Genomic DNA, 56948 nt, shown 5'->3' on the forward strand with positions numbered 1-56948 from the left:
GCGTCGTCTCGAGGCGCGCGGCATCGTGAAGGGGTATCGCCCCATCCTCGACGCCGAGGCGCTCGGGCGGCCGCTCGCCGCCTTCGTCGAGATCACCCCCCTCGATCCCGCGCAGCCCGACAACGCCCCCGAGCTCATCGCGCACCTGAGCGCCATCGAGGCCTGCCATTCCATCGCCGGCCAGGCGGCCTACATGCTCTTCGTCCGCGTGCCCACCCCGCGCGACCTCGAGGCTCTCATCCGCGACATCCGCTCCGCCGCCCAGGTGAACACGCGCACCACCGTCGTGCTGCAGACCTTCTTCGAAGCGCGTCCGATCGAGCCGGCCGACTTTCCCGCCTGACGGCGCAGAGTCCGGAGCGGGATACATCTCGAGACGGATGCCGGGAGTCGGCGGCCCCGCGTAGCGTGGGCGCGATGCTCTCCTTCCGGCCCCTGCAGCGCTACCAGAAGATCACCGACCTCGTCGTGGCCGGGGTCTTCGGTCTGCTCGCGGTCGCCGCGGAACAGGTGGGTACCGTCGAGGCCCCGCAGATCGTCGGCGGCGCGCTCATGGTCGCCGCGTTCGCGGCGGCCCTCGCCCTGCGTCGCCTGCATCCCGGGCTCGCCCTGATCCTGGCCTGGGTGGGAGCGTCGGTGCAGATGGGCTTCGGCATGGCACCCTCGCCGACCAACCTGGCGATCTTCGCCGTTCTCTACACGGCGGGCGCCTACGGCGGGACGCGCGTGTTCTGGAGCGGATTCGGCTCCGCCATCGCGGGGGCCGTCGTCGTGCCGGTGTACCTGGTGGGCCGCGGCATGACGGGGCCCCCGACCGCCGACGTGTGGTTCATCGGCGCGGCGCTGCTGCTGGCCGCCGGTTTCGCCCTCATGCTGGCGTGGGTGTCCGGGGCGCTCGTGCGCACAGCGATGCGTGCCTCGGCGAACAGCCGGGCTCAGCAGGCCGCCGAGGCCGAGATGATCGCCGAGCAGCAGCGGGTGCGTATCGCGCGCGACATGCACGACGTGGTCGCCCATTCGCTCGCCGTTGTCATCGCACAGGCCGACGGCGCGAGGTATGCCGCGGCCGCCGACCCGGGCGCGACGTCCGCGGCGCTCGCGACGATCTCCTCGACGGCGCGCTCGGCGTTGACCGATGTGCGTCTGCTCCTCACGCAGCTCCGTCACAGCCAGGGCGAGGGGCCGCAGCCGACCCTTGCCGATCTCGACGAGCTCTACGACCGGATGCGCGCGGCGGGCGTCGTGCTCGACGTCGTCGTAGCCCCCCTGCCGCCCGGCGAGCCACCCGGCGCGGTCCAGCTCGCGGTGTACCGCATCATGCAGGAGGCGCTGACCAACGCCCTCCGTCACGGCGTCGACCCCCGCGTGCGCGTGCACCTGGGATGGTTCGATGACCGAGTCGACCTCTCGGTGCGCAACGCCCGGTCGACCACCTCACCGCTCCCCACGCCGCCGCCCGGCGGCCACGGCGTGATCGGAATGCGCGAGCGCGCGCAGCTGGTCGGCGGAAGCCTCACGGCCGGGCCCGAGTACGGCGAGTTCGTCGTCCGCGCGACACTGCCCATCGGTGCGAACGGGTGAATCCCCGGTGTGGAGGGCGGCGACGGGGAGGGGCCGCATGCCCGCCTCCGGCAGAGTGGATGCCGAGACACCCCCGCCCCAGAAAGGTCGCGACGCTATGAGCTCCGCCGTCCGCATCGTCCTCGTCGACGATCAAGCGCTGTTCCGTGCCGGCATCCGGATGGTGCTGGACTCCCAGCCCGACCTCGAGGTGGTGGGGGAGGCATCCGATGGCCGCGAGGGCATCGAGGTCGTGCGCGCGACGCGTCCCGATCTCGTCCTCATGGACGTCCGGATGCCCGTGATGGACGGTCTCGCCGCGACCGCGGAGATCCTGCGCGACCCCGACGCGCCGCGCGTGGTCGTGCTGACCACCTTCGACCTCGACGAGGCCGCGGCTCGGGCGATCCAGGGCGGGGCGAGCGGATTCCTGCTGAAAGATGCCGAGCCGGAATTCCTCCTGTCAGCGGTGCGCACGGTGCACGCAGGCTCCTCGGTGATCGCCGCCTCCGCCACCCGGGAACTGTTCGCACACATCGCCGAGGGTGGCTCGACGGAGCCCGTACCCCCCTCCTTCGCCGGGCTCACCGAACGCGAACGCGAGATCTTCGCGCTCGCGGCGGCGGGGTTGAGCAATGCCGAGATCGCGGAACGCGAGTTCTTGTCGGAGGCCACGGTGAAGACGCACATCAGCCGCATCCTCACCAAGCTCGCCCTGCGCGACCGCGTGCAGCTGGTGGTGTTCGCGTACCGGCACGGGCTCGCCTGACGGCCGTCACGTCTCGACGTCGCCGCGTCCCGCCCCCGACATACGCTGTCGTCACCCCCACAGCCCGAGGCCTGAGCCCTCACCGAGTCAGGACACACCCGCCCTCACCTCGTGAGCCGCACCTCTCGCAACGGGCCGCCCCACCGGTCGTCGACGCGGGCCGCGCCGTCGGGTGCGAAGCCGTGCTTGGCGTAGAAGGCCCGGGCGCGCGGGTTGTCGGCCAGCACCCACAGGCTCGCCGACCCCGGGCCGAGCGCCGCCTGCAGGAGCGCCGCCCCGACGCCGGTGCCATGGTGCGCCGCCAAGACGTAGAGGGCGTACAGCTCGACGACGGACTCCGTCAGATCGGCGTCGCGTGCCGGCCCCGCCGAGGAGAAACCCACGACACGGTCGTTACGCAGCGCGACCCAGGCGTCCCCGAGACGCTCGGCGTCGGGCGGCTTCTCGCCGCGCAACCGCGTCGCCCACCGCCAGGCCGACAGCTCCACGTCGAGCAGGTCCGACAGGCCCTCGGGCACACGACCGATGTACGACTCGTTCCAACTGCGCACGTGCACGCTGGCGATGCAGCGACTGTCGTCGGGCGTCGCCGGGCGCACGAGCACGGGACTCATGGCGCGTCGTCGGTGTCCGCTTCGCGGTCGCGCTCGGGGTCGTGCGCCCACGTCGGCGCGAGCGCGCGGATGCGGGTGGCGCGCCACTGCCAGGTGGCCCACAGTGCCGGCCAGAGAGCCGGGGCCGCGGCACCGCCGATCGTGAGACGTTCGCGCCACAGCGTCCGCGCGTCATCTCCCGGAGCGGCCGAAACGGCCATCTGGTGGTCCCACACGTCGAGCACCGAGAGCGGCCCCGTGAGAGGCACACCCCAGTCTCGGAAGACGCGGACGTCCCCGTTCGTGTCGGTCGTCTCGCGGTCGGCGACCGAGATCAGTTGACGACCCACGGGGATGATGCCCGCGACGCTCATCTGCACCGGGACGTCATCTCCCGAGGTGAACGAGGTCGGCATCGTGCCGAGCGCGTCGACGGAGAGGAGGGGGCCGTACAGTTCGGCGACGGCGCGGGGCGAATGCAGCGCGCGCCAGGCGGCACCCGGGTCGCAGTCGATGACGAACTTCAGCAGGATGCGCATGACTTCGATCGTGCCCGATCGGAGGGCGTGGTGCGCACGCCTTGACGAGACCCTCGAGGGGGTTCGACCGGTCCTAGGCTCGAGGGATGCCGAACACCTCCGCCCACGCGCAGTCCGATTACCAGGTGCGTCTGGAGTGGGGCGAGGTGGGCCTGGCACGCCTCGCCCCCGCGCACGTCGTGGTGATCGTGCAGACGCTCGGGCTGACCGCGCGCGCCCTGGGCGCGTGCGAGGACGGCGGCTCCCTCGACCTCGCGGCCGACGACCCCGCCGCATCCCTCGTGCTCGCAGCGGAAGGGACCGGTGCCCACGTCGTCGTCGGGGGCCTTCGAAACGCCGCGGCGGTGGCCGCGCACGCGCTGCAGGTGCAGCGGGACCGGGGCGAGCGCACGAGTATCTCGGTGATCGCGGCGGGCTACCCCGACGACGCGGGTGCCGCCGTCCTCCGGTTCGCCGTCGACGATCTGCTGGGAGCGGGAGCCGTCGTCGCCGCCCTTGGCGACCTCGGCATCGACCATGCTTCCCCCGACGCCGCCGTCGCGGGCGAGGGCTTCCGCGCCCTGGGCGGCGCTGTCCGCCACCTGCTGACGGCCAGTGGCACCGGTCGTGCGCTCGCCGCCGAGGGTGCGCGCGATGCTGTGCTCGCCGCGGCCGCGCGCGATGCGGCATCCGTGGTCCCGACCCTGCGGGCCGGCGTCCTCACGCCCGCCTGAGCCTCGCCGCGTCTCGCACTCCGGCGCGTCAGCGGGTGCGTCAGCGCGGCGTCGCCGCGGCCAGCCTGACGGCCGGGCTGATGTCGCGGCGCACCCACGACAGCGCGAACCGCGGGTCGAAGACCGGTGCGCACTTCGCGCACGACGTCGGACGCGTGGCCCGACGATGGCGGTAGGCCACGTGACCCGCGGGGCAGGTGCCCACCCAGGGGGCGAGCTCGTTCGCCGTCTCACCCGCGTGGGTCGTGCCGCCGACGTAGCCGAGTTCGCGTGCCGTGCGCTTCCACAGCGGCCCGTGTCCGGCCGCGGCGCCCGAGACGGCGTGGGCGACCTCGTGCAGCAGCGTCTGATGGTTGGTGTCGTCGTCGTAGCGTGCGGCGAGGTATCGCGAGACGCTGATGCGCTTGCGGCCGTAGTCGCACAGGCCGGCACGCCGCTTGGCGTTGTCGAACGCGAAGGTCCACGAGGCGTCGAGGTGCAGGGCGATCAACGCCTCGGCCCAGGTGCGCACGCGCTGCAGATCCGACATGACCAGGAGACTAGGCGGGGGCTACGACATTCAGCTCGCGACGACCTCGCGCGTGCGTCGCCGGTCGGCGGCGTCGATCGCGAGCAGCGTCGATTCAAGCTGAGCGTCGGTGGCGCCGGTGTTCTGGCGCAGGAAAAGCGCCTGTTTGAAGTCTCGGCGGGCCGCGTCGTACTCGCCCTCGTCGTAGTACACCTTGCCGCGGTGCTGGAGCGCGAAGGCGGCGATGCTCGCCCATCCCTGGCCGTCGGCCTCTTCGGCGCACATCGTCAGTTCCTGCTCGGCGGCGGCGTACGCGCCTCGGCACTGCATGATCGTGGCGTGCAGGATGCGGGCGCGAAGCAGATCGCGGCGGGTTCCGGCCATGCGGGCGACGCGCACCGACTGCTCCGAGATGTCCAACGCCTCGTCGAAACGGTCGAGCACCTTCAGCAGCCACACCCGCTCGAGCAGGGCGTGCAGACTCCGCTGCGCACCGATCTCCTCGAGACGCTCCGCGCATTCGCGAGAGTCGGTGATCTCGCGCAACGTGTCGGGGTCGTACCCGTGGATGTAGCTCACCGTCGCTCCTCTCGGTCGGGCAGGACTCTCAGTCTGCGTCGTGTGCGCGTCCAGGGCGAGACCGCCACGCGGTCGGGCGGCGAAGACGCGGGCGTCATCGCTCGAAGATGGATGCCGAGGGCTTCGGCGACGGCGTCGCATCGGCATCCGTCGCCACGCGCGCACCGCGCAGGAACTCGTCGATCTCCAGACCCTGCGCGACTTTCGCCGGGTGGGGCCCGGCTGCCATCAGACGGGGAAGCCACTCGACGGGCAGGGGGGCTGCGGAGGCGGCGACGACGAGGTTGCCGAAGCGGCGGCCCTTGAGCACCTGCACTTCGGCGAGCACGATGACTTCGGGCAGCACCTCGCGGATGGTCGCGACCTGACGACGGGCGAAGGCGAGGCCCGGGCCGTCGGAGACGTTCACCAGCAGCACTCCGTCGGGGGCGAGTAGCCGCGCCGCCTCGCGGTAGAACTCCACGGTCGTCAGGTGAGCGGGCGTCTGCGCTCCCGAGTAGACGTCGCTGACGAGCAGGTCGACCGCTGCGGTGAGCCCGGCGGGCAGGCGCGAGAGACCCGCGCGCGCGTCGCCGATCCGCACGCGGACCGCGACGCCGCGGGACAGGGGCAGGTTGTCGCGCACGAGGTCCCAGAGTGCGGGCTCCAGCTCGATCACCTGTTGGCGGGAGCCCGGCCGGGTCGCCTCGACGTAGCGGGGGAGCGTCAGCGCTCCCGCTCCGAGGTGCACCGCGGTGAGGGGTTGTCCCGGCATTCGCAGGCGGTCGATCACCGCGCCCATGCGAGCGATGTACTCGAAATGCAGATGGGTCGGATCGTCGAGGTCGACGTGCGACTGCGGGGTGCCGTCGACGACGAGCTCGAAGCCCGAGACGAAACCCGAGGGAGTCACCCGCGCGGTCGTGCCGTCCGAAAGGCGCGCCGTGGGGGCGTCGTCGGGTTCGATGCGCATTCGGGCCATGGGATCCACGCTAGCCGCGACCAGCCTCGGGACCCGCCTGCGGCGTCCCCGCCGTTGCTCGACGCACGCGCGGACGGGGAGAGCAGGGTGTGCGGTGGTGGAGCGATCCGTTGCGCGGAGTGCGCGCGCGGACGCCGTCGAAAGCATCAGGATGCGCGAGGTCTGAAACACGATCGATACAAAGGTGCAATGGGCACCGTGCCACCCGCCCTGTACGGTCGTCAGAACACAGCAAAGTGGAGCGCGGCACGATGACGTGACAGCGCCGTCGTCCTCCTCCTTTCCCCCCGGAAGGTGCAACGAAAATGCTCAGTACCCTACGACGCCGTCTGCTGGTCGGCGGGACCGCCGTCGCGATCGGCGCTCTCGTCCTGTCGGGCTGCACGAGTCAGCGCGACGACTCCGGCGGGGGCGACACCGGCGCAGACGTCGACTCGACCTTCGTCTTCGGCGCCTCGGGCGATCCGTCCAGCCTCGACCCCGCGTTCGCCAGCGACGGCGAGTCGTTCCGCATCTCGCGGCAGATCTTCGAGGGACTCATCGGCGTCGAGTCCGGCACCGCCGACCCCGCCCCCATGCTCGCCGAGAGCTGGGAGCAGTCCGAAGACGGTCTGTCCTACACCTTCCAGCTCAAGGAGGGCGTGACCTTCCACGACGGCACCGAGTTCAACGCCGAGGCGGTCTGCTTCAACTTCGACCGGCAGAACAACTTCACCGGTATCGCCCAGTCCGAGAGCCTGTCGTACTACTGGGGCAAGATCATGCGCGGCTACGCCGACACCGGCACGTCCATCTACGGCGGATGCGAGGCGGCCAGCCCCACCGAGGCGACGATCACCCTGACGGAGCCGTTCGCCGGCTTCATCCCCGCGCTCTCGCTACCGGCCTTCGCGATCCAGAGTCCCGCCGCGTTGCAGCAGTACACCGCCGACGAGGTCGGCGGGACGTCGGAGGCGCCCACCCTCAGCGAGTACGCGCAGGGGCACCCGACGGGCACCGGTCCGTTCCAGTTCGAGTCGTGGGAGCCCGGCGCCGAGGCGACCGTCACCGCCTACGACGGCTACTGGGGCGAGCAGGGCCAGGTGCAGGAGGTCATCTTCCGCGTGATCGGCGACACCACCGCCCGCCGCCAGGCTCTCGAGTCGGGGTCGATCGACGGCTACGACCTGGTGGCACCGGCCGACCTCGGTGCCCTCGAGGGCGCCGGGTACATGCTGACCAACCGCGATCCGTTCAACATCCTCTACCTCGGTATGAACCAGGCCGACCCGGCTCTCGCCGACATCCGTGTCCGTGAGGCCATCGCCCACGCCATCGACAAGGAGCAGCTGGTCACCCAGGTGCTGCCCGAGGGCACGACCGTGGCATCCCAGTTCATGCCCGACAGCGTGATCGGCTTCAACTCCGGCGTGACGACGTACGACTTCGATCAGGATGCCGCCAAGGCGCTGCTCGCCGAGGCCGGTTTCACCGACGCCAGCCCGCTGACGCTGACGTTCAACTACCCGGTCAACATCTCGCGCCCCTACATGCCGAACCCCGAGCAGATCTTCACCAACCTGCAGTCGCAGCTGCAGGCCGTGGGTATCGTGCTCAACCCGGTGTCGAACGAGTGGGGCGAGTACCTCGACCTCATCCAGGGCGGCAGTGAGCACGGCATCCACCTCCTCGGCTGGACCGGCGACTACAACGACCCCGACAACTTCGTGGGGACCTTCTTCGGGGGACAGTCCAACGAGTGGGGCTTCGACAATGCCGAGCTGTTCTCGGCACTCACCTCGGCCCGAGGCCTTGCGACCGAGGCGGAGCAGGACCCGGCGTACCAGGCCGTCAACGAGCAGATCGCGACGTTCCTCCCCGGCATTCCGCTCGCCAACCCCGTGCCGACGCTCGCCTTCGCGCCCCGCGTGAAGTCGTACCCGGCCAGCCCCGTGCAGGACGAGGTCTACAACGAGATCGAACTGACCGAGTGACCCGGATGCCGCGGGCCCCACGTCGTCATGACGTCGAGGCCCGTGGCATCCGGATGCCGGGGGTTCCGACGCCAGCGCGGCCCAGGAATCCCCGGCATCCCGTGTTCCCCCGCTCCCGACTCCCTGTGAGAACCCGTGCTCCGCACCATCGGCAGGCGCCTGCTCCTGCTCATCCCGACCCTGTTCGGCCTCTCGATCCTCCTGTTCGCGTGGGTTCGCGCCCTCCCGGGCGGCCCCGCCGTCGCTCTGCTGGGGGAGCGGGCGACCCCCGAGGCCGTCGCCCGCATCAATGAGCTCTACGGCTTCAATGAGCCCCTGTACGTGCAGTACTTCACGTGGCTCGGACGCCTGGCCACGGGCGACTTCGGCTCTTCCATCCAGACCGGCCGCCCGGTGCTGGAGGAATTCGTGCGCCGCTTCCCCGCCACCCTCGAGCTGTCCATCGGCGCCCTCATCGTGGCGGTGGGCATCGGCATCCCCCTCGGATACTGGGCCGCCCGGCGCCACGGCAAGATCTGGGATCACACCGCCGTCGTCCTGAGTCTCATCGGCATCACGATCCCGGTGTTCTTCCTGGCGTTCATCCTGAAGTACGTGTTCGCGGTGCAGTTGGGGTGGCTGCCCTCGGACGGCCGGCAGAACCCGCGCATCGACGCGACGCACTACACGAACTTGTACGTGTTCGACGGTCTGATCACGGGCGAGTTCGACGCGTCGTGGGATGCCATCCTGCACCTGATCCTGCCGGCCATCGCCCTGGGCACCATCCCGCTCGCGATCATCGTGCGCATCACGCGCGCCTCGGTGCTCGAGGTGCAGAACGCCGACTATGTGCGCACGGGCCGGGCGAAGGGCATCGGGACGGGGACCCTCCGCAACCGCTTCATCCTGCGCAACGCGATGCTGCCCGTCATCACCACGGTGGGCCTGCAGGCGGGACTACTGATTTCCGGGGCGGTGCTCACCGAGACGGTGTTCGCGTTCCCCGGCATCGGGCAGTTCCTCGCGCGGGCGATCTTCACGCGCGACTTCCCCGTGCTGCAGGGCTTCATCATCTTCATCGCGATCGCGTATGCGCTCATCAACCTGCTGGTCGACCTGTCGTACAGCGTCATCGACCCGAGAGTGAGAGTCCAGTGAGCTCCGGCATCCTCCCTCCCGCCCCCAGTGGCGGTCCCGTCGACGACAACGCGATCGTCGACGGGCAGCTCCTGGCCGCGCAAGCCCGCGGCGGCGGCTTCTGGCACGACGTCTTCCAGCGTCTGCGCCGCAGCCCCGTGGCCTGGATCGGCGCGATCATCGTGCTGGCGTTCCTGCTCGTCGCCGCCCTCGCACCGCTTCTCGCGCCATACCCCGCCGAGTCGCTCCCCGGTCAGGGCTTCATCACGCCCACCGATATCCCCGGACCGGGCGAGATGGCGGAGTTCCCGCTCGGTCTCGACCGCTTCGGCGGCGACGTCCTGTCGAAACTCATCTGGGGCGCGCAGGCGTCGCTGCAGATCGGCGTGATCTCCACGGCTCTGGGCCTGCTCGGGGGCATGAGTCTCGGACTGCTCGCCGGCATGTTCGGCGGATGGGTCGACGCGCTCGTCATGCGCTTCGTCGACATCCTGCTCTCGGTGCCCAACCTGCTGCTCGCCGTGTCGATCGCCGCGATCCTCGGACAGAGCCAACTCGCGATCATGATCGCCATCGGCGCCTCCCAGGTGCCGGTGTTCGCGCGCTTGCTGCGCGCGTCGATGCTGCAGCAACGCGGTGCGGACTACGTGTTGTCGGCGCAGACCCTCGGCCTCAGTCGCCGGACGATCACGATGACTCACGTGCTGCCCAACAGCGTGGGGCCGGTGATCGTGCAGGGCACCCTGACGCTCGCGACCGCCGTGATCGACGCCGCCGCGCTGTCGTTCCTGGGCCTCGGCGGCGGGTTGCCGCAGACCGCCGAGTGGGGCCGGATGCTGACGTACGCGCAGGCGGAGCTCGCGATCGCGCCGTGGTTGGCGTTCCTGCCGGGCATCTGCATCGCGGTGACCGCGCTGGGCTTCACCCTGCTGGGAGAGTCTCTGCGCGAGGCGATGGACCCGCGCACGCGGGCACGCTAGCCCTGGGCGGTCGTCGAGAACAGGGGATTGTTCGAGAACAGGACGTGCCGAGTCTGATCCGGCCTGTCTGGGAACGATCCCCTGTCCCGCCGGGCCGGGGCGACAACCCTGCACACCCGCGGCGGCCCGGTAACCCCGTCGGGTCATGGCGCGGCCGCGCGGAGATCAGCCGGCCAGCCCCAGCTCGTTCCCCGGGATCGATGCCAGCAGGCGCCGCGTGTACGGGTCGCGCGGGTTGGTGAAGACCTCTTCGCTGGATGCCGCCTCGACCAGGCGCCCGTCCTTCATGACGCACACGTAGTCGCTGATCAGGCGCACCACCGCGAGGTCGTGCGAGATGAAGAGGTAGCTCAGGCCGTACTCGCGCTGCAGGTCGCCCAGCAGATCGAGGATCTGCGCCTGCACGAGCACGTCGAGCGCTGACACGGGCTCGTCGCACACGATCAGCTCGGGCGACAGGGCGAGAGCGCGCGCGATCGCGACGCGCTGCCGTTGCCCGCCCGACAGCTCCGACGGATAGCGACGGAGCATGGATGCCGGCAGAGCCACGTCATCCATCAGTCGACGCACGCGCTTCGAGCGCTCGGCCTTGGACCCGCGCTTGTAGAACGCCAGCGGCTCCTCGACGATCCGCTCCACCGTGAACATGGGGTTGAGGCTGGAGTACGGGTCCTGGAAGATCGGCTGGACCTTCTGCCGGAACTGCCGGAGTGCTTCTCCCTTCAGCGCGGCGACGTCCTGGCCGTCGAAGGTGATCGAGCCGCTGGTGGGCTCGACGATGTTCAGGAGCATGCGGGCCGTGGTGGTCTTGCCCGAGCCGGATTCGCCGACGATCGCCACGGTCTGGCCGCGGGGGATCGACAGCGACACGTCATCGACGGCGCGGAAGTCGTCGCCGCGGCCGCGGACGGGGTACACCTTCGTCAGGTTCGTGATCTCGACGATGTTGTCGCGCGCGGTCGCGACCGGCCGATCGCTGCGGAAGTCCTCGGGCCGAAGGCGCACCGCTGCCACCGAGGGCGCCGCTGCCACCAGCGACTTCGTGTAGGCGTGCTGCGGGTTCTCGAGGATCTGCCTCGCCGGTCCCTGTTCCACCACCCGCCCGCGGTGCATCACGACGACCCTCGAAGCGCGTTCGGCGGCGAGGCCCAGGTCGTGGGTGATGAGGAGGACGGCAGCGCCCAACTCGTCCGTCTGCTTGGCGATCTGGTCGAGGATCGTCTGCTGAACGGTCACATCGAGCGCGCTCGTCGGCTCGTCGGCGATCAGCAGACGAGGTCGGCACGCGAGGCCGATCGCGATGAGCGCGCGCTGACGCATCCCGCCCGAGAATTCGTGCGGGTACTGCCTCGCGCGCTTCTCGGCATCCGGGAGCCCCGCCGCCTCCAGCGCCTCGACGACTTTCCCCGTGAGATTCGAGCGGTCGGCGAGGCCGTGCGCGAGCAACGTCTCGGCGACCTGCGTGCCGATCTTGGCGACCGGGTTCAGGTTGGACATCGGGTCCTGCGGCACCAGACCGATCTGTCGGCCGCGTACCTGACGCATGCGTGCCTCGCCGAACGTGGTGAGGTCGTCGCCGTCGAGCAGGATCTGCCCGCGGGTGACGTGGCCGCCCGATGCCAGCAGGCCGATGATCGCCATCGCCGTCGTCGACTTGCCGGAACCGGACTCGCCGACGATCGCGATGGTCTCGCCGGCGTGGATGTCGAGGTTCACGCCGTCGACGGCCCGCACGGGGCCGTCCATGGTGCGGAAGTCGACGGCCAGGTCGCGGACCGACAGGAGGGGAGGGGGGGATGCCGGAGCGGGGGGACCGGCGACATCGGAGGTCATCCCCCTATCCTCACCCGCGGCGGCCGTTCTGCCCAGCCTTCCCCGCCGATCGTCACACCCCCGTAACGCCATTCCCCGCCGCACCGGTGCGCGGGATGGACGGCGAGCGAGGGCCGGTTCGGGGCGCTATCGGCGGGTCGGGGCGCGCCGATCCCGCCCCCGGTCGCCGAATCCGCCCCGAGCCGCACCCACCTGCGCTGGCCGGCCCCGGGAGAGGAAGCGATCCACCCCGCCAGCGAGCCGCTCGGGCGGCATTACGGTGTCAGCATGCGCGTGGACCTCAACGCCGACCTCGGCGAGACCGTCGACGGGATGCCGACGGCCGACGACGAGGCGATGTTCGCCGTGATCTCGAGTGCCAACATCGCGTGCGGCGGGCACGCGGGCGATTCGACGTCGATGACGGATGCCGTGGAGCGGGCCGCCCGCTTCGGCGTCGCCGTCGGCGCTCACCCGTCGTACGACGACCGCGCGAACTTCGGTCGGCTGCGGCGCGACCCCGCGCCCGTCGATCTGCGAGACAGCATCGCCGCGCAGCTGGCCGCGCTCGCCGCGGCCGGGGCGGACGTCCTCTACGTCAAACCGCACGGTGCGCTCTACCACGCCGTGATCGACGACGTCGGGCAGGCTCGCGCCGTGATCGCCGCGGTGGCCGACTTCTCGGCGCGCCTCGGGCGAGCACTCCCCGTGCTGGGACTTCACGGCGCGGTCGCGACGGCGGCGAAATCCGCCGGGCTCCCCTTCGTGCAGGAGGCGTTCCTCGACCGCGGTTACACGGCGCTCGGGACCCTCGTTCCTCGCGGCGAACCCGGTGCCCTCGTCGACGACCCCGCCCTCGTCGCCGAGCGGGCGCTGCGCTTCACGCGGGACCGCGAGGTGGAGGCGGTCGACGGCGCCCGGATCGCGGTGGACGCGGCATCCCTCTGTCTGCACGGGGACACCCCGTCGGCGGTGGCGATGGCGCGCGCCGTCCGCGCGGCGCTCGACACCGCCGGCGTCGACGTGCGTGCCCCATGGTGACGCCACCGCTCGACGGAACGGACCCCCGCGTGAGGCTGCTCCCGATGGGGGAGCGCGCCTTGCTCGCCGAGGTCGCTGATCTCGGGCGGGTCGTCGCGCTGCACGCGGCGCTCGCCGCCGATCCGCCGGCGGGGATCGACGATCTGGTCCCGGCCGCGCGCACGGTGCTCGTCGTCTTCGATCCCGTCCGCATCCCCGCCTCCGCGGTCGCCGCGTGGATCCGCGGTGCCGCCTCCGCGCGCGCGGAGGTCGAACGCCCGGGGACCGTCGTCTCGATCCCGCTGCGCTACGACGGCCCCGACCTCGACGACACGGCCCGGCTGCTCGGCATCCCGGTCGCCGATCTCGTCACCCGCCACGCCGCCGCCGAGTGGACCGTCGCGTTCACCGGGTTCGCCCCGGGCTTCGCCTATCTGGTCAGCCGCGACTGGCCGTGGGACGTGCCCAGGCTGGCCCGTCCGCGTACGCGGGTGCCGGCGGGCTCGGTGGGGGTCGCGGGGGAGTTCAGCGGCGCCTACCCGCGTGACACCCCCGGCGGCTGGCGGTTGCTCGCGACCACCGGCGCTCGGCTCTTCGATCCCGACGCCGCGGATCCGGTGCTCCTGCCGCCGCGCTCGCGCGTGCGCTTCGTCGCGGAGCGCGCCCGCGCGGTCGCGTCGGCTGCCGCCGGCGCGACGGGAGGAGACACAGCCCCTCTCGCGGCCGCCGGCCCGCGCGCGGCTGGAGGAGGCTCGGCGCCGGTAGCCGCCGCGAGCCCGGCCGCGCAGGAAGCAGACGCGGCGCCCACTGCGGACGCCGGCGCGCGCGCGGCCGGCGGAGGCTCGGCACCGGGGGCGACCGCCATCGCGGCCGCGAGCGGAGGAGGTTCGGCGAGCGGAGGAACGGATGCCGCGGACGAGCCATCCCGCGGCCGTTTCTCCTCCGTTCCGCTCGCCACCGATTCCCCGACCCTGACCGTCACGGCACCGGGCGCGGCGGCGACGATCCAAGACCTCGGGCGGCCCGGCAGGGCAGCGCTGGGTGTGGCGCGGTCGGGGGCGCTGGATCGCGCGGCCCTGCGCATCGCCAACCGCCTCGTGGGCAACGTCGAGGACGCCGCCGGCGTCGAGATCCTGCTCGGCGGCTTCACCGCCCGCGCCGAACGCGACACCTGGATCGCTGTCACGGGTGCCCTCTCCGACGTGCGCATCGACGGACGGGCAGTGGATGCCTACGCGCCGCTGCCCCTGCCGGCCGGGTCGGAGGTGTCGATCGGCGTCGCGCGGGCGGGCCTGCGCTGCTACCTCGCGGTGCGGGGCGGCCTCGCCGTCCCCGTGACCCTGGGCTCACGATCCTCGGACGTCCTCGCCGGTCTGGGGCAGGCGCCTGTCGTCATCGGCGATGTCCTCGCCACCGGCTCGGCACTGTTCCCGGGGCCCTCCGTCGACCATTTCCCGTGGTCGGTCCCGCCGGGTCTCGTCGAGGTCACGGTGGCACGCGGGCCGCGCACCGACTGGTTCTCGCGGGCAGCACTCGAAACGCTGTTCGAGGCGCCCTGGACGGTGTCGTCCGACGCCGACCGGATCGGCATCCGTCTCGACGGCCCGATGCTCACACGCGTGCGGCGCGACGAGCTCCCGAGCGAGGGGATGCGTCCCGGCGCGATCCAGGTGCCGCCGCACGGACGGCCCGTCGTGCTGCTGGCCGACGGCCCCGTGACCGGGGGCTACCCCGTGATCGCGGTGGTGACGGATGCGGGTCTCGATGCACTGGCCCAGGCGCGGCCGGGAGATCGCGTGCGCATTCGGCGGGGATGACGCGCGGAGCCGGACGGAAGGAATGACGGGCGCCCGCGGTTATACCGCAGGTCCGCAGACGCGTCAAGAATCGGACTGGACACGGCGAGTCCTCCCGCGTATGCTTGGACTTTGCGCTCCTCGATTCCCCCTGCCCTCATATGGTGGTCGGCTGAGCCTGCCCGTCCCCGCTTCACTGCGGCGTGCGACGTGCCGGTTTTCGGGGCAGGAACGCACTCCACCTGACGACAAGGAATCACGAGCCCCTCGCCCGGGCTTCTGGAGGTTATTCCCTTGGCTGCTGCGAGCAACGCATCCACCACCACCACCCCGAAGAGCGGACGCGGCGCATCTCGCCTCTCGTTCGCGAAGATCTCCGACAAGCTGACCGTTCCCGATCTGCTCGCGCTGCAGACCGAGTCGTTCGACTGGCTCGTCGGTAACGAAGCATGGAAGGCACGCGTCGCCGAGGCTCAGGCCGTCGGTCGTACCGACGTCCCCGAGATCAGCGGTCTCGAGGAGATCTTCGAGGAGATCTCGCCGATCGAAGACCTGAGCGAGACCATGCAGCTCTCGTTCACGAACCCCTACCTCGAGCCCGAGAAGTACTCGATCGAAGAGTGCAAGGAGCGCGGCAAGACCTACGCCGCCCCGCTCTACGTCGAGGCCGAGTTCATGAACCACCAGACCGGTGAGATCAAGACGCAGACGGTCTTCATGGGCGACTTCCCGCTCCAGACCGACAAAGGCACGTTCATCATCAACGGCACCGAGCGTGTCGTGGTGTCGCAGCTCGTCCGCTCGCCCGGTGTCTACTTCGACAAGACGCCCGACAAGACCTCCGACAAGGACATCGTGTCGGCGCGCGTCATCCCCTCGCGCGGTGCCTGGCTCGAGTTCGAGATCGACAAGCGCGATCAGGTCGGCGTGCGCATCGACCGCAAGCGCAAGCAGTCGGTCACCGTCTTCCTGAAGGCCCTCGGCCTCACCAGTGAGGACATCCTCGCCGAGTTCGCCGGCTTCGACTCCATCGAGGAGACGCTGTCCAAGGACACGATCCTCACGAAGGAAGACGCCCTTCGCGACATCTACCGCAAGCTCCGTCCGGGCGAGCAGGTCGCCGCCGAGGCCGCCCGCGCGCTGCTGGACAACTTCTACTTCAACTCCAAGCGCTACGACCTCGCCAAGGTCGGCCGCTACAAGATCAACCAGAAGCTCGGTCTCGACAAGCCGCTGAGCGACTCGGTGCTGACCGTCGACGACATCGTCGCGACGATCAAGTACCTCGTGCGTCTGCACCGCGGCGACTCGTCGTTCGACGGCATGCGCGGCGGTCAGTCGGCTGACATCCGCCTCGACACCGACGACATCGACAACTTCGGCAACCGCCGCATCCGCGCCGTCGGCGAGCTCATCCAGAACCAGGTCCGTACCGGTCTGTCGCGCATGGAGCGCGTCGTGCGCGAGCGCATGACCACGCAGGACATCGAGGCCATCACGCCCCAGACCCTGATCAACGTGCGCCCCGTCGTCGCCGCGATCAAGGAGTTCTTCGGAACGAGCCAGCTGTCGCAGTTCATGGACCAGAACAACCCGCTCGCGGGTCTGACGCACAAGCGTCGTCTGTCGGCGCTGGGCCCCGGTGGTCTGTCGCGTGAGCGCGCCGGCGTCGAGGTCCGTGACGTCCACCCGTCGCACTACGGCCGCATGTGCCCCATCGAGACGCCCGAAGGCCCGAACATCGGTCTGATCGGCTCGCTCGCCTCGTTCGCGCGCATCAACGCCTTCGGTTTCATCGAGACGCCCTACCGTCGCGTCGTCGACGGCCGGGTGACCGACCAGATCGACTACCTCACGGCCAGCGAAGAGAGCGACCACATCGTCGCCCAGGCCGGTGTCGCCCTGCAGGCCGACGGCCACTTCGTCGAGGACCGCATCCTGGCCCGCCGCGGCCAGGGTGGCGAGGTCGACCTGTTCCCGAACGACGAGATCGGCTACATGGACGTCTCGCCGCGCCAGATGGTGTCGGTGGCGACCTCGCTCATCCCGTTCCTCGAGCACGATGACGCGAACCGCGCCCTCATGGGTGCGAACATGCAGCGCCAGGCCGTGCCGCTCGTGCGCAGCGAGTCGCCCGTCGTCGGCACCGGTATGGAGGGCTTCGCCGCCATCGACGCCGGTGACGTCGTCACCGCCGACAAGGCCGGTGTGGTCCTCGAGGTCTCGGCCGACGTCGTGACCGTGCAGCTCGACGAGGGCGGCACGCAGGACTACTTCCTGCGCAAGTTCGACCGCTCCAACCAGGGCACTTCCTACAACCAGCGCGTCGTGGTCTCGGCCGGTGAGCGCGTCGAGGCCGGCGAGGTCATCGCCGACGGTCCCGCGACCGAGAACGGCGAGCTCGCCCTCGGCAAGAACCTCCTCGTGGCGTTCATGACGTGGGAGGGTCACAACTTCGAGGACGCGATCATCCTCAGCCAGGACCTCGTGAAAGACGACACGCTGTCGTCGATCCACATCGAGGAGTACGAGGTCGACGCGCGCGACACCAAGCTCGGCAAGGAGGAGATCACCCGTGACCTCCCCAACGTCAGCCCCGACCTGCTGAAGGACCTCGACGACCGCGGCATCATCCGCATCGGTGCCGAGGTGCGTCCCGGCGACATCCTCGTCGGCAAGGTCACGCCCAAGGGTGAGACCGAGCTGAGCGCCGAGGAGCGCCTGCTCCGCGCGATCTTCAACGAGAAGAGCCGCGAAGTCCGTGACACCTCGCTGAAGGTGCCCCACGGCGAGCAGGGCACGATCATCGCCGTCAAGGAGTTCAACGCCGAAGACGGTGACGACGAGCTCGGCTCGGGCGTCAACCGCCGCGTCGTGGTCTACATCGCCCAGAAGCGCAAGATCACCGAGGGTGACAAGCTCGCCGGTCGCCACGGCAACAAGGGTGTCATCGCCAAGATCCTCCCGATCGAGGACATGCCCTTCCTCTCCGACGGCACGCCGGTCGACATCATCCTGAACCCGCTCGGCATCCCCGGTCGAATGAACTTCGGCCAGGTGCTCGAGCTCCACCTCGGATGGATCGCCCAGCAGGGCTGGAAGGTCGAGGGCACCCCGGAGTGGGCGGCTCAGCTGCCCGAGCTGGCTCGCGAGGCCGCCCCCGGCACCAAGGTCGCCACCCCGGTGTTCGACGGCGCGTTCGAGGCCGAGATCGCGGGTCTTCTCGACTCGACGATCCCGAACCGCGACGGCGACCGTCTGGTCGACTCGACGGGCAAGACGCTCCTGTTCGACGGCCGCTCCGGCGAGCCGTTCCCGGCGCCCATCTCGGTCGGCTACATGTACATCCTGAAGCTGCACCACCTCGTCGACGACAAGATCCACGCGCGCTCGACGGGCCCGTACTCGATGATCACCCAGCAGCCGCTCGGTGGTAAGGCGCAGTTCGGTGGTCAGCGCTTCGGTGAGATGGAGGTGTGGGCCCTCGAGGCCTACGGCGCCGCGTACGCGCTGCAGGAACTCCTCACGATCAAGTCCGACGACATCCTCGGCCGCGTCAAGGTGTACGAGGCCATCGTCAAGGGCGAGAACATCCAGGAGCCCGGCATCCCCGAGTCGTTCAAGGTGCTCATGAAAGAGATGCAGTCGCTCTGCCTGAACGTCGAGGTCCTCTCGGCCGACGGCACCGCGGTGAACCTCCGCGACACGGATGACGACGCCTTCCGCGCGGCGGAAGAGCTCGGCATCAACATCTCCAGCCGCTTCGAGTCCTCGTCGATCGACGAGATCTGAGCTTCCAGCTCAGCGACCCGCTCAGATTTCAGAGAATTCCGACACAGGAGAACCAGTGCTCGAATCAACCACTTTCGATCAGATCCGTATCGGTCTGGCCACCGCCGACGACATCCGTCGTTGGTCCTTCGGTGAGGTCAAGAAGCCCGAGACGATCAACTACCGCACGCTGAAGCCCGAGAAGGACGGCCTCTTCGGCGAGCAGATCTTCGGACCGTCCCGCGACTGGGAGTGCGCCTGCGGCAAGTACAAGCGCGTGCGCTTCAAGGGCATCGTCTGCGAGCGCTGCGGCGTCGAGGTCACCAAGAGCTCGGTCCGTCGCGAGCGCATGGGCCACATCGAGCTCGCCGCGCCCGTCACGCACATCTGGTACTTCAAGGGCGTGCCCTCGCGCCTGGGCTACCTGCTCGACATGGCGCCGAAGGACCTGGAGAAGGTCATCTACTTCGCCGCCTACATGGTGATCTCGGTCGACGAGGATGCCCGTCACCGCGACCTGGCCACGCAGGAGAACAACATCCGTCTGGAGCTGAAGACGCTCGGCGACCGCCGCGATGCCCGCATCGCCGCCCGCCTGGCGAAGCTCGAGGAGGAGCTCGCCGCCCTCGAGGCGGAGGGCGCCAAGGCCGACCAGAAGAAGAAGGTCAAGGACGCCGCCGAGAAGGACATGACGTCGGCTCGCAAGAACGCCGACGAGCAGATCGCCAAGCTCGAGCGCGTGTGGGAGGACTTCCGCACGCTCGAGGTGGGCGCCCTGAAGCCCGAGGACGACGTCTTCCACGAGCTGCAGGACCGCTTCGGTCAGTACTTCGAGGCGCACATGGGCGCCGAGTCGATCAAGCGTCGCCTCGAGGCGTTCGACCTGGCCGCCGAGAGCGAGAACCTGCACCTGCAGATCTCCGAGGGCAAGGGTCAGCGCAAGATCCGCGCGATCAAGCGACTGAAGGTCGTCAACTCGTTCCTGCAGACTGGTATGTCGCCGGCCTCCATGGTGCTCGACGTCGTCCCGGTCATTCCGCCGGAGCTTCGTCCGATGGTCCAGCTCGACGGTGGCCGTTTCGCCACCAGCGACCTGAACGACCTCTACCGTCGCGTGATCAACCGCAACAACCGCCTCCGTCGCCTGATCGACCTCGGTGCCCCCGAGATCATCGTCAACAACGAGAAGCGCATGCTGCAGGAGGCCGTCGACGCGCTATTCGACAACGGTCGCCGTGGTCGCCCCGTCACCGGTACCGGCAACCGCGCCCTGAAGTCCCTGAGCGACATGCTCAAGGGAAAGCAGGGTCGCTTCCGCCAGAACCTGCTCGGAAAGCGCGTGGACTACTCGGGCCGTTCCGTCATCATCGTCGGACCCCAGCTCAAGCTCCACCAGTGCGGTCTGCCCAAGCAGATGGCCCTCGAGCTGTTCAAGCCGTTCGTGATCAAGCGCCTGATCGATCTCGGTCACTCGCAGAACATCAAGGCCGCCAAGCGCGCCGTCGAGCGCTACCGTCCCGAGGTCTGGGACGTGCTGGAAGAGATCATCCGCGAGCGCCCCGTGCTGCTGAACCGTGCACCCACCCTGCACCGTCTCGGCATCCAGGCGTTCGAGCCCCAGCTCGTCGAGGGCAAGGCGATCCAGCTGCACCCGCTCGTGTGCGCGGCGTTCAACGCCGACTTCGACGGTGACCAGATGGCCGTGCACCTTCCGCTGTCGGTCGAGGCTCAGGCCGAGGCCCGCGTGCTGATGCTCGCCTCGAACAACATCCTGAAGCCGTCGGACGGCCGTCCGGTGACCCTGCCCTCGCAGGACATGATCATCGGTCTGCACCACCTGACCACCCTCAAGGAGGGGGCTGCGGGCGAAGGCCGTGCGTTCGGTTCGGTGGGTGAGGCGATCCTGGCCAAGGACGAGGGCACCCTCGACCTGCAGGCCAAGGCGCGCATCCGCATCCCCGGCCTCACTTTCCTCGAGGGCCAGGCGCCCGAGGGCTACGAGAAGCACGGTCTGGTCGACGCGTCGCTCGGTCAGGCGATCTTCAACGACACGCTGCCCAAGGGCTACCCGTTCGTTCGCGAGCAGGCCGACAAGGGCAAGCTGTCGCAGATCGTCAACAAGCTGGCCGAGGAGTACCCGAAGGTGGAGGTCGCGGCCTCCCTCGACCGCATCAAGGACGCCGGTTTCTACTGGGCCACCCGTTCGGGTGTCACGGTGGCGCTGAGCGACATCCTCACGCCGCCGAACAAGGCCGAGATCGTCGCGGGCTACGAGAAGCAGGCCGCGAAGGTCCAGGGACAGTACGAGAAGGGTCTCACCACCGACGCCGAGCGTCGTCAGGAGCTCATCAAGATCTGGACCGAGGCCACCGACGAGGTCCAGAAGGCGATGCGGGACAACTTCCCCGCCGACAACACCATCAACCGCATGGTCTCGTCGGGCGCCCGTGGTAACTGGCTGCAGATCCGCAACATCGCGGGTATGCGAGGCCTGGTGAACAACCCGAAGGGTGAGATCATCCCTCGCCCGATCATCTCGTCGTACCGTGAGGGTCTGTCGGTCGCCGAGTACTTCATCGCGACGCACGGTGCCCGTAAGGGTCTGGCCGACACGGCCCTCCGTACGGCCGACTCGGGGTACCTCACCCGTCGTCTCGTCGACGTCTCGCAGGATGTCATCATCCGCGAGGAGGACTGCGGCACGTCGAAGGGCCTCGAGCTCCCGATCGCCGCGGCCGACTCGACCGGTGCGCTGGTCAAGGACGCCAACGTCGAGAACTCGGTGTTCGCTCGCACGCTCGCCACGGCGGTCGTCGACGCGCAGGGCACCGTGCTGGCCGAGGCCGGCGACGACGTGGGCGACGTGCTCATCAACAAGCTGGTCGAGGGCGGCGTGGAGTCGATCAAGGTCCGCTCCGTGCTGACCTGCGACTCGGCCGTCGGTGTCTGCGCGAAGTGCTACGGCCGTTCGCTGGCCACCGGCAAGATCGTCGACATCGGCGAGGCCGTCGGCATCATCGCGGCCCAGTCGATCGGTGAGCCCGGTACTCAGCTGACGATGCGTACCTTCCACACCGGTGGTTCCGCCTCGGCAGACGACATCACGCAGGGTCTTCCCCGCGTGCAGGAGCTGTTCGAAGCGCGTACCCCCAAGGGCGCGTCGCCGATCGCCGAGGCCGATGGCCGCATCACGATCGACGAGACCGACAAGGCCAAGAAGGTCATCCTCACGCCCGACAACGGCGACGAGCCGGTGGTCTACCCTGTCCTGAAGCGTGCGACGCTCCTGGTCGAGGACGGTCAGCACGTCGTGGTCGGTCAGCCGATCCTGGTCGGAACGCTCGACCCCAAGGAGGTCATGCGCGTGCAGGGTGCCCGCGAGGTGCAGAAGTACCTCGTCAACGGCGTCCAGGGCGTGTACCGCTCGCAGGGTGTGCCGATCCACGACAAGCACATCGAGGTCATCGTCCGACAGATGCTCCGCAAGGTCACCGTCGTCGACCACGCCGACACCGACCTGCTGCCCGGCGAGCTGGTGGACTTCAAGCGCTACCAGGCCATCAACCGCGAGGCCGTCGGCGAGGGCAAGCGCCCCGCGTCGGGTCGTCCGGAACTGATGGGTATCACGAAGGCGTCGCTCGCGACGGAGTCGTGGCTGTCGGCCGCGTCGTTCCAGGAGACCACCCGCGTTCTCACGCAGGCGGCCATGGAGGGCAAGAGCGACCCGCTCGTCGGCCTCAAGGAGAACGTCATCATCGGAAAGCTCATCCCCGCCGGAACCGGTCTTGCGAAGTACCGCAACGTCACGGTCGAGGCGACGGAAGAGGCCAAGAGCGAGCGGTACCCCAACCGCATCTTCGCCTCGGACGGCGCGTACAGCGACGCCGACCTGAGCTACGTCGATTTCGACAGCTTCTCGACGGACGACTTCACGCCCGGCACGTACAACTGATCACGGTTCGGGAGAGTGAGCTCGCTCGCTCTCCCGGCCTGATCGAAGGTGCCGAGCGACGCCGTCACGAAGACGACCGATCGATCCTCGAAGGCCCCCGGTTCCGCCGGGGGCCTTCGTCGTGCCGTCCGCCTTGTTCACGTCACGCGCTCGCGGCGTGTCGAGGGCAGGGTGCGACGGGGGCATGCGCCTACCGTTGACGAGGAGGAATGCATGGCTCGAATCGGTGGACGCAGCCTGTGGTTGGCCTGGCCCGCAGGGCTGTTCTGCCTGGCCGCGGTCGCGGGGCTGAGCTATCTCGCCGCCCCCGGCGTGCCGGTCGCCGTCGCCTTCGTGGGCGACACTCTGCGCGCCGCCACAGGAACTCCCGTGACCGCCGAGACGGAGCCGGCGACACCCGCGACGGACTGCCGGCACCTGTATTCGCAGCCGCTGTGGTCCTCGCTCGTGTGGTCGCCGGACGCCCTGCTCTCCCAGCGACGCACGGCCCCGCTGTCCACGCCGGAGGCGGTCGCCGCGTCGACCCCCGCGACGGTCGTCACATGCCATTGGCGCGGTGTCGACGGCCGTTTCGTCGAGACCACGGTGTCGACCGTGTCGCCGGAGGGGGCTGCGGCCGCGGCCACCACGCTCGCCGCGCAGGGATTCGCATGCGCCACAGCGGCGGATGCCACGCAGACCGACGTCACGCACTGCTCCCGCACGACCGGCGATGTCGACGAGGTGCACGACCTGCGCGGCGATCGATGGGTGTCGTCGACCCTCAGCGGCTGGAGCCCCGTCGACTACACCGCGGTCGTGGCATCCCACGCGTTCTTCGGCGGATGACGCCGGCCCGCGTCATCCGAAGATCGACGAGATGATACTCGCGGTGTATCCCGTGGGCGCGAGGTTCGAGTACTGCGTGTCGATCAGGACGTCGTCGCGCCAGTAGAGCGTCCGCCCATCGTTGACGGGATACGTCTCGTTGATCCACGTCTTCTCGCAGCGGGTGCCGGAGTCGGGTGTGTAGCAGCTGAAGCCCTGCGTCGCCACGAGGTCGTTGAGCATGTCGAGAGCGGGCCCGCGATTCATCCGCGAGATGGTGGTCGTGAGTCCCGTCGTGTCTGCGGCCGGGTCGCGCCAGATGCAGATGAGGGACCCGTCGGGCTGCACGCCCGAGGGAGCCAGGGCCGGATCGTTCAGGGGAACGGTGCCCAGCTGCGCGAGGACGTCTGCCGAGAGCATGGCCTTGCAGTCCGCGGGAAGACGCACCTCGGTGGGCGCCCGTGAAAAGGTCGGGATGTTCGACGGGGTGGGCGACGTCGAGATCGGGGCCGAGGTGGCAGGAGCCGCCTCTTCAGCGGCGGGGGCGCACGCGGTCAGCACGAGCACGGCAGCACCGATGAGCGCCGCGGGAACGGCGGGGCGGAGCGGGCGACGGGGCATGGGATTACCCTAAGCCGACGTTCCGACACGGTCGAGACGCACTTCCGTCGGCACGCCTACGCGATGGGTCGCCCCCGGCGGGATAGCCTGGCGCCGCAATCACCGCGTGAGGAGAACCCATGAGCGACAACACGTCGGGCCGCGACCCCGTCGCTGCGCCGAAGGATCAGTACGGTGACCCCGTCACCGCCTCGACGGATTCGTACGGCGACCCCGTCGTCGAACCGACGGAGAACGAGCACGACGTCGTCGGTCGAGCCCACGAGGGTCTCGCCGATGCCGAAGCCGCCCGTCGCGACGCCGTCGACCCGCAGGTGGCCGAGGCCGCGTGGGGTGAGCGGGAGCAGCGCGAGCGCGAAGATTCCGCCGCGCTCGCCGATCGCCGCGACCACACGGCGCCCGTCGTGCACGACGCCTCGCCGGTCGAGCCGCAGACCGCGCCGGCGGCTGCGCCTGCGTCGTCGGTCGATCTCGACGACGAGGACGCCCGCTGGGCCGCCTACGCCGCCTCCGCCGAGCCCGCGCAGCAGGGCACGTCGACCGCGCGACACGACGACGACGCCCGCACCACGGTGTCGCCGGTCGCCGAGACGGCCGTGGTGGCCGGAACGGGAGCCGCGGTCGCCGGCGCCGGTGCCGCGACGACGTCCGCTTCCGACGAGCCGACCCGGGCTTACGGCGGCCCGCAGCCCATCTTCGTGCAGGCGCCGGAGGCCCCGCGCCCGCGCGGCAACCGCGGGGCCGCCGGCGCGATCGGCCTGCTCGCGGCGCTGGCCTTCGCCGTGCTCTACCTCGCCGCGATCCTCGGCCTGCGCCTGCTCACCGACGGACTGCAGGTCGCCGACCTCGGCACCGCGGCCCTCTCGGCTCTCGGCACCTGGGGCTTGTGGGTTCCCACGGTCGCGTTCTACCTGGGCTTCTGGTTCCTCGGTGCGCTGATCAACCGCGGCCGCTGGGGTCACTGGGTGGTGTGGGGCTTGATCGTCGGCGTCGTCGCGTGGGCGGGGCACCTCCTCGGAGTCCTCCTGGCCGCACCGTTCTGGATGATCGACGCGCGCGAATCCGTCGATCTTCTGCTGGCGAACGTGCTCGCTCCGCTCGCGATCGTCGCCTTCGTCCTCGGCCGGGAGCTCACGATCTGGTTCGGCGCGTGGGTGTCGGCTCGCGGTCGCCGCATGACGGAGCTCAACGCCGAAGCGCAGCGCGAGTACGAGCGCACCCTCGAGGCCGGCCCGCAGCTGTCGCAGCGCTGAGCCGGATGCCATGACGAATGAGCCGCGACCGGCGGGGGTGACCCCGCCGGTCGCGGCCGTTTTCGCCTCCGTCGTCTTCATCGCGCTGTCGATCGCCGCGCTGGGGGTGGCCAGCCTCGTTCTGGATGCCGACGTCATCCCCGTGCGGGGCCTCGGCGCCGTGCCCGGTGTGATCGGACAACTGGCGGCCCTCGGCTGCTTCGCCGGTGTTCTCCTGTGGGGGCTGCGCGCGCGTCCGCCGTCCTACCTCACTGCCGTCCCCTGCGCCGTCGGCGCGTACGTGGGCGAGGTGGTCGGTGTCGTGGTCGGCGCGCTGATCAGCGGCGCCGACCCGGCCCGTGGTGTCGCCGCCGCGGGCAGCGTCGCCCTGGGATTCGCCGGTCCCGTGGTGGCGGCGGCGGGCCTGGTGGCCGCGCTGTTCGGGGTGCTGCTCCTTCGCGCGCGGACGAACGGACCGCGGTGGGGCTGGGAAGACGACGACGACGCTCCGTGATGCCGTGCACCTCCTCGGCGCCTCGCTGCCTCGGCATCCCGGCCCGCGAGTACGTGTGACGCGCGGGCACCCGTGGCATCCGCGTCCTTCCGGGCGTGTCGGGCTAGCGTAGGGAGGGTGGAGCGGTCGCTCGAAAGCCAGGTCGGTCAGGCAGTGGATGCCTGGCTGCGTTGGCTGCCCCGCTGGGAGCCGGCAAACCACCGGGGGCGCGTCGCGCCGTGCCGCCGGTGCTTCGGATCGCCGGTGCTTTCTGCCGCGGGGCTGGGCTCGGATGTGCCGCACGGCGTCCAGCATGGCCTCTCCACGCGCGTGAAGGGGATCGTCGATCACGCGGTCGCCGACTACACCGCCCGCAACCTCCCGATGCTGCAGACCGAGCTCGACCAGCAGTCGGAGCGCAACCGACGCCGTTCGTACCGTCCCGCCGAGGGACTCGAGCCCGAGTTCGAGGGGATGCCGCTCGACCCCGACCCCGAGCCCGGTTCGCCGTTCCTGTTCACCCTGTCGGGCCTCGCCGCCGAAGAGGATGCCGCGATCCCCGCCCTTCCGGCGCTGTCGGACGCCGCCAAGGCGGCGCTGCGTCAGGAAGTCGGCCTCGCCGACGACTACGCGAACATGGTCGGTCGCGAGGTGTGTTCGATTCTGCTGCACCACCGCCTGCGTATCCAAGCCGCCGTGGCGGAGTACGTCGAGCCGCAGATCGCGGCCCTGCTCGACGACCTCACGCGCTCGCTGGACGCGCCGTTCGATTCGCGGGAGTCCGAGCCCCCCGCATCCTGACCACCTGTGCACAAGCGGACGGCGCGATCATGCTGTTTTGTTAGCATCGACGGGTCGTTCGCCGGTGGTGTCGCGGACGCAGCGTCCGGAGGGAGCTCGATGCCGCAGCGACTCCCTTCGTCGCCGCCCATCCTGCCCGGGCTCGCGTACATCCGTCCCCTCGGTTCGGGTGGCTTCGCCGACGTCTTCCTCTACGGCCAGGACATGCCGCGCCGCGATGTCGCCGTCAAGGTGCTGCCCAGCGACGTGCGCGACGCCGACTTGCTGCGCATGTTCAACGCCGAGGCCGACGTCCTCGCCCACCTGTCGGCACATCCCTCGATCGTCACCGTCTATCAGGCGGGGATCTCCGCCGACGGCAGGCCGTACATCGTCATGGAGTACTGCCCGGGATCGCTCGCGCAGCGCTTCCGGGTGGAGCGGATGCCGCTGGCTGAGGTGCTGTCGATCGGCGTGCGCATGTCGGGGGCTCTCGAGTCCGCGCATCACGCGGGCCTCATCCACCGCGACGTGAAACCCAGCAACATCCTCGTCACCACCTTCGGCGCGCCGGTCCTCGCCGACTTCGGCATCTCGTCGTCGCTGGTGCGGCAGGGGGCCGACGAGATGATGGCGATGTCGGTGCCGTGGAGCGCGCCCGAGGTCGTCGCCGAGCAGACCGCGGGTACCGTCGCGAGCGAGGTGTGGAGCCTCGGCGCGACCGTCTACTCCTTGCTGGCGGGGCACAGCCCCTTCGAACGTCGGGAGAAGGGCCAGAACTCCCGCGAACAGTTGCGGCGGCGGATCGCCCGCGCCTCGTACACCGACGTCGCCCGCGCCGATGTCCCGGCGGCGCTCCAGCAGGTGCTCGCGCAATCGATGTCGCGCAATCCCTCGGCTCGCCACGCCAGTGCCCTCGCATTCGGCGAAGCCCTGCAGACGGTGCAGGTCGACATGGGCCTTCCCGCGACGCCCCTCGAAGTGCCGGCCGCCGAGTGGGCTCCGGCGGCGCGCACGGTCGACTTCGCCGACCCGACGCTGCGCGGACCGGCTCGCTCGCACATCGAACGCGAGGGCTCGCGGAAGCACCGCGCGTCGTCGGGGGTCGCCGGCTACGCCCGTGACGAAGACACCGACATCTCCGCGCCCGCCCCGCGGACGTTCCACCCGCTGCCCTGGGTGCTCGCCACGGCGACTGCAGTCACGACGGCGGCCGTGGTGGTGGCGGCCCTGTACGCCACGGGCGTGCTCCGGTGAAGCGCGGTACGCTCGCGGGCCTCACGGCCGCCGCGGTGTCGGCGGCTCTGGTGGTGACGGCGAGTATCGTCTGGCCGGGACTGGACGCGCAGCAGACGCCCGAGGTCGACACCTCCGTCTGGGCGCTGCAGACTGGCGACGGCCAGCGCTACGCGCGGGTGAACACCGCCGTCGGAGAACTCGACACCGTCCGCACCGCGGGCAACCCCACCCAGGTCGCGCAGTCGGGCGACGGTGCCTATCTGTTCACCGACAGCTTCAGCAAGCTCACGCGCATCGACGAGGCTCTGCCTGTCGATCTGCAAGAGGAACAGCTGCAGGCCGCTCCCGATACCCCGCCGGGAACCACCTCCGTGGTCACGGCGGGGGACTACGTCGTCTACCGCACAGATGTCGGGACGCTCTTCGCCGGACGGTTGAGTCGCGCCGGTCAGGCGGCCGTCGAGCTCGACCCCTTCGAGGTCGCCGATGACGACGACGCGGCCGCGTACACGGCGGACGCCCTGGCGTTGGACGACCGGGGGATGCTCTTCGCCTATTCGTCGGCAGACGGATCGGTCCTCCGTTACGACATCGAGTCCGACGAGCTCCGAGGTCGGGACGCCCTCGACGTCGACGCCGCGTCGCCGGTGCTGTCGGCCGCCGGCGACACGTGGGTGCTCGTCGACGCCGAGGCCGGTCGTGTGTGGGTCCGCGGCGAGGACGCCGTCGACATCGAGACCGGCGACCAGGTGGTGATCGGCGACGCCGACGCCGACGCCCGCGCCGTCTACATCGCCGACGATCAATCCCTGTGGACCGTCCCCGCGGACGGCTCCGAGCCCCGGCGCGAGGTGGGTGGCGGCGGAAACGTCTTGGGTCAGCCCGCTCGACCCGTGTGGCACCAAGGGGTCGCCTATGCGGCGTGGCTGCTCCCGGGCGACGCCCGGGGCACTCTGTGGCGTTCCGACCAGGGCGAGACGGGTCTCGACTACGGCGGGGCGACCATGCCCGATCAGCGGCGCCCGACCTTCGTCGCGACCGACCATGCCGTCATCCTGAACGAGACGCGCACGGGGTGGGTGTGGACCGTTCCCGACGGCGCGTTGGTCGCGTCCAGTCAGAATTGGTCGCTGGATGACCGAACAGAGCAGACGGCCGTGCAGAGCGACGAGCAACTCAGCGTCGTGCTCGACCCGAAGCCGCCCATCGCTGAGCCGGACTCCTTCGGCGTGCGCCCCGGGCGGCTCGTGACGCTCCCCGTCCTGCTGAACGACCACGACCCCAACGAAGACGTGTTGAGCATCGTGAGTGAGAGCGTGACGGGCCTCGACCCCGGCTTCGGGACCCTCGCGCTCACCGATTCCGGCCAGCGGCTCGCGGTGCGCGTTTCGCCGACCGCCACGGGCAGCGCGACGTTCTCCTACGCGGTGACGGACGGCACCACCGCCGACGGTCTCACCTCCGCTCCCACCACGGTCACGGTGGCGGTGTCGCCCGCCGACAGCAACGCGGCGCCGGTGTGGTGCGGGGTCGCCGCCTGCCTGCAGCCGTGGCCCACCCCCGAGGTCGCCCGCGGCGGCACCATCACCGTTCCCGTCCTGGCCGGCTGGATCGACCCCGACGGCGATCCGCTCCTCCTCCTCTCCGTCGACAATCCGGGGGGTGTGGGCACGGTCGCCGCGACGCCGGGCGGCGACGTCGTGTACCAGCACGCCGACGACGGATCCGGCGGTGAGCAGAACATCGAGCTCGAGGTCGTCGTCGCCGACACCCGCGGCGCGACCACCACCAAGCCCCTCCTCGTCCGCGTCGCGCCCGACCCGGGCCTCTCGGTGCAGTCGTTCGCCGTCATCGACACCGTGGGCTCCTCCGTCTCGGTCGACGTCGGCCCGCGCGTGACCGGAACCGCCGGGGACGTGACATTGACCTCCGTCCGCGTCCTCGACGGCGCCGACGCGACCGCCACCGTCCTCGGCGGCAGCACCGCTTTCGAGGTGACCGCGGCGCAACCGGGCGTCTACCGTGTTGATTTCACCGTCAACGGCGGAGGTCGTGACGCGAACGGGACCGCCCGCGTCACGATGCTGCCGGCGGACGCTCCGGCGCAGCTGTCGACCTCGCCGGTGGTGGCCTTCGTCCGCCCCCAAGAAGACGCGACCCTCGACGTCTTCCGCGCCGTGTCGAACCCGACCGGGCGGGTCCTGCTGTTGAGCGAGGTGGAGGCCAGCGCCGAGGAAGGTGCGTCCCTCACCGTCGACACGGTGGGGCAGAACGACCTCCGCGTCTCGGGCAGCACGGCCGACGGCGCCGCCGGACTCCTCGGGACGGTGGGCTACACGGTGAGCGACGGTACCGACGACGAGGGCTCGCGTGTGGCGGGGGAGGCCACGGTCTACCTGCTGCCCCCGGCGCCGGAGATCGCTCCGATCGCCGTCGACGACACGGTGACCGTGCGCGCCGGAGCGCAGATCGACATTCCCGTTCTCGACAATGACATCTCCCCCGCGGGCGGACGTCCCACGCTCGATCCGTCGAGCGTCCAGGCCACCCCCGCGGCGGACGCTCTCGCCTTCGCCTCCGGCGGTGTGCTCCGCTACTTGGCTCCGACGACCCCGGGGGCCTACGAGGTGACCTACCGGGTGACGACGGCCGGGACGCCGTCGCTGTGGGACCAGGCGACGGTGCGCGTCACCGTGCTCGGCGAGGACGCCAATCGGGCGCCTCTTCCCGACACCCTGGAGGGGCGCGTTCTCAGCGGGGGCACGACCTCGATCGACTTCGCGGCCTTCGGGATCGACCCGGATGGCGACGCCGTGACACTCGACCGCGTCGTGGCGCAGCCGGACCGCGGGACGGCATCGGTGTCGCCCGACGGGACGTCGATCCTGTACTCCTCGATCCCCGGCGATCGCGGCCAGGTGTCGTTCCGCTACCGGGTGTCCGACTCGGCGAACGCCACGGGCGAGGGGTCGGTCCGCATCGGCGTGCTGGATGCCGAGGCCAACCCCAGCCCCATCACCTTCACCGAATACGTGCAGGTGCAGGCGGATGCGGATCGCACCGTCCGGGTCAGCCCTCTGGCCAACGACATCGATCCCACGCAGGGTCGGCTCACGCTGACCGGCGTACGGCCGGATCTGCCCGAGACCCTCATCGACGGCAGTGACAATCCAGAGTACGAGCGCCTCGAAGGGTTCGTCGTCGCGGTCTCCGACACCGCCGTGGTCCTTCGCGCGGGGGCGCAACCGGGCACCCTGTCGTTCCTTTACGACGTCGCATCCGAGTCCGGTAACACCGGCCGCGGTCTGATCGTGGTGAAGGTCGTGCGCGAGAACGTGCCCGATTACCCCATCGTCACCGACACCGTGCTGACGGTCGAGAACCGCGACGACTTCGCCTCCGGTGTCGACGTCATCGCCGGACGAGCCACGTGGTCGGGCGGCGAGCTGGGCGATCTCGATGTGGAGCTCTGGGGCGAGCCGGCCGACGTCCGGATCGACGGGCGGCGGATCTCGGGCGCCCTGCCCGCCACGCGCCGCGTGATCCCCTTCGCCGTGACCGGGCGTGCGGGCGACACAGACGTCACGACCTATGCCTTCCTCCGGGTTCCCGGCGACGACGACCTCAGCCTGTCCCTGCGCCCGAACGCGGCCCAGCGCGTCGACGAGCTCGCGTCCGTCTCGTTCGACATGGCATCCCTCGTCGCCCTTCCCCGCCGCGCGACGCTCGAGGTCGGCGCCGAGGTCACCCCGACGGGCGTCCGCCCCGAAGCCCGATGCTCCCTCGCCGGCTCGGTCGTCACCTACGACGCGGGCAACGGGTCGCCGTGGACCGATGCGTGCCGTGTTCCCGTGCGGGTGGCCGGCAGCGAGGAGTGGACGGTGCTGTCGGTGCCCATCGGCGTCGTCGCCCGCGATCCTCAGCCCGAATTGCGTCCGGGCGCGCTCACCGTGGGGCCGGGGGAGACGGCCACCTTCGACCTGCGCAACATGACGTCGTGGCAGCTCGGTCGCGAAGACGCGGGGGGCGTGCGCTACGCGCTGGAGTCCTCCGGCTCGGCCTTCGCGATATCGCTCGACGGGTCCACCGTGAGCGTGACGGGCGACGATCGAGCCCTGCCCGGGACCGAGAACGCCGCCATCGTCTCGATCACGAGCCACCGTGCGGTGGCACCGGCTCGTCTCGTGCTGCGCGTCGGGTCAGCGCCCTCCACCCTCCCGCAGGGGGGCACCACGTCGTCGCAGTGTTCGCAGGCGTCGGGGACGAGCTGCACCATCGATGTGATCGGCATCCCGGGCGAGGTCAATCCGCTTCCGGGCACGCCGCTGGAGGTCGTCGCCGTGAGCTCCGCGACCACGTGCACGGGCGTGAGCTTCGCGGTCGCCTCGCCGACGAGCATTGCGGCATCGTGGAACGGCGACACCCCCGGAGCGACCTGCACCGCGGCAGTGACTCTCCGTGATGCGCAGGGCAGGACGACCGCGTCCGTCCGTGACGCCCGCGTCACCCTCGACCTGCTCGGCTTCCCCCGTCCGCCCGCGAGCGTGCGGCAGACGGCGTTCGCCGACGGCTCCCTCACGTTGCGCGTCGACCCGGGTGAGGCCGGGCGCGCCTACCCGGGTCTGTCCGGCTTCACCGTGCGCACGGGAGGAGCGACCGTCGGACGGTGCGCCGCCGACGGATCGTGCCCGCCCATCGCCGCGCCCAACGGAGAACAGCGCGAGTACGTGGTGACCGCCGTCAATGCCGTGGGGGAGTCCCGGGGCGCGGTGCGCACGACCGGGTGGGCGTATCGGCCGCCGGCGCAGCCGCGCGAGCTGGCGTTCACTCCGACGCAGACCAGTGGCGAGGGGAAAGTCGCCGATCTGGTCGTCAGCGGCGTGGACGGGTCCGAGACGGGGTCGCTCGAGATCTCCAGCCCCGTCGGCGAGACCGTTCGCGTCGACGTCGGGCGCAACCAGGATGTGGTGCAAGTGCGCCGGTTCGTGGTCGGCTCCAATGACGCCACTTCCGTCACCGTCCGACCGATCTCGCGGTTCACGCTTCCCCCGGGCCTCGGTGGAGCCGCGAACGGCAGCGAGCTCGTCGGGACCGCGCACGGAGTCGGTGCCCCGACCAATCCGATGCTGATCTTCACCTCGACGCCGGCGAGCGACGGCACCACCACCATCGTCGCCCGCGCGACCGCCGCGCAGAACGGCACCGACAGCGTGGTCGGCTTCGGCATCGTGCCCGAGGGGAGACGTTGCGTGCCGCGCGAAGACGGTGACACCGCCCAGTTCACCGAACGCTCGGGAGAGACATACCGTTACACGATGTGCGCCGAGTCGTTCTTCGGCGACCGCTCCTACGGCGTCACGAGTCGCACGGAGCAGGTGGGCGCGGTCCAGAGCACGAAAGCGCCGAAGGGCTACACGTTCACTGTCGGGTCCCGTCCCGGCGTCGATCCCGAGAACCGTGTGGCGCGCTGGCGGATCGAGAGGATCAACGAGGGCGAAGCCCCGCCCCGCCGCAACGACACGCTGTACCAGGGATTCGACGACGAGCGAAGCTCGGTGTTCGACCGGGACCCCGAGATCAAGGTCCACTTCAGACACCAGGTCTGGGGCACCGAGTCGGAGCGCGGCGACGTGATGCCGGCCAGTGGCAGCGCCCCCTACCAGGTGCAGGCGACGTGGAGCCTCACGAGCTGCGAGGCCGGTGGGGTGCTCCTCGCCGAAGGTTCTTCGGTGGGCGACAGGGCGAACGTCGTCTTCACGTACGGTGATGTCGTCTACCGGGACGCGGCCGGCGCGGAGATTGCGAAGTCTCCGGACAACCCCCAGCTCGTACCCGCCGGCGCCGTCACCGTGGAGGGGATCAACGTCAGCGTGGATTGGTCGAAACAGGGGTGGAACCTCGATCCCGCCGCTGCGAAACTTTCGGGCTCCTGCCGACCAGCCCCCTGATCCCGGGCCGGCCCGGCATCCGTCCCCCCACTTCTCGAAGGAACCCGACATGACGATCACCCAGGAGCAGGCCACCTGGTTCTCCCAGACCTTCTCGCAGATCGCCGACAACGTCGAGCGCGCCGTCCTCGGCAAGCGCCACGTCGTCGAACTCGTCCTGACCGCGATGCTGAGCGACGGTCACGTGCTGCTCGAAGACGTGCCCGGTACGGGCAAGACCTCCCTCGCGCGCGCCGTGGCGCAGTCGGTGCAGGGCACGAACACGCGTATCCAATTCACGCCGGATCTGCTGCCGGGCGACATCACCGGCATCACCGTTTACGACCAGAAGACGGGCTCGTTCGAGTTCCACACCGGTCCGATCTTCGCCAACATCGTGCTCGCCGATGAGATCAACCGCGCCAGCCCCAAGACCCAGTCGGCCTTGCTCGAGGTCATGGAGGAGGGCAGGGTCACCATCGACGGCGTCTCTCGTCAGGTGGGCGTGCCTTTCCTCGTACTGGCCACGCAGAACCCCGTCGAGCAGGCAGGAACGTACCGTCTCCCCGAGGCGCAGCTCGACCGCTTCCTCCTGCGTACGTCGCTCGGATACCCCGACCACGCCGCGACCGTCCGCATCCTCGACGGGGCGGCGGTCGCCACGGCGGAGCTCCGCGCCATCATCACCCCGCAGGCGCTCGTCGGCATGGCCGACCTCGCAGCATCCGTGTACGTCGACGCGCTCGTCCTCGACTACATCGCCCGACTCGTGGATGCCACGCGTACGGCCGACGAGGTGCGCTTGGGCGTCAGCATCCGCGGCGCTCTGGCGCTGACCCGGGCGACCCGCTCCCGCGCGGCATCGCAGGGTCGCACCTACGCCACTCCCGACGACGTGAAGGCCCTCGCCGTGGCGGTGCTCTCCCACCGCCTGATCCTCCACCCCGAGGCCGAGTTCGACGGTGTCACCCAGGAGGCCGTGATCGGCCAGGTCCTTCTCGACACGCTTCCTCCCACGCAACGCGAGAGTGCGTGACGATGCCCCGCGCCCATCGGTTCCACCCGGCGGCGGGAGGTGACGTATGCCCGACGCCGATCTCACCGAATCGCGGCTGACGCGGACTTCCGCGGGCACCCTGAGGACCGGTTCGCGCACGTCGGTCACCTCGACGTCGGTCCGGCGTCAGCGGCGCATCGTGCGCGTCGTCGTGCGGACGACGGAGGTCTGGCGTGCCCTCGCCGAGGCGGCCCGCGCCGCCGCGCGCTGGGCCGGCCGTACGGTGCGTCCGGCCGGAGCCGTCGTGGTCGTCGCCGCCACGGTGGGATCGGTCTTCGGCATCCGCTTCGGCTGGGTCGAGTGGATGGTCGCAGGTTTCGCCGCCGCCCTGCTCCTGGCGATGAGCGTGCCGTTCCTGTTCGGCGCCCGCGCCTACGACGTGGACCTGACCCTTCAGCACGAGCGCGTCGTCGCCGGCCACGGCGTGAGCGGCGAGATCGTGGTGCGCAACGACAGCGCGCGCCCCTCGTTGCCAGGACGACTCGACATCCCCGTGGGTCGTGGACTGGTCGAGTTCGGGGTGCCGTTCCTCCGCGCCGGACAGGCGAAGACCGAGCCTCTGGAGATCCCTCCGCTGCCCCGCGGCGTCGTCCGGATCGGTCCGGTGACGACCGTGCGAAGCGACCCCGTGGGGTTGCTCCGCCGCGAACACTCCTTCGACGACGTGCACGATCTCTTCGTGCACCCCCGCACCGTCGGCCTCCCCTCGACCAGCGCGGGCCTCATCCGCGACCTCGAGGGCAGCGCCACACGGCGATTGGTCGACGCCGATATGTCGTTCCACGCCATCCGCGAGTACGTCCCCGGCGACGCACGTCGTCAGGTGCACTGGAAGTCGACCGCGAAGACCGGGCGGCTGATGGTCCGTCAGTACGAGGAATCTCGACGCTCCCGCATGGCCGTGGTGCTCGCCGCGGCGACGCCGGAGTACGCGGATGCCGACGAGTACGAGCTGGGGGTCTCCGCCGCCGCGTCTCTCGGGTTGCGCGCCGTCCGGGACGCCCGCGACATCGACGTCGTCACCGGTTCCGAGATCCCCCGGGTGGTGAAGGGGCGCCTGCGCGCGATCCGCCACCTTCCGGTGGTGTCTCCGCGGGCCATGCTCGACGGGTTCAGCGGCCTCGGCCGACACGACAACACCATGCCGGTGGAAGACGTCTGTCGCCTGGCATCCGAGTCGAACGAGCGCGTGTCGATCGCGTTCGTCGTCGTCGGCTCGACGGTTCCCCTGGCGCGTCTGCGGCAGGCGGCTCTCGCGTTCTCGGCCGACACGGCGGTTGCGGCGGTCATCTGCGACGAGCGCGCGCACCCGCGGATGCGAAGTGTGGGAGGTCTCACTGTCCTGACCATCGGCACGCTCGACGACCTGTCGGGACTCCTCGTGCGCGGGGCAGCCTCGTGAGTGCACGGCGCGACGCGGCTCGCCACCGCGAACCGTCGGTGCTGCCCCGTTGGGCCGCCGGGGGGACGTACGCGGCGGTGTGCGTGGTCTCGGCCGCCGTCGCCGCCTGGCCGGTGTACGCCACGGGGTCGTTCCTCGTGCTGGTCGTGGTCTCGGCGCTCGTCGCCGCCGGGGTCGTCGCCCTCGTCGCGTGGCGCCGGTGGGGTGGGTGGGCGCTCACGGCGGGACTCACGATCGCCTTCGCCGCGCTCGCCGTCCCCGTGGCCGTGCCGTCTCGGGCGACCTCGTTCCTCGACGTGCTCAGGGGCCTCGGGGAGGCGTTCGCGGGTGTCGTCGTGGCCTGGAAGGATCTCGTCACGGTCGACCTCCCCGTGGGGACCTACCGCAATCTCCTGGTTCCGGCGCTGGTGGTCTTCCTCGTCGGGACGGCACTCACGCTCGCCTTCTCGGTTCGCCCCGACGGCAGGGCGCCTGCCGCCGTCGTCTTCGGGATGGCGATGACAGGGTTCGGGCTCTTCTTCGGGCGCGGCGCCACCAGCGGGACGCTGTCGGTCGGCCCCGTCCAGGTGCCGGCGCCGGTGGAGACGGCGGTCGGCCTCGGAGCCCTCCTGGCCGCGGTGTTCTGGCTGGCCTGGCGTGCTCGCGACGAACGAGGGCGTGCCCTCTCGAGAGCCGGCGACCGCACGGCCGCGCAGGTTGGACGGGGCTCCTCGGTCGCGGGCCGTCGCCGCGCAGCCTCGGGCGTTGCGATGCTGGTCGTCGCCGTGGTGGCGACCGTGGCCGTCGTCCCGTGGGCGGCCCGGGATGCCGACCGTCGAGTGCTGCGTTCGGCTGCCGGGCCCGAGCGTCAGATCGCCGAAGCGGTGAGCCCGCTGGCCGAATACCGGTCGCTGTTCTCCGACGCCCGCTCCGATGATGTGCTCTTCCGTGTCGGGGGCTCCGGCGAGCTTCCCGAGCGCATCCGGATCGCCACGCTCGACACCTACGACGGTGAGGTCTTCCGCGCTTCCGGCGGCGAGGGTGCGGGGTTCGTCCGTCTGCCGTCATCCCGCGACGCCGGTGACGGCCGATCCATCGTCGCCGACGTCGAGATCGCGGACCTCGGAGGACTGTGGATGCCGACGGCCGGACAGCTGTCGGGGGCGACCTTCGACGGAGACCGGCGCACGCTGCTCGCCGATCGCTTCTACTACAGCGCGGACGCGCAGGCGGGCGTGCAGATCGCCGACGGGGGACTGCGTCCGGGGGACCGGTACCGGCTCTCCGCCGTCGAATCGACGGATGCCGACCTCGCCTCGCTGTCGGCGCCCGGCGACGCCGCGGGCACGTCCGGTGGCGGCAACCTGCGCCGGTGGGTCCAGGAGCACGCGACGGGGTCGGACGGGGCGGCGTTGCAGGCGTTGGTGCAGCTGCTGCGCGACCGCGGCTACCTCAGTCACAGTCTCGCCTCCGAGGGGTCGTCGCTCCCCGAATGGACCGCGGACCTGCCGGGGTATCAACTTCAGCCGAGCGCGTCGGGACATTCGATCGCCCGCATCGACCGCATGTTCGAGCGGCTGCTGGAGCGCGAGGACGACCCGCGCGCCGCCGCCTCCGACAACTTCGTCGCCGCGGTCGGCGATGACGAGCAGTTCTCCGTGGCGACGGCTCTGATCGCCCACGAGCTGGGGTTCCCCGCCCGCGTCGTGGTGGGGACACGCCTGAGCTCGGGCGACGCCACGCTCTCGACCTGCGACGCGGGGGAGTGCCGTGCACGCGACGTGACCGCGTGGACGGAGGTGGAGGGCGTCGACGGACGCTGGACGCCGCTCGACGTCACACCGCAATGGGAGAAATCCCCGAGCCTGGAGGTCACCCAGCAACAGGACCCGGAGAACGTCACGGAGGTGCGCCCCGACACCGTCGAGGAGGTCGTGCCGCCGGAGCCGGTGCAGGAAGACGACTCGCTCGACGACGACGAGCGCGTGGATGACGGGATCGACCTCGTCTGGCTGTGGGCTCTCCTGCGAACCGGCGGCGTCGTCCTGCTCTCCCTCCTCGTCGTCCTCGGGCCGTTCCTCACGGTCATCGTCGCCAAAGCGATGCGCCGGCGCGGCCGTCGGCTCGCTCCCGATCCCCGCTCGGCCATCGCGGGTGGGTGGGACGAGTACGTCGACACCGGGGTCGATTCCCGACGGACGGTGCCGCGCGCACCGACCCGGCGCGAGGTCGCCGCCGCGTTCGCGACACCTGCGGGGCTGCGTCTGGCCGATGAAGCCGACCGGGCGGTGTTCTCCGCCGCGACGGTGACCGCAGACGACGCCTCCGAGTTCTGGCGGGTCGTCGAACAGGAGCGACGAGCATTGCACAGTCGGCAGAGCCGGTGGCAGCGCGTGCGCGCCGCCGTATCGTTGAGATCGTTCCTGGGGTTCCTCGCCCCGGGTCGTTCGCGGCGGAGGCCGCCGCACCGCGACGAGAGGGGGATGCGTTCCGCCGCCCAGGCAGGACGCGACACGACATGACCGATTCGACGATGGTGGTTCTCGGGATGACGTCGCTCGCGCTCGTCATCGTGCTCTACGTCTGGTTCGCTCTGGCGCTGGCGGCGATGTTCCGGAAGATGGGCGAGCCCGCGTGGAAGGCCTGGGTGCCGGTGCTGAACGTCGCCACCGTGCTCCAGCGTGGGGATTTCTCGCCCTGGCTCGTCCTGCTCAATGTCATCCCGCTGTTCGGGGCGATCGCCTTCCTCATCGTCTTCATCGTCGCCGTACACCGCATCACCTCAGCCTTCGGCGGCGGCGCCGGGCTCACCGTGCTGGGTGCACTGGTCCCCATCGTCTGGGCCAGCGTCCTCGGGTGGGGGTCCGCGCGGTGGTCGGGCGAACACGTCGACGAGCGATCGGCGCCGGCCCGTCGCGGTCGTGACCACGCAGCGTACGTTCCGCTCATCGGCGGGTGGACGCCGGAGTCGGCGACCGCGACCGAGCCGGCCCGGTCGGAGCACGACCACGTCGATGCTCTGCCCCTGTCCGGGCCGGTGATCGTGCCGTTCGCGGCGCCGACGACGTCGCTGGCGGATGCCGTTCCCTCACCGATCGACTGGGCGCCGCGCGCCGATCCGGATCCCGTGTCCTTCGAGGAGCGTCGCCGCAGCGACGACGTCTCCGTCCCCTCACCGGATGCGATTCCCGCCAGAGCGGTCAGCGAGGTGCTGGACGCGCTCCGCGACGATCCTGCTCACGCGGCCGTCACCACGCGTCGCGCACGAGCGGTCGACGTCCTGCAGGGTTCGACGGCGGAGGGGAAGCCCGTCGCCTCCGCTTCGACGGTCTCCTCCGAATCGCGGGCGCAGGAAGCACCGCGTGACGGCGACGCCGCCGATGCTCAGGCGATCGGCGACGGAGAGCCGCGCGATCGCGACGTGCCCGATGGTGTCGAGTCACCGGTGACCCCCTGGATCACCCCGGGTCGACGGGCCCAGCGGGCGGCCGTGGGAGACGAGGCGCCCATCGCCGACGTCCCTCTCGTGCGGCCGTCACCCGAGCCGGCGGCACTCTCGCGTCCGTCGCCGGTCGTGGCCGGGGAAGAGTTCCCCGAGCTGTCCGAGGCGGTGTCGGCTGTCGCCGAGGCGCCGGAGGCGGGATCGCCGCGATCCGCCCGAACGTCGGTCTCGACTCTGTACACGCAGCCGGAGATGTTCGCGCCGTCGGCCGCCGCGGAGGACGACGTCGACGCCCTGGACCGCACCGTGGTGACACGCCGCAAACGCATTCCCTGGATGCTGGTCCCCCCCAGCGGCCCGGCGGTCGCGCTGACCTCCGACGTCGTCGTTCTCGGACGCCGCCCCGCGCCGGATGCCGAGCATCCCGACGCTCAGCTCGTCGCGATCTCGGATGAGACGCGCACGGTGTCCAAGACGCACGCACGCCTGCAGCTTCGCGGCGACACCTGGTTCGTGACCGACCTCGACTCCACCAACGGCGTCCTGTTCGCCACGCTCATGGGCACGGAGGTGGAGGCCCCGCCCGGTGAGGAGATCGAGGCCGGGGAGCGCTTCTTCCTCGGTGACGCGGAGGTGCGGCTGGCGCGGAGCGACGCGTGAGCGGCCCGCACGGCGGTGCCGACGATCCCGACGACGTGACGCTCTGGGCGGGTCGCCTCCGCCCCTGGCCGGTATCGCCCGTCGTCGACGGGGTCGACGATGAGACAGTGCGCTCGCGACGGGCGACGCCCGGTGACCACGGCACCGTCTCACCGCGGACCGTCGAGCCGGAGGGCGACGCGCGCTGCGAACGATCCGCCGGCGAAGCCGGTCGCGACGTCGATTCGCCGGGTACGGTCGACACGGATGGACGGACGTTCTCACCTGTGCGCCCAGCGCACCCGGCCGCTGGTGACGTCGCCTCGCCGGGCGCGGTCGAGCCGGACGAACGGACGTTCCCGCGTGCGCGCACCGCGAACCCCTCCGGTCGCGATCTCCATCCGTCGGTGGCGGTCGAGTCGGACGACGACACGCTCCGCTCACGGCCGGGCGGAGCAGCGGTTGGCGACATCGGTTCGTCGGGCGTCGTCGACCCGGACGAACAGACGTCCCCCCGTTCGCGTCCCGCTGACCCGACCGCTTCCGACGTGCGGGCGCCGGGCCTCGTCGAGTCCGGCGAGGAGACGCTCCGCTCCGTCTCCGGTGACGCCGAGACGGGAGCCCGCCCCCGCTCCGGCGGGGCACCGAGACCGCTCATCGCCGGCGATCCGCCGCCAGGTCGCGACGCGCACGCCCCGGTCGCCTTGCACCGGGAGTCGTACTCCCCGCGTCTCGATGCGTCCGTGAGGGTTCCGAGGACCGCGGCAGGTCGGATGGTGCCGACGGGGGATTCCGCGAGTCGGCGACCGCGACGCCCTCCCCACTGGAGACGCCTCATCCTGCTGGCGACAGCCATGGTCGCGATCGTGACCCTTGCTGCGGTCGGCGTCATCCTGCTGCTCGGCTGAGACCGCCCTGTCTCCGTCCCGGGCCGGCCCCGCTCGCGGACGTTTGCCGCACCCCGGGAGAACGCGTATCATCGAGCGGGTGTGCGTTCACGCGCGCCGTGCGTCATGCCCTCGGGCGTGTCACACGGATCAACGCTCGCACCATCTCAGGGATCGGCCTGCGAACAGGTCGCCCCCACGGCATATCCACCACGAAACGCGTCAGATCATTCTGTCGCGGGGTGGATCACACGTGAGCCCGACACGTCACGAATCGCAAGATGCGCGGCCTGTCGGGGGAGACACGACGCTGTCACCGTGCAGCACCTGGTCGGAACCGAGAGGAACCGCCCAGCCAATCAAGGAGAGAACGTGCCAACCATTCAGCAGTTGGTTCGCAAGGGCCGCTCGCCGAAGGTCTCGAAGACCAAGGCTCCCGCGCTGAAGTCGAACCCCCAGCAGGCCGGGGTGTGCACCCGCGTGTACACCACGACCCCCAAGAAGCCGAACTCGGCCATGCGCAAGGTCGCCCGCGTGAAGCTGCGCAACGGCACCGAGGTCACCGCCTACATCCCCGGCGAGGGCCACAACCTGCAGGAGCACTCGCTCGTGCTGGTCCGCGGCGGTCGCGTCAAGGACCTCCCCGGTGTCCGTTACAAGATCGTCCGCGGTGCACTCGACACCCAGGCTGTCAAGAACCGTAAGCAGGCTCGCAGCCGCTACGGCGCGAAGAAGGGCTGAGCCAGATGCCTCGTAAAGGTCCCGTCACCAAGCGTCCGGTCGTCAACGACCCGGTCTACGGCGCTCCGATCGTCAGCCAGCTGGTCAACAAGATTCTTGTCGACGGCAAGAAGTCGATCGCGGAATCCATCGTCTACACCGCCCTCAAGGGCGTCGAGGCGAAGAACAGCCAGGACGCCGTCGCCACGCTGAAGAAGGCGCTCGACAACGTCCGTCCCACCCTCGAGGTCAAGAGCCGCCGCGTCGGTGGCTCGACCTACCAGGTTCCCGTCGAGGTCAAGCCGCACCGCGCGAACACGCTCGCGCTGCGCTGGCTCGTGAGCTACGCCAAGGGTCGTCGTGAGAAGACGATGACCGAGCGCCTGCAGAACGAGATCCTCGACGCCTCGAACGGCCTCGGTGCCGCGGTCAAGCGCCGCGAAGACACCCACAAGATGGCCGAGTCGAACCGCGCCTTCGCGCACTACCGCTGGTAAAACCCGCGGAGGGTCCGTGACCGCACCCCGGTCGCGGACCCCCCGATGGGCCCGGCATCAACCTCCCAACAGGTAAGGAAGACACCCGTGGCACAAGACGTGCTCACCGACCTGACCAAGGTCCGCAACATCGGCATCATGGCGCACATCGATGCCGGCAAGACGACCACCACCGAGCGCATCCTGTACTACACGGGAACCAACCACAAGATCGGCGAGACGCACGACGGCGCCTCCACGACCGACTGGATGGAGCAGGAGCAGGAGCGTGGCATCACGATCACCTCCGCTGCTGTCACGTGCTTCTGGGACAAGAACCAGATCAACATCATCGACACCCCCGGTCACGTCGACTTCACCGTCGAGGTCGAGCGCTCGCTGCGTGTGCTCGATGGCGCCGTCGCCGTCTTCGACGGCAAGGAGGGCGTCGAGCCCCAGTCCGAGACCGTGTGGCGTCAGGCTGACAAGTACGACGTCCCCCGCATCTGCTTCGTCAACAAGATGGACAAGCTGGGTGCGGACTTCTACTTCACGGTCGACACGATCGTGAACAAGCTCAAGGCCAAGCCGCTGGTCATCCAGCTGCCCATCGGCGTCGAGAACGACTTCATCGGTGTCGTCGACCTCGTCGAGATGCGCGCGCTGGTGTGGGCGGGCGACGCCAAGGGCGACGTCACGATGGGCGCCAAGTACGACATCCAAGAGATCCCGGCCGACATGGCCGACCTCGTGGCCAAGTACCGCGAGGAGCTGCTCGAGACGGTTGCCGAGACCGACGAGGAGCTTCTTGAGAAGCACTTCGGTGGCGAAGAGCTCACCGTCGCCGAGATCAAGGCCGCCATCCGCAAGCTGACGGTCAACTCCGACATCTACCCCGTGCTCTGCGGCTCGGCGTTCAAGAACCGCGGTGTGCAGCCCATGCTGGACGCCGTCATCGACTACCTGCCGTCGCCCCTCGACGTGCCGGCCATCGAAGCGCACGATCCGAAGAACGAAGAGACGATCATCGAGCGTCACGCCGACCGCGACGAGCCGTTCACGGCTCTCGCGTTCAAGATCGTGACGCACCCGTTCTTCGGTCGCCTGACCTACATCCGCGTGTACTCGGGTCACCTCGACTCCGGCGCGCAGATCGTCAACTCGACGAAGTCCAAGAAGGAGCGCATCGGGAAGATCTTCCAGATGTACGCCAACAAGGAGAACCCGGTGCCCTCGGTCACCGCGGGTCACATCTACGCGGTCATCGGCCTCAAGGACACGACCACGGGCGACACCCTGTGCGACTCCGCCAACCAGGTCGTCCTCGAGTCGATGACCTTCCCCGAGCCGGTCATCGAGGTCGCCATCGAGCCCAAGACCAAGGCCGACCAGGAGAAGCTGGGTCTCGCGATCCAGAAGCTCGCCGAAGAAGACCCGACGTTCCGTGTCGAGCAGAACAACGACACCGGCCAGACGGTCATCAAGGGCATGGGCGAGCTCCACCTCGATATCCTCGTCGACCGCATGAAGCGGGAGTTCAAGGTCGAGGCGAACGTCGGAAAGCCGCAGGTGGCGTACCGCGAGACGATCAAGAAGGCCGTCGAGCGTCACGATTACACCCACAAGAAGCAGACCGGTGGTTCGGGTCAGTTCGCCAAGATCCAGTTCGCCCTCGAGCCCCTCGAGGTCACGGCCGACAAGACCTACGAGTTCGAGAACAAGGTCAGCGGTGGTCGTATCCCGCGCGAGTACATCTCGCCGACCGACCAGGGCTTCCAGGACGCCATGAACGTCGGCGTGCTCGCCGGCTACCCGATGGTCGGCGTCAAGGCGATCCTGCTCGACGGTGCCTCGCACGATGTCGACTCGTCGGAAATGGCGTTCAAGATCGCCGGCTCGATGGGCTTCAAAGAGGCGGTCCGTAAGGCAAACCCCATCATCCTCGAGCCGCTCATGTCGGTCGAGGTGCGTACCCCCGAGGAGTACATGGGCGACGTCATCGGCGACCTGAACTCGCGTCGCGGGCAGATCCAGTCGATGGAAGACGCTCAGGGTGTCAAGGTCGTGCGGGCGCTCGTGCCGCTGTCCGAGATGTTCGGCTACATCGGCGACCTGCGCTCGAAGACCTCGGGACGCGCCGTGTACTCGATGGAGTTCGACAGCTACGCCGAGGTTCCTCGCGCGGTCGCTGACGAGATCGTCCAGAAGAACAAGGGCGAGTAAAACCGCTCTCATGGATGCCGGGAACCCGAGGTTCCCCCGGGTTCCCGGCATCCACTCAAACTGAATACCGACTCTCTAGTAATCTGAGAACCATCCCCGCGAAGAACCGGTCGCAATCCAGTGCCCGAGACCTCGCAACCAACGTCCTGAGGAGGACCCAGTGGCTAAGGCCAAGTTCGAGCGGACCAAGCCGCACGTGAACATCGGAACGATCGGTCACGTCGACCACGGCAAGACCACGCTCACCGCTGCCATCTCGAAGGTGCTCGCCGACAAGTTCCCGTCGGCCACCAACGTCCAGCGTGACTTCGCGTCGATCGACTCGGCGCCGGAAGAGCGTCAGCGTGGTATCACGATCAACATCTCGCACGTCGAGTACGAGACCCCCAAGCGTCACTACGCTCACGTCGACGCGCCCGGCCACGCCGACTACATCAAGAACATGATCACCGGTGCCGCGCAGATGGACGGCGCGATCCTCGTGGTCGCCGCCACCGACGGCCCGATGGCGCAGACGCGTGAGCACGTGCTGCTCGCCAAGCAGGTCGGCGTGCCCTACCTGCTCGTCGCGCTCAACAAGAGCGACATGGTCGACGACGAGGAGATCCTGGAGCTCGTCGAGCTCGAGGTGCGCGAGCTTCTCTCGTCGCAGGACTTCGACGGCGATAACGCTCCCGTCGTCCGCGTCTCGGGCCTCAAGGCTCTCGAGGGTGACGAGCAGTGGGTCAACGCCATCGTCGAGCTCATGGAAGCCGTCGACGAGTCGATCCCCGACCCGGTGCGCGACAAGGACAAGCCGTTCCTCATGCCCATCGAGGACGTCTTCACCATCACCGGCCGTGGCACGGTCGTCACGGGCCGCGCAGAGCGCGGAACCCTCGGCATCAACTCCGAGGTCGAGATCGTCGGCATCCGCCCGACGCAGAAGACCACGGTCACCGGTATCGAGATGTTCCACAAGCAGCTCGACGAGGCCTGGGCCGGCGAGAACTGTGGTCTGCTCCTCCGCGGCACCAAGCGTGACGACGTCGAGCGCGGCCAGGTCGTCGTGAAGCCCGGTTCGGTCACCCCGCACACCAACTTCGAGGGCACGGCGTACATCCTGTCCAAGGAAGAGGGCGGCCGCCACAACCCGTTCTTCACGAACTACCGCCCGCAGTTCTACTTCCGCACCACCGACGTCACCGGCGTCATCACGCTGCCCGAGGGCACCGAGATGGTCATGCCCGGCGACACCACGGAGATGTCGGTCGAGCTCATTCAGCCGATCGCCATGGAAGAGGGCCTCGGCTACGCGATCCGTGAGGGTGGCCGCACCGTCGGCGCCGGCACGGTGACCAAGATCGTCAAGTAAGTCTCTTCGACTTCACTCGGCAAGGCCGGACCTTCGGGTCCGGCCTTTGTCGTTCCCGGTCGCGGCGACATGCGGAGACTTCCGTTCACGGTCCTGGGCACTCCACAATGAACGGGAGGTCGGCACGGTGGTCGGCACGGATCATGAAGGAGACGTCATGAGCGGCGTGGATGACATCATCGCCAAGGGCAAGAAGCTCCTCGACGACAATCGCGACAAGATCGAAGAAGCGCTGAAGAGCGAGAAGGCCGAAGAGGTCAGCGACAAGGTGCTCGACGGCGCCGCGGACGCGATCAAGAAGGTGGTGCCGGCGGAGCACCATGCCAAGGTCGACGAGGTGCGCGCGAACGTCGACAAGAACATCGGCAACGCCTGAAGCGAACGCACGGCGGCTCCGCTCCCGGTCACGGGGGTGGCGCCGCCGTCTTTCGCGTCGGGGATGCTGAGCAAACACCCCACGCGACACGCCCGGGTTTGCGACACGCCCGAGCGGTACGTAGACTAGACCAGTTCCACATTCCGGCGTGCGCTCGGCGCGCGCCAGGATCACTGTCTCGGCAGTGCACAGGCGGCGCATAAGCGCAGGGTCCTGGGCCGCGGGCAGCAGAACAGACACCGAACCCCTTCATCCTTCACGGGATTCGCGCGCGTGCGTGCGAGGGGCGGGCCGGCCGCCGAGGCGTCCGGTTTGACAGCTGAACAGCGGTGCAGCATCTCTCGCGCGAGCGAGGGGAAGTGCCAGGGTGCGTCAGCACCACCGTGCGTCCAATGCCCCAGGTCGGGTAAGACGCGAGAAAGAGAGAGAGCAGACAATGGCGGGACAGAAGATCCGCATTCGCCTGAAGTCGTACGACCACGCCGGACTCGATTCGTCGGCGCGCAAGATCGTCGACACCGTGACCCGTGCCGGCGCCACCGTGGTGGGCCCGGTTCCCCTTCCGACCGAGAAGAACGTCGTGTGCGTCATCCGGTCGCCCCACAAGTACAAGGACAGCCGCGAGCACTTCGAGATGCGCACCCACAAGCGCCTCATCGACATCATCGACCCGACGCCCAAGGCCGTCGACTCGCTGATGCGCCTCGACCTCCCGGCCGATGTCAACATCGAGATCAAGCTCTGAGGTTCGACATGGCTGACATCAACTCCAAGATCACCAAGGGCCTCCTCGGCACCAAGCTCGGCATGACCCAGGTGTGGGACGAGAACGGCAAGCTCGTTCCCGTCACCGTCATCGAGGTCGCGCCGAACGTCGTGACCCAGCTGCGCTCGCTCGAGAAAGACGGCTACAACGCCGTCCAGATCGGCTACGGCCAGATCGACCCCCGCAAGGTGAACAAGCCCCTCACGGCGCACTTCGACGCCGCCGGTGTCACCCCGCGCCGTCACCTCGCCGAGGTTCGCACCGCGGATGCCGCCGACTACGCGCTGGGCCAGGAGCTCACCGTCGACGGTCTCTTCGAGGCCGGTCAGCTGGTCGACGTGGTCGGCACCAGCAAGGGCAAGGGCACCGCGGGTGTCATGAAGCGTCACAACTTCAAGGGTGTCTCCGCTTCGCACGGTGCGCACCGCAACCACCGTAAGCCCGGTTCGATCGGCGCCTCGTCGACCCCGAGCCGTGTCTTCAAGGGCATGCGCATGGCCGGCCGTATGGGTGGCGAGCGCGTGACCGTCCTCAACCTCACGGTGCACGCCGTCGACGCCGAGAAGGGACTGATGCTCGTCAAGGGCGCCGTCCCCGGTGCTCGTGGCCGCATCGTCTACGTCCGCAACGCAGTGAAGGGTGCCTGAACATGGCTGACTCGACTCTCGCGCTCGACGTCGTGAAGGCCGACGGCAACAAAGCAGGCTCGGTCGAGCTGCCCGCCGCGCTCTTCGACGTCAAGACGAACATCCCCCTCATCCACCAGGTCGTCGTGGCGCAGCGCGCTGCGGCTCGCCAGGGCACGCACTCGACCAAGCGTCGTGGCGAGGTCTCGGGTGCCGGACGCAAGCCCTTCAAGCAGAAGGGCACCGGTAACGCCCGTCAGGGCTCGATCCGCGCGCCGCACATGACCGGTGGTGGCATCGTCCACGGGCCCAAGCCCCGCGACTACAGCCAGCGCACCCCCAAGAAGATGATCGCCGCCGCGCTCCTGGGCGCGCTGAGCGACCGTGCTCGTGGGCAGCGTCTGCACATCGTCGACAGCTTCGCCATCGAGGGTGCGCCTTCGACCAAGGCCGCTGCCGCCGCGCTCAAGGCTCTCGGTGCCGTCAAGAACGTCCTCGTGGTCATCGATCGCGACGACGAGCTGACGATCAAGAGCGTACGCAACCTCGCGTACGTCCACGTGCTGACCGTCGGCCAGCTGAACACCTACGACGTGATCGTCTCCGACGACATCGTCTTCACCAAGGCCGCCTACGACACGTTCGTCGCGTCGAAGGCTGCGGCCACCGAGGAGGTCTCGGCATGACCACCGTCAACAAGGACCCGCGCGACATCATCCTGAAGCCGGTCGTCTCCGAGAAGAGCTACTCGCTCATCGACGAGGGCAAGTACACCTTCCTGGTGGACCCCCGTGCCTCGAAGACCGAGATCAAGCTCGCGATCGAGAAGATCTTCAGCGTCAAGGTGGCCTCGGTCAACACGATCAACCGCGTGGGCAAGGCCCGTCGCACCCGCTTCGGCATCGGCAAGCGCAAGGACACCAAGCGCGCCATCGTCTCGCTGAAGTCGGGCACCATCGACATCTTCACGTCTGTCGGCTGACGGTCGGGATAGAGGACAAGAACAATGGCTATTCGCAAGTACAAGCCCACGACCCCCGGTCGCCGCGGCTCGTCGGTGGCCGACTTCGCCGAGATCACCCGATCGACGCCCGAGAAGTCGCTGCTGCGCCCGCTGTCGAAGACCGGTGGCCGCAACAACCAGGGCCGCATCACCACGCGTCACATCGGTGGCGGACACAAGCGTCAGTACCGTCTGATCGACTTCCGTCGTAACGACAAGGACGGCATCGACGCCAAGGTCGCGCACATCGAGTACGACCCCAACCGCACCGCGCGCATCGCGCTGCTGCACTACGCGGACGGCGAGAAGCGCTACATCATCGCCCCCAACAAGCTGTCGCAGGGCGACGTCGTTGAGTCGGGTGCCGGCGCTGACATCAAGCCCGGCAACAACCTGCCGCTGCGCAACATCCCCACCGGTACCGTGATCCACGCGATCGAGCTGCGTCCCGGCGGCGGCGCGAAGATGGCCCGTTCGGCCGGCGTCTCCGTGCGTCTGGTCGCCAAGGACGGCCCGTACGCGCAGCTGCGTCTGCCCTCGGGCGAGATCCGCAACGTCGACGTGCGCTGCCGCGCGACGATCGGCGAGGTCGGAAACGCCGAGCAGTCCAACATCAACTGGGGTAAGGCCGGCCGCAAGCGCTGGTTGGGCGTCCGCCCGACCGTGCGTGGTGTCGCCATGAACCCGGTCGACCACCCGCACGGTGGTGGTGAGGGTAAGACCTCCGGTGGTCGTCACCCTGTTTCGCCGTGGGGTAAGGCCGAAGGCCGCACCCGTCACGCGAACAAGGAAAGCGACAAGCTGATCGTCCGCCGTCGCACCGCCGGCAAGAAGCGCAAGTAGGAGTAGAGGAAGATGCCTCGCAGCCTTAAGAAGGGCCCCTTCGTCGACGAGCACCTGCTTCGCAAGGTCGTCTCGCAGAACGAAGCCGGTTCGAAGAACGTCATCAAGACCTGGTCGCGCCGTTCGATGATCATCCCCGCCATGCTGGGACACACCATCGCCGTGCACGACGGTCGCAAGCACATCCCCGTGTTCGTGACCGAGACCATGGTCGGCCACAAGCTGGGCGAGTTCTCGCCCACCCGCACCTTCCGCGGCCACGTGAAGGACGACAAGAAGGGCCGTCGCCGCTAAGGCGACCGAGGAGGAGAGAGAAATGGTGGAGTCCATCGCACGTGTGCGACACATCCGCGTGACCCCTCAGAAGGCTCGTCGCGTCGTCGCGCTCATCAAGGGCAAGCAGGCCGAAGAGGCCCTGGCCATCCTGAAGTTCGCGCCGCAGGGCGCGAGCGAGCCGATCTACAAGCTCGTCGCCTCGGCGATCGCGAACGCTCGCGTCACCGCTGACAAGACGAACGACTACCTGGACGATGCAGACCTGTACGTGAAGAACGCGTACGTCGACGAGGGAACGACGCTGAAGCGTTTCCGTCCCCGCGCACAGGGTCGCGCCTTCCAGATCAAGAAGCGCACGAGCCACATCACGGTCGTGCTCGCGACGCCGGAAAACGCTGTTGCGGCTCCGGCGCGCGCCAACAAGAAGGCGAGCAAGTAATGGGACAGAAGGTCAACCCGTACGGCTTCCGCCTCGGCATCACCACCGACCATGTGTCGCGGTGGTTCTCGGACTCGACGAAGGCCGGTCAGCGTTACGCCGACTACCTCGCCGAGGACATCAAGATCCGTCGCCTGCTGACCACGTCGCTCGACCGCGCCGGCGTCAGCAACATCGAGATCGAGCGCACGCGTGACCGCGTCCGCGTCGACATCCACACCGCCCGTCCGGGCATCGTGATCGGTCGCCGCGGCGCCGAGGCCGAGCGCATCCGCGCCGACCTCGAGAAGCTCACCAGCAAGCAGATCCAGCTGAACATCCTCGAGGTGAAGAACCCCGAGGCTGACGCTCAGCTGGTCGCGCAGGGTGTCGCCGAGCAGCTCACCGGTCGCGTGGCGTTCCGTCGCGCGATGCGCAAGGGTCTGCAGGGGGCTCAGCGCGCCGGCGCCAAGGGTGTCCGCATCCAGGTGTCGGGTCGTCTCGGCGGCGCCGAGATGAGCCGCTCGGAGTTCTACCGCGAAGGCCGTGTGCCCCTGCACACCCTGCGTGCGAACATCGACTACGGCTTCTACGAGGCCAAGACCACCTTCGGCCGCATCGGCGTGAAGGTGTGGATCTACAAGGGCGACCTCACCAACAAGGAGCTCGCCCGCGAGCAGGCCAATGCGCCGAAGTCGCGCGGTCGTGACGACCGCGGTGGCGACCGTCGTCGTGGCCCGCGCAACGAGGCCCCCGTGGCAGAAGGAGCGTCGGCGTAATGCTCATCCCCCGCAAGGTCAAGTACCGCAAGCAGCACCACCCGGGTCGCTCGGGTCAGGCCACCGGTGGCACCACGGTGTCGTTCGGTGAGTACGGCATCCAGGCGCTGACTCCCGCGTATGTGACCAACCGTCAGATCGAGTCCGCTCGTATCGCGATGACCCGTCACATCAAGCGTGGTGGAAAGGTGTGGATCAACATCTACCCCGACCGCCCGCTGACCAAGAAGCCGGCGGAAACCCGCATGGGTTCCGGTAAGGGTTCGCCGGAGTGGTGGGTCGCCAACGTCAAGCCGGGTCGCGTGCTGTTCGAGGTCGCTGGTGTCGATGAGACACTCGCCCGCGAGGCACTGACCCGTGCCATTCACAAGCTGCCCCTGAAGGCACGCATCATCAAGCGCGAGGAGGGCGACGCGTAATGGCGATCGGCACCAAGCAGCTCGCCCCGAGCGAGCTCGACACATTCGAAGACCAGCGCCTCGTCGAGGAACTGCGCAAGGCCAAGGAAGAGTTGTTCAACCTCCGCTTCCAGTCGGCTACCGGCCAGCTCGAGAGCCACGGTCGCATCCGTGCAGTCAAGCGCGACATCGCGCGTCTGTACACGGTGATCCGCGAGCGCGAGCTCGGCATCCGCGCCACCCCGGCCCCGGTCGAGGCGACGAAGGCGAAGAAGAGCAAGGCGAAGAAGGCGGACGCCGCTGACGACGCCACGAAGGAAGAGGCGGAGTAATGGCTACCGCGAAGAAGGCCGAGGCGCAGGTCGCCGGGCACGAGCACGCCGAGAACGATGTCCGTGACGAGGACGCACGCGGTTACCGCAAGTCCCGTCGTGGCTACGTCGTGAGCGACAAGATGGACAAGACGATCGTCGTCGAGGTCGAGGACCGCGTGAAGCACCCGCTTTACGGCAAGGTCATCCGTCGCACCTCGAAGGTCAAGGCGCACGACGAGTCCAACTCGGCGGGCATCGGCGACCTCGTCGTCATCAACGAGACCCGTCCGCTCAGCGCCACCAAGCGCTGGCGTCTGGTCGAGATCCTCGAGAAGGCCAAGTAAGCCTCGCGGCTCACTTGGAATCCAAGGAGTAAACAGTGATTCAGAACGAATCCCGGCTGAAGGTCGCCGACAACACCGGCGCCAAGGAGCTGCTCACCATCCGCGTGCTCGGCGGCTCGAACCGTCGTTACGCCGGACTCGGTGACGTCATCGTCGCCACGGTCAAGGACGCGATCCCCGGCGGAAACGTCAAGAAGGGTGACGTGGTCAAGGCCGTCGTCGTCCGCGTCGTGAAGCAGACCCGCCGTCCCGACGGCTCCTACATCAAGTTCGACGAGAACGCCGCCGTGATCCTGAAGAGCGACGGGGAGCCCCGCGGCACCCGCATCTTCGGACCGGTCGGCCGCGAGCTTCGTGACAAGAAGTTCATGAAGATCGTCTCGCTCGCCCCGGAGGTCATTTGATCATGGCGAAAATCAAAAAGGGCGACCTGGTTCAGGTCATCTCGGGCGCTAAGCCCGAGCGTGGCGGCGACCGCGGCAAGCAGGGTAAGGTCCTCGAGGTCCTCACCGAGCAGAACCGCGTCATCGTCGAGGGCGTGAACTACGTCACCAAGCACAACCGCGTGGGTCAGTCCCAGCGCGGCACCAAGACCGGCGGCATCGAGACGTTCGAGGCCCCGATCCACATCTCCAACGTCGCGCTCGTCGACCCCTCGACCAAGAAGCCGACTCGCGTCGGCCGCCGTGTCGAGGAGCAGGTGAAGGACGGCGTCAAGCGCATCGTCCGCGTGCGCTACGCGAAGAAGTCAGGTAAGGACCTCTGAACATGAGCACCGTGACTGCCGCGGAGACTGGCAAGATCCAGCCCCGCCTCAAGCAGAAGTACAACGCCGAGATCAAGAAAGCGCTGCAGGACGAGTTCGGCTACGAGAACGTCATGCAGATCCCCGGTCTGGTCAAGGTCGTCGTGAACACGGGTGTCGGCGAGGCCGCTCGCGACAGCAAGGTGATCGATGGTGCGGTCGACGACCTCACCAAGATCACCGGTCAGAAGCCCATCGTCACCAAGGCCCGCAAGTCCATCGCACAGTTCAAGCTGCGCGAGGGCCAGGCCATCGGTGCGCACGTGACCCTCCGCGGCGACCGTGCCTGGGAGTTCGTCGACCGTCTCGTCAACCTCGCGCTGCCCCGAATCCGCGACTTCCGCGGCCTGTCGTCCAAGCAGTTCGACGGCAATGGCAACTACACCTTCGGTCTCCAGGAGCAGTCCGTGTTCCACGAGATCGACCAGGACCGCATCGACCGCGTGCGTGGTTTCGACATCACCATCGTCACCACCGCCAAGACCGACGACGAGGGCCGTTCGCTGCTGCGCCAGCTCGGCTTCCCGTTCCAGTCGGCCGACGCGCAGGCCTGACCCCATGGGCCCCCGGAAATCCGGGGGCCCCTCATCGAAGGTCGACTGTCGCGTAACGGCAGTCGAAACCTCATGAAAGAAAGAAGCAACACATGACGATGACAGACCCGGTCGCAGACATGCTGACCCGTCTGCGCAACGCGAACTCGGCGCACCACGACTCCGTGTCGATGCCGAGCTCGAAGCTCAAGACCAACATCGCCGCCATCCTCAAGCAAGAGGGTTACATCGCCGAGTGGAACGTCGAAGACGCCCGCGTCGGCCAGATCCTCAACATGACGCTGAAGTACGGCCCGAACCGCGAGCGGTCGATCGCCGGCATCAAGCGCGTCTCCAAGCCCGGCCTCCGCGTGTACGCGAAGTCGACCGAGGTTCCCACGGTTCTCGGCGGGCTCGGCGTCGCCATCCTGTCCACCTCCTCCGGTCTTCTCACCGACCGTCAGGCCGAGCAGAAGGGCGTCGGCGGGGAAGTCCTCGCCTACGTGTGGTGATCTGACATGTCGCGTATTGGACGTCTTCCCATCGACATCCCCGCCGGCGTCACCGTTTCGGTGAACGGCCGGGAGGTCTCCGTCAAGGGCCCCAAGGGCGAGCTCGAGCTCACCATCGCACGGCCCCTCGAGGTGTCGGTCGAGGAGAACCAGGTTCTCGTCACCCGCCCCGACGACGAGCGCGAGTCGCGGTCGCTCCACGGCCTGACCCGCACGCTCATCAACAACAACATCATCGGTGTCACCCAGGGGTACACCAAGGGCCTCGAGGTCGTGGGCACGGGTTACCGTGTCGCCCAGAAGGGCAGCGCGATCGAGTTCGCCCTCGGCTTCTCGCACCCCGTCCTGATCGACCCGCCCGCGGGCATCACCCTCACGGTCGAAGGCAACAACAAGGTGACCGTGAGCGGCATCGACAAGCAGGCCGTCGGCGAGGCCGCAGCCAACATCCGCAAGATCCGCAAGCCCGAGCCCTACAAGGGCAAGGGTGTGCGGTACGCGGGCGAGGTCGTCCGCCGCAAGGCCGGAAAGAGTGGTAAGTGACCATGGCTGTCAAGACAAAGTCCGTCGCTCGTGCTCGTCGCCACGCGCGTCTTCGCAAGAAGGTCGTCGGCACCGAGCTGCGTCCCCGTCTCGTCGTGACGCGCTCCGCGCGCCACGTCTTCGTCCAGGTCGTGGACGACAGCAAGGGCCACACCGTGGCCTCCGCTTCCACCCTCGAGACCGACCTGCGCGGCTTCGACGGTGACAAGACCGCCAAGGCTCGCAAGGTCGGCGAGCTCGTCGCCGAGCGGGCTAAGGCCGTGGGCGTCTCCGACGTCGTGTTCGACCGTGGCGGTAACCGCTACGCCGGCCGCGTCGCCGCGATCGCCGACGGAGCTCGCGAAGGAGGGCTGAACCTGTGAGTGACAACAAGGAGACCGAAGTGACCGAGCAGACTGCCCCGGCTGAGGGTGCGGCTGCCGCTCAGGCCCCCGCCGAGCGTGAGCGCGAGCCGCGTCGCGGTGGTCGCGAGCGCAACACCAACCAGCGCGACCGTGGTTCGCGCGATCGCAACGAGAGCCAGTTCCTCGAGCGCGTCGTGACCATCAACCGCGTGTCGAAGGTCGTCAAGGGTGGTCGTCGCTTCAGCTTCACCGCGCTCGTCGTCGTCGGTGACGGCAACGGTGTGGTGGGTGTCGGCTACGGCAAGGCGCGCGAAGTTCCCCTCGCCATCTCGAAGGGTGTCGAAGAGGCCAAGCGCAACTTCTTCCGCGTTCCCCGCTCGGGCTCGACCATCCCGCACCCCGTTCAGGGTGAGGCTGCCGCCGGCGTGGTGCTCCTGCGCCCCGCCGCCGCCGGTACCGGTGTCATCGCCGGTGGTCCCGTCCGCGCCGTGCTCGAGTGCGCCGGAATCCACGACGTGCTGTCGAAGTCGCTCGGTTCGTCGAACACGATCAACATCGTGCACGCGACCGTCGAGGCGCTGAAGTCGCTCGAAGAGCCCCGCGCCGTGGCAGCTCGCCGCGGCCTGGAGTTCGACCAGGTTGCTCCGGCCCGCCTCGTGCGCGCCGAGGCCGCCGCTCAGAAGGTAGGTGCCTGATGGCCGAGCGTCTGAAGGTCACGCAGATCAAGTCCAAGGTGAGCGAGAAGCAGAACCAGCGTGACACGCTGCGTTCGCTGGGTCTCAAGCGGATCGGCGACTCCGTCGTCCGTCCGGACGACGCGCAGACGCGCGGCTACGTCAAGACCGTCGCCCACCTCGTCAAGGTTGAGGAGATCGACTAATGGCTGCCAAGAAGGACGAGACCGTCACGGTCGACGCCCCGAAGAAGGCATCGGCTAGAAAGACGGCCGAGAAGAAGGAAGCCCCCGCGGCGCGCCCCGGCGTGCTGAAGGTCCACCACCTGCGTCCCGTGCCGGGTGCCCGCACCGCCAAGACCCGCGTGGGTCGCGGTGAGGGCTCCAAGGGTAAGACGTCGGGTCGCGGTACCAAGGGAACCAAGGCCCGTTACCAGGTCAAGGTCGGCTTCGAGGGTGGGCAGATGCCCCTGCACATGCGCACCCCGAAGCTCCGTGGCTTCAAGAACCCGTTCCGCGTCGAGTACCAGGTCGTGAACCTGGACAAGCTCGGCGAGCTCTACCCGCAGGGTGGCGACGTGACCGTCGCCGACCTCGTGTCCAAGGGCGCTGTCCGCAAGAACGAGAAGGTCAAGGTGCTCGGCACCGGCGACATCTCGGTCGCGCTGACCGTCTCCGTCGACAAGGTCTCCGGCTCCGCTGAGCAGAAGATCGTCGCCGCTGGCGGCACCGTCAACTGACGACCGACCCGGAGGGGGCCGGCGGCCTTACGGCCGTCGGCCCCTTCTGCGTTAGGCTGATTTGGTGTGCGCGTTGCCGCGCTCCGAGATCGTTCTGGAGGAATCTCCCTTGTTCAGCGCCATCGCGCGGGTTTTCCGCACGCCCGACCTGAGGCGGAAGATCGCCTTCACGCTGGGCATCATCGCCATCTACCGGCTGGGTGCCCACGTGCCGACGCCCTTCGTCGACTTCCCCAACGTTCAGCAGTGTCTGAACCAGTCGGGGGGGACCGAGGGTCTGCTGTCCCTGGTCAACCTGTTCTCCGGTGGCGCCCTGCTGCAGCTGTCGATCTTCGCCCTCGGCGTCATGCCGTACATCACGGCGACGATCATCGTGCAGCTGTTGCGCGTGGTCATCCCGCACTTCGAAACCCTCTACAAAGAGGGCCAGGCGGGTCAGGCCAAGCTCACGCAGTACACCCGCTATCTCACGATCGCGCTCGCCCTCCTGCAATCGACCACCCTGGTCACCGTCGCGCGATCGGGCCAGCTTTTCGGCTCCGCCGGCGTTCCTGAGTGCCAGCAGCTGCTCACCAACGACATCTGGTGGGCGCAGCTGCTCATGATCATCACGATGACCGCCGGCACCGGCCTGGTCATGTGGTTCGCCGAGCTCGTGACCGAGCGCGGTGTGGGCAACGGCATGTCCATCCTCATCTTCACCTCGATCGCCGCCACCTTCCCCGGGGCCAT

55 protein-coding genes (2 of these 55 cut by a window edge) are annotated in these 56948 nt (G+C 69.1%); 48 read left to right on the plus strand and 7 right to left on the minus strand.

The window, feature by feature from the left end:
• From MT347_RS01400 to MT347_RS01410, 3 genes are all read left to right on the plus strand, one after another.
• Positions 1-343, plus strand: partial view of an Lrp/AsnC family transcriptional regulator gene (locus tag MT347_RS01400; protein WP_243497301.1) — the 3' portion only. Its footprint begins 149 nt before the window's first position; the window shows 343 of its 492 coding nt (coding positions 150-492); the start codon falls outside the window, past its left edge; its stop codon occupies positions 341-343.
• Positions 344-417: 74 nt separating this feature from the next.
• Positions 418-1581 carry a sensor histidine kinase gene (locus tag MT347_RS01405; protein ID WP_243497304.1) on the plus strand — a complete coding sequence of 388 codons (1164 nt, stop codon included), beginning with the start codon at positions 418-420 and terminating at the stop codon, positions 1579-1581.
• 97 nt (positions 1582-1678) lie between these two features.
• Positions 1679-2329 (plus strand): response regulator transcription factor, encoded by a 651-nt coding sequence (locus MT347_RS01410; RefSeq protein ID WP_243497306.1) that lies wholly within the window; start codon positions 1679-1681, stop codon positions 2327-2329.
• Between the two features lie 104 nt (positions 2330-2433).
• Here the strand turns inward: MT347_RS01410 and MT347_RS01415 are convergent, their stop codons facing one another.
• The gene (locus tag MT347_RS01415) at positions 2434-2943 is read right to left on the minus strand and encodes a GNAT family N-acetyltransferase (RefSeq protein WP_243497308.1); all 510 of its coding nucleotides are present in this window, start codon (positions 2941-2943) and stop codon (positions 2434-2436) included.
• Positions 2940-3461: a hypothetical protein gene (locus tag MT347_RS01420; protein ID WP_243497310.1), complete on the minus strand. Its 522-nt coding sequence runs from the start codon at positions 3459-3461 to the stop codon at positions 2940-2942. Before MT347_RS01420 ends, MT347_RS01415 begins: the two co-directional genes overlap by 4 nt.
• Before the next feature lie 86 nt (positions 3462-3547).
• Here MT347_RS01420 and MT347_RS01425 point away from each other — a divergent pair, with 86 nt between their 5' ends.
• Positions 3548-4174, plus strand: a complete 627-nt coding sequence (locus tag MT347_RS01425; protein WP_243497313.1) for a 2-phosphosulfolactate phosphatase — start codon at positions 3548-3550, stop codon at positions 4172-4174.
• Between the two features lie 40 nt (positions 4175-4214).
• On the opposite strand, the gene MT347_RS01430 is transcribed toward MT347_RS01425, so the two are convergent.
• From MT347_RS01430 to MT347_RS01440, 3 genes are all read right to left on the minus strand, one after another.
• Positions 4215-4703 (minus strand): SprT-like domain-containing protein, encoded by a 489-nt coding sequence (locus MT347_RS01430; protein ID WP_243497314.1) that lies wholly within the window; start codon positions 4701-4703, stop codon positions 4215-4217.
• Between the two features lie 30 nt (positions 4704-4733).
• Positions 4734-5261: a tetratricopeptide repeat protein gene (locus MT347_RS01435; RefSeq protein WP_243497315.1), complete on the minus strand. Its 528-nt coding sequence runs from the start codon at positions 5259-5261 to the stop codon at positions 4734-4736.
• Positions 5262-5355: 94 nt separating this feature from the next.
• Positions 5356-6222 carry a spermidine synthase gene (locus tag MT347_RS01440; RefSeq protein ID WP_243497317.1) on the minus strand — a complete coding sequence of 289 codons (867 nt, stop codon included), beginning with the start codon at positions 6220-6222 and terminating at the stop codon, positions 5356-5358.
• A gap of 305 nt (positions 6223-6527) precedes the next feature.
• Between MT347_RS01440 and MT347_RS01445 the strand changes: the two genes are divergently transcribed.
• From MT347_RS01445 to MT347_RS01455, 3 genes are all read left to right on the plus strand, one after another.
• Complete coding sequence (locus MT347_RS01445) at positions 6528-8195, plus strand: ABC transporter substrate-binding protein (RefSeq protein ID WP_243497318.1); 1668 nt, start codon at positions 6528-6530, stop codon at positions 8193-8195.
• A gap of 135 nt (positions 8196-8330) precedes the next feature.
• Entirely contained in the window at positions 8331-9335 is a 1005-nt protein-coding gene (locus tag MT347_RS01450) for an ABC transporter permease (RefSeq protein ID WP_243497319.1), read from the plus strand.
• 53 nt (positions 9336-9388) lie between these two features.
• Positions 9389-10294, plus strand: coding sequence for an ABC transporter permease (locus tag MT347_RS01455; RefSeq protein ID WP_243497989.1), 906 nt, complete (start codon positions 9389-9391; stop codon positions 10292-10294).
• Between the two features lie 165 nt (positions 10295-10459).
• Here the strand turns inward: MT347_RS01455 and MT347_RS01460 are convergent, their stop codons facing one another.
• Complete coding sequence (locus MT347_RS01460; protein WP_243497320.1) at positions 10460-12127, minus strand: ABC transporter ATP-binding protein; 1668 nt, start codon at positions 12125-12127, stop codon at positions 10460-10462.
• Between the two features lie 267 nt (positions 12128-12394).
• On the opposite strand from MT347_RS01460, the gene MT347_RS01465 reads away from it, so the two are divergent.
• The 5 genes from MT347_RS01465 to MT347_RS01485 all read left to right on the plus strand — a co-directional run bounded on the left by MT347_RS01465 (position 12395) and on the right by MT347_RS01485 (position 23473).
• Entirely contained in the window at positions 12395-13147 is a 753-nt protein-coding gene (locus MT347_RS01465; protein ID WP_243497321.1) for a 5-oxoprolinase subunit PxpA, read from the plus strand.
• A 29-nt stretch (positions 13148-13176) separates the two neighbouring features.
• The gene (locus tag MT347_RS01470) at positions 13177-14943 is read left to right on the plus strand and encodes a 5-oxoprolinase/urea amidolyase family protein (protein ID WP_243497323.1); all 1767 of its coding nucleotides are present in this window, start codon (positions 13177-13179) and stop codon (positions 14941-14943) included.
• 273 nt (positions 14944-15216) lie between these two features.
• A complete protein-coding gene (locus tag MT347_RS01475; RefSeq protein WP_243497325.1) occupies positions 15217-18714 on the plus strand; it encodes a DNA-directed RNA polymerase subunit beta in 3498 nt (1165 codons plus the stop codon).
• A gap of 55 nt (positions 18715-18769) precedes the next feature.
• Positions 18770-22645, plus strand: a complete 3876-nt coding sequence (gene rpoC / locus MT347_RS01480) for a DNA-directed RNA polymerase subunit beta' (RefSeq protein ID WP_243497328.1) — start codon at positions 18770-18772, stop codon at positions 22643-22645.
• Between the two features lie 213 nt (positions 22646-22858).
• A complete protein-coding gene (locus tag MT347_RS01485) occupies positions 22859-23473 on the plus strand; it encodes a hypothetical protein (RefSeq protein WP_243497330.1) in 615 nt (204 codons plus the stop codon).
• Between the two features lie 12 nt (positions 23474-23485).
• On the opposite strand, the gene MT347_RS01490 is transcribed toward MT347_RS01485, so the two are convergent.
• Positions 23486-24073, minus strand: coding sequence for a hypothetical protein (locus tag MT347_RS01490; protein WP_243497332.1), 588 nt, complete (start codon positions 24071-24073; stop codon positions 23486-23488).
• Between the two features lie 119 nt (positions 24074-24192).
• Here MT347_RS01490 and MT347_RS01495 point away from each other — a divergent pair, with 119 nt between their 5' ends.
• The 36 genes from MT347_RS01495 to secY all read left to right on the plus strand — a co-directional run.
• Positions 24193-25326, plus strand: a complete 1134-nt coding sequence (locus MT347_RS01495) for an ABC transporter (RefSeq protein ID WP_243497333.1) — start codon at positions 24193-24195, stop codon at positions 25324-25326.
• A 10-nt stretch (positions 25327-25336) separates the two neighbouring features.
• Positions 25337-25819: a hypothetical protein gene (locus MT347_RS01500; protein WP_243497335.1), complete on the plus strand. Its 483-nt coding sequence runs from the start codon at positions 25337-25339 to the stop codon at positions 25817-25819.
• 117 nt (positions 25820-25936) lie between these two features.
• Positions 25937-26599, plus strand: coding sequence for a spermidine/putrescine ABC transporter substrate-binding protein (locus MT347_RS01505; protein WP_243497337.1), 663 nt, complete (start codon positions 25937-25939; stop codon positions 26597-26599).
• A 99-nt stretch (positions 26600-26698) separates the two neighbouring features.
• Positions 26699-27835 (plus strand): serine/threonine-protein kinase, encoded by a 1137-nt coding sequence (locus MT347_RS01510; protein ID WP_243497339.1) that lies wholly within the window; start codon positions 26699-26701, stop codon positions 27833-27835.
• On the plus strand, positions 27832-33765 hold the full coding sequence (locus MT347_RS01515) for an Ig-like domain-containing protein (protein ID WP_243497343.1): 5934 nt from the start codon (positions 27832-27834) through the stop codon (positions 33763-33765). The genes MT347_RS01510 and MT347_RS01515 overlap by 4 nt, the downstream gene beginning before the upstream one ends.
• A 49-nt stretch (positions 33766-33814) precedes the next feature.
• On the plus strand, positions 33815-34780 hold the full coding sequence (locus MT347_RS01520; RefSeq protein ID WP_243497344.1) for a MoxR family ATPase: 966 nt from the start codon (positions 33815-33817) through the stop codon (positions 34778-34780).
• A 46-nt stretch (positions 34781-34826) separates the two neighbouring features.
• On the plus strand, positions 34827-36203 hold the full coding sequence (locus MT347_RS01525; protein ID WP_243497348.1) for a DUF58 domain-containing protein: 1377 nt from the start codon (positions 34827-34829) through the stop codon (positions 36201-36203).
• Positions 36200-38704, plus strand: a complete 2505-nt coding sequence (locus tag MT347_RS01530; RefSeq protein ID WP_243497350.1) for a transglutaminase-like domain-containing protein — start codon at positions 36200-36202, stop codon at positions 38702-38704. Before MT347_RS01525 ends, MT347_RS01530 begins: the two co-directional genes overlap by 4 nt.
• Complete coding sequence (locus MT347_RS01535) at positions 38701-40284, plus strand: DUF5684 domain-containing protein (RefSeq protein WP_243497351.1); 1584 nt, start codon at positions 38701-38703, stop codon at positions 40282-40284. Before MT347_RS01530 ends, MT347_RS01535 begins: the two co-directional genes overlap by 4 nt.
• Positions 40281-41171, plus strand: a complete 891-nt coding sequence (locus MT347_RS01540; protein ID WP_243497352.1) for a hypothetical protein — start codon at positions 40281-40283, stop codon at positions 41169-41171. The genes MT347_RS01535 and MT347_RS01540 overlap by 4 nt, the downstream gene beginning before the upstream one ends.
• Before the next feature lie 351 nt (positions 41172-41522).
• Positions 41523-41891, plus strand: a complete 369-nt coding sequence (gene rpsL, locus MT347_RS01545; protein ID WP_013584051.1) for a 30S ribosomal protein S12 — start codon at positions 41523-41525, stop codon at positions 41889-41891.
• A gap of 5 nt (positions 41892-41896) precedes the next feature.
• The gene (gene rpsG / locus MT347_RS01550; RefSeq protein ID WP_055833595.1) at positions 41897-42367 is read left to right on the plus strand and encodes a 30S ribosomal protein S7; all 471 of its coding nucleotides are present in this window, start codon (positions 41897-41899) and stop codon (positions 42365-42367) included.
• A gap of 87 nt (positions 42368-42454) precedes the next feature.
• Positions 42455-44569: an elongation factor G gene (gene fusA / locus MT347_RS01555; RefSeq protein WP_243497357.1), complete on the plus strand. Its 2115-nt coding sequence runs from the start codon at positions 42455-42457 to the stop codon at positions 44567-44569.
• 160 nt (positions 44570-44729) lie between these two features.
• Positions 44730-45923 carry an elongation factor Tu gene (tuf, locus tag MT347_RS01560; protein ID WP_055959340.1) on the plus strand — a complete coding sequence of 398 codons (1194 nt, stop codon included), beginning with the start codon at positions 44730-44732 and terminating at the stop codon, positions 45921-45923.
• A 157-nt stretch (positions 45924-46080) separates the two neighbouring features.
• Positions 46081-46299 carry a hypothetical protein gene (locus MT347_RS01565; RefSeq protein WP_243497360.1) on the plus strand — a complete coding sequence of 73 codons (219 nt, stop codon included), beginning with the start codon at positions 46081-46083 and terminating at the stop codon, positions 46297-46299.
• Positions 46300-46735: 436 nt separating this feature from the next.
• Positions 46736-47044, plus strand: a complete 309-nt coding sequence (gene rpsJ, locus MT347_RS01570) for a 30S ribosomal protein S10 (protein WP_013584016.1) — start codon at positions 46736-46738, stop codon at positions 47042-47044.
• Between the two features lie 8 nt (positions 47045-47052).
• The gene (rplC, locus tag MT347_RS01575) at positions 47053-47712 is read left to right on the plus strand and encodes a 50S ribosomal protein L3 (protein ID WP_243497362.1); all 660 of its coding nucleotides are present in this window, start codon (positions 47053-47055) and stop codon (positions 47710-47712) included.
• Between the two features lie 2 nt (positions 47713-47714).
• Positions 47715-48377 (plus strand): 50S ribosomal protein L4, encoded by a 663-nt coding sequence (rplD, locus tag MT347_RS01580; RefSeq protein ID WP_243222814.1) that lies wholly within the window; start codon positions 47715-47717, stop codon positions 48375-48377.
• Positions 48374-48673, plus strand: a complete 300-nt coding sequence (gene rplW, locus MT347_RS01585) for a 50S ribosomal protein L23 (protein ID WP_055959332.1) — start codon at positions 48374-48376, stop codon at positions 48671-48673. The genes rplD and rplW overlap by 4 nt, the downstream gene beginning before the upstream one ends.
• A 24-nt stretch (positions 48674-48697) precedes the next feature.
• Positions 48698-49537 (plus strand): 50S ribosomal protein L2, encoded by an 840-nt coding sequence (gene rplB, locus MT347_RS01590; protein ID WP_055833696.1) that lies wholly within the window; start codon positions 48698-48700, stop codon positions 49535-49537.
• 12 nt (positions 49538-49549) lie between these two features.
• Positions 49550-49831: a 30S ribosomal protein S19 gene (rpsS, locus tag MT347_RS01595; RefSeq protein ID WP_013584011.1), complete on the plus strand. Its 282-nt coding sequence runs from the start codon at positions 49550-49552 to the stop codon at positions 49829-49831.
• A gap of 22 nt (positions 49832-49853) precedes the next feature.
• Positions 49854-50252 carry a 50S ribosomal protein L22 gene (gene rplV / locus MT347_RS01600; protein WP_243497363.1) on the plus strand — a complete coding sequence of 133 codons (399 nt, stop codon included), beginning with the start codon at positions 49854-49856 and terminating at the stop codon, positions 50250-50252.
• Positions 50252-51010: a 30S ribosomal protein S3 gene (gene rpsC / locus MT347_RS01605; protein WP_243497367.1), complete on the plus strand. Its 759-nt coding sequence runs from the start codon at positions 50252-50254 to the stop codon at positions 51008-51010. The genes rplV and rpsC overlap by 1 nt, the downstream gene beginning before the upstream one ends.
• Positions 51010-51429, plus strand: coding sequence for a 50S ribosomal protein L16 (gene rplP / locus MT347_RS01610; protein WP_243497373.1), 420 nt, complete (start codon positions 51010-51012; stop codon positions 51427-51429). The genes rpsC and rplP overlap by 1 nt, the downstream gene beginning before the upstream one ends.
• Positions 51429-51740, plus strand: a complete 312-nt coding sequence (gene rpmC / locus MT347_RS18050) for a 50S ribosomal protein L29 (RefSeq protein WP_144829719.1) — start codon at positions 51429-51431, stop codon at positions 51738-51740. Before rplP ends, rpmC begins: the two co-directional genes overlap by 1 nt.
• Positions 51740-52066 (plus strand): 30S ribosomal protein S17, encoded by a 327-nt coding sequence (gene rpsQ, locus MT347_RS01620; RefSeq protein WP_243497375.1) that lies wholly within the window; start codon positions 51740-51742, stop codon positions 52064-52066. The genes rpmC and rpsQ overlap by 1 nt, the downstream gene beginning before the upstream one ends.
• Before the next feature lie 35 nt (positions 52067-52101).
• The gene (gene rplN / locus MT347_RS01625; protein WP_055833708.1) at positions 52102-52470 is read left to right on the plus strand and encodes a 50S ribosomal protein L14; all 369 of its coding nucleotides are present in this window, start codon (positions 52102-52104) and stop codon (positions 52468-52470) included.
• Between the two features lie 2 nt (positions 52471-52472).
• Positions 52473-52832 carry a 50S ribosomal protein L24 gene (rplX, locus tag MT347_RS01630; protein ID WP_243497380.1) on the plus strand — a complete coding sequence of 120 codons (360 nt, stop codon included), beginning with the start codon at positions 52473-52475 and terminating at the stop codon, positions 52830-52832.
• 2 nt (positions 52833-52834) lie between these two features.
• Positions 52835-53425 carry a 50S ribosomal protein L5 gene (gene rplE / locus MT347_RS01635; protein WP_243497383.1) on the plus strand — a complete coding sequence of 197 codons (591 nt, stop codon included), beginning with the start codon at positions 52835-52837 and terminating at the stop codon, positions 53423-53425.
• 92 nt (positions 53426-53517) lie between these two features.
• Positions 53518-53916, plus strand: a complete 399-nt coding sequence (gene rpsH / locus MT347_RS01640) for a 30S ribosomal protein S8 (RefSeq protein WP_243497386.1) — start codon at positions 53518-53520, stop codon at positions 53914-53916.
• Positions 53917-53922: 6 nt separating this feature from the next.
• A complete protein-coding gene (gene rplF, locus MT347_RS01645; RefSeq protein WP_243497388.1) occupies positions 53923-54459 on the plus strand; it encodes a 50S ribosomal protein L6 in 537 nt (178 codons plus the stop codon).
• Between the two features lie 2 nt (positions 54460-54461).
• Entirely contained in the window at positions 54462-54821 is a 360-nt protein-coding gene (gene rplR / locus MT347_RS01650; protein WP_043361012.1) for a 50S ribosomal protein L18, read from the plus strand.
• Positions 54818-55498: a 30S ribosomal protein S5 gene (gene rpsE, locus MT347_RS01655; protein ID WP_056226274.1), complete on the plus strand. Its 681-nt coding sequence runs from the start codon at positions 54818-54820 to the stop codon at positions 55496-55498. The genes rplR and rpsE overlap by 4 nt, the downstream gene beginning before the upstream one ends.
• A complete protein-coding gene (rpmD, locus tag MT347_RS01660; RefSeq protein WP_013583998.1) occupies positions 55498-55683 on the plus strand; it encodes a 50S ribosomal protein L30 in 186 nt (61 codons plus the stop codon). Before rpsE ends, rpmD begins: the two co-directional genes overlap by 1 nt.
• Positions 55683-56216, plus strand: a complete 534-nt coding sequence (gene rplO / locus MT347_RS01665; RefSeq protein WP_243497391.1) for a 50S ribosomal protein L15 — start codon at positions 55683-55685, stop codon at positions 56214-56216. The genes rpmD and rplO overlap by 1 nt, the downstream gene beginning before the upstream one ends.
• A gap of 109 nt (positions 56217-56325) precedes the next feature.
• Positions 56326-56948: the 5' end (the start) of a preprotein translocase subunit SecY gene (gene secY, locus MT347_RS01670; protein WP_243497396.1), read on the plus strand. 700 nt of this gene lie beyond the right edge of the window; the window shows 623 of its 1323 coding nt (coding positions 1-623); its start codon is at positions 56326-56328; its stop codon lies off the right edge, out of view.

Source organism: Microbacterium sp. VKM Ac-2923, from assembly GCF_022815605.1.
GTDB lineage: Bacteria > Actinomycetota > Actinomycetes > Actinomycetales > Microbacteriaceae > Microbacterium.

What these genes read in the sequence shown, in the direction of transcription:
- MT347_RS01425 (WP_243497313.1), top strand. Translation starts at nt 3,548, where the DNA reads ATGCCGAACACCTCCGCCCACGCGCAGTCCGATTACCAGGTGCGTCTG.
- MT347_RS01490 (WP_243497332.1), bottom strand. Translation starts at nt 24,073, where the DNA reads ATGCCCCGTCGCCCGCTCCGCCCCGCCGTTCCCGCGGCGCTCATCGGT.
- rplW (WP_055959332.1), top strand. Translation starts at nt 48,374, where the DNA reads ATGACCACCGTCAACAAGGACCCGCGCGACATCATCCTGAAGCCGGTC.
- rplX (WP_243497380.1), top strand. Translation starts at nt 52,473, where the DNA reads ATGGCGAAAATCAAAAAGGGCGACCTGGTTCAGGTCATCTCGGGCGCT.
- MT347_RS01520 (WP_243497344.1), top strand. Translation starts at nt 33,815, where the DNA reads ATGACGATCACCCAGGAGCAGGCCACCTGGTTCTCCCAGACCTTCTCG.
- MT347_RS01430 (WP_243497314.1), bottom strand. Translation starts at nt 4,703, where the DNA reads ATGTCGGATCTGCAGCGCGTGCGCACCTGGGCCGAGGCGTTGATCGCC.
- rpmC (WP_144829719.1), top strand. Translation starts at nt 51,429, where the DNA reads ATGGCGATCGGCACCAAGCAGCTCGCCCCGAGCGAGCTCGACACATTC.
- MT347_RS01500 (WP_243497335.1), top strand. Translation starts at nt 25,337, where the DNA reads ATGACGAATGAGCCGCGACCGGCGGGGGTGACCCCGCCGGTCGCGGCC.
- rpmD (WP_013583998.1), top strand. Translation starts at nt 55,498, where the DNA reads ATGGCCGAGCGTCTGAAGGTCACGCAGATCAAGTCCAAGGTGAGCGAG.
- MT347_RS01440 (WP_243497317.1), bottom strand. Translation starts at nt 6,222, where the DNA reads ATGGCCCGAATGCGCATCGAACCCGACGACGCCCCCACGGCGCGCCTT.
- rpsS (WP_013584011.1), top strand. Translation starts at nt 49,550, where the DNA reads ATGCCTCGCAGCCTTAAGAAGGGCCCCTTCGTCGACGAGCACCTGCTT.
- MT347_RS01445 (WP_243497318.1), top strand. Translation starts at nt 6,528, where the DNA reads ATGCTCAGTACCCTACGACGCCGTCTGCTGGTCGGCGGGACCGCCGTC.
- rplV (WP_243497363.1), top strand. Translation starts at nt 49,854, where the DNA reads ATGGTGGAGTCCATCGCACGTGTGCGACACATCCGCGTGACCCCTCAG.
- rpsQ (WP_243497375.1), top strand. Translation starts at nt 51,740, where the DNA reads ATGGCTACCGCGAAGAAGGCCGAGGCGCAGGTCGCCGGGCACGAGCAC.
- MT347_RS01405 (WP_243497304.1), top strand. Translation starts at nt 418, where the DNA reads ATGCTCTCCTTCCGGCCCCTGCAGCGCTACCAGAAGATCACCGACCTC.
- MT347_RS01535 (WP_243497351.1), top strand. Translation starts at nt 38,701, where the DNA reads ATGACCGATTCGACGATGGTGGTTCTCGGGATGACGTCGCTCGCGCTC.
- MT347_RS01465 (WP_243497321.1), top strand. Translation starts at nt 12,395, where the DNA reads ATGCGCGTGGACCTCAACGCCGACCTCGGCGAGACCGTCGACGGGATG.
- MT347_RS01460 (WP_243497320.1), bottom strand. Translation starts at nt 12,127, where the DNA reads ATGACCTCCGATGTCGCCGGTCCCCCCGCTCCGGCATCCCCCCCTCCC.
- MT347_RS01420 (WP_243497310.1), bottom strand. Translation starts at nt 3,461, where the DNA reads ATGCGCATCCTGCTGAAGTTCGTCATCGACTGCGACCCGGGTGCCGCC.
- rplD (WP_243222814.1), top strand. Translation starts at nt 47,715, where the DNA reads ATGGCTGACTCGACTCTCGCGCTCGACGTCGTGAAGGCCGACGGCAAC.
- MT347_RS01495 (WP_243497333.1), top strand. Translation starts at nt 24,193, where the DNA reads ATGAGCGACAACACGTCGGGCCGCGACCCCGTCGCTGCGCCGAAGGAT.
- rplR (WP_043361012.1), top strand. Translation starts at nt 54,462, where the DNA reads ATGGCTGTCAAGACAAAGTCCGTCGCTCGTGCTCGTCGCCACGCGCGT.
- rpsC (WP_243497367.1), top strand. Translation starts at nt 50,252, where the DNA reads ATGGGACAGAAGGTCAACCCGTACGGCTTCCGCCTCGGCATCACCACC.
- MT347_RS01525 (WP_243497348.1), top strand. Translation starts at nt 34,827, where the DNA reads ATGCCCGACGCCGATCTCACCGAATCGCGGCTGACGCGGACTTCCGCG.
- rpsG (WP_055833595.1), top strand. Translation starts at nt 41,897, where the DNA reads ATGCCTCGTAAAGGTCCCGTCACCAAGCGTCCGGTCGTCAACGACCCG.
- MT347_RS01410 (WP_243497306.1), top strand. Translation starts at nt 1,679, where the DNA reads ATGAGCTCCGCCGTCCGCATCGTCCTCGTCGACGATCAAGCGCTGTTC.
- rpsJ (WP_013584016.1), top strand. Translation starts at nt 46,736, where the DNA reads ATGGCGGGACAGAAGATCCGCATTCGCCTGAAGTCGTACGACCACGCC.
- MT347_RS01485 (WP_243497330.1), top strand. Translation starts at nt 22,859, where the DNA reads ATGGCTCGAATCGGTGGACGCAGCCTGTGGTTGGCCTGGCCCGCAGGG.
- MT347_RS01510 (WP_243497339.1), top strand. Translation starts at nt 26,699, where the DNA reads ATGCCGCAGCGACTCCCTTCGTCGCCGCCCATCCTGCCCGGGCTCGCG.
- rplE (WP_243497383.1), top strand. Translation starts at nt 52,835, where the DNA reads ATGAGCACCGTGACTGCCGCGGAGACTGGCAAGATCCAGCCCCGCCTC.
- rplC (WP_243497362.1), top strand. Translation starts at nt 47,053, where the DNA reads ATGGCTGACATCAACTCCAAGATCACCAAGGGCCTCCTCGGCACCAAG.
- MT347_RS01415 (WP_243497308.1), bottom strand. Translation starts at nt 2,943, where the DNA reads ATGAGTCCCGTGCTCGTGCGCCCGGCGACGCCCGACGACAGTCGCTGC.
- rplB (WP_055833696.1), top strand. Translation starts at nt 48,698, where the DNA reads ATGGCTATTCGCAAGTACAAGCCCACGACCCCCGGTCGCCGCGGCTCG.
- rplP (WP_243497373.1), top strand. Translation starts at nt 51,010, where the DNA reads ATGCTCATCCCCCGCAAGGTCAAGTACCGCAAGCAGCACCACCCGGGT.
- rplF (WP_243497388.1), top strand. Translation starts at nt 53,923, where the DNA reads ATGTCGCGTATTGGACGTCTTCCCATCGACATCCCCGCCGGCGTCACC.
- rplO (WP_243497391.1), top strand. Translation starts at nt 55,683, where the DNA reads ATGGCTGCCAAGAAGGACGAGACCGTCACGGTCGACGCCCCGAAGAAG.
- rpsH (WP_243497386.1), top strand. Translation starts at nt 53,518, where the DNA reads ATGACGATGACAGACCCGGTCGCAGACATGCTGACCCGTCTGCGCAAC.
- MT347_RS01565 (WP_243497360.1), top strand. Translation starts at nt 46,081, where the DNA reads ATGAGCGGCGTGGATGACATCATCGCCAAGGGCAAGAAGCTCCTCGAC.